Origin of the sequence: Enterobacter cloacae complex sp. P15RS, from assembly GCF_014895905.1 — a bacterium.
GTDB lineage: Bacteria > Pseudomonadota > Gammaproteobacteria > Enterobacterales > Enterobacteriaceae > Enterobacter > Enterobacter quasihormaechei.
Window position 1 is genome coordinate 1 of the sequence record NZ_JADBQL010000043.1, and the last position, 57,671, is coordinate 57,671.

Sequence of the window (57,671 nt, forward strand, 5' to 3'; positions counted from 1 at the left end):
CAGCCCCGCCAACCCTAGCCCCCGCCCACGTCAGCGCTCCAAGCCAGAACGCAGGTAGCACCACAAACATCGTCCCCATCACCACATTGACGATCAAATCATCAGAAGCGTTCTGCAACCCATACAGGTTAAAGTGCGAAGCACCCTCTGCGTTGTAGATAATTTCCATCAGCCAGCTATCCAGCCAACGTGCAAGTTCCCACCAGAAGGTAAGAAAGAACAGGGCGAACTGCACGAAGCTCAGCATAACCACAGTTTTTAATTCCCACGCAGAGAACAGCAGGATCACAGGAATACAAATCACAAGGGCCATTCCAAGTAATGTCTGCACCATCGGCAACGCTTGACGCACGCTGTCGAAAGCAGGGAACAAAGCGAGGCTGGAAACCGACATTCCGGCGACACTCCCCATCCGACTTAACGCTTGCGATGCATTCAAGTTATCCCCCGCACTCCCACCAAACCCGTTGTACACCAGCCCTCCCTGTGACACCTGCATATTGCGCGGGCTCACCAGCGAGCGCAATACCGCTTCTTCGTACTCGTCTTTCGACTGCCCCAGTTTTTGCAGCCGTTGCCAGAGCGTGGTATCGACCTGCTTCAGCAGCCGATTTTTCAGCCCAGTATCGCCATCGGACCACCACTCTTTACACGTTGGATAGCCTCCGCCACCCGTATCGCTCAGACCGTCGTCGCGGCTAGTGTCATAAGGCCAGGCGGCGCGGGGCGAACGGGAATGATCGTGGTCGTAATAGCCCGGCGTGGAGAGGTAAAAAGACGATCCCACCCAGTCCACTTCCCGGCTCTGTTCCTCGCTAATATCGCTGCCCAGCCGTTTGAGCCGTGCGCGCGACGGGCCATAGCAGTCGTTAACGAAATCCTGTAATTCCTGTGCCAGCGCTGGATCGGCGATCCGGGTGTGTTGCACCTCAAAGCGCAACTGGCGCAGGTCCGGCTTGCAGGGCAAGACGGCGACGGCGGCGCTGGTGATGCCTTTGCCAAGCGCATGAGTGAAGTACCACCACACCGGCACCGAGGCGCTCTGTCCGCTAAGTTCGTTGATGAGCGGCGCATAGCCGGAATCTCCGGGTTGCACCACCGACCAGCCGCACTGCTTTGTGCGCTGGCTATCGTAGGTGAGGGTATTGATATCGACATTGAGGAACGGCACGCCCGCGAAGAAGATCACCAGAAGGGCGCTGTAGAGCGAGTGCTCCACCCAGATGACCAGCAGGCGGGCGACGTTGCCTTCGTCCGCCCCCTGACCACGCGCTTTCAGCCACAGGGCAATCAGTTTTGCCTGCAGGGGCAAGGCGAACAGCCCGGTGGCGGTCAGCGTCTGCCAAACGCCGTTGTTTACCAGCCAGCCGAGCAGGGTGAGCACGTACTCGAAATAGCTGTTGGCGGTCATCGCGGACTGTCCGGCTGTGGATTATTGAGATTGTGCAGGCGGCGATCGCTGTCGTCCGGTACCTCCACCGCCTGTCCCTGAAGCTGGTCGCGCTGCTGCTTGCGTTGCAGGATCTGGCTGGCGGTATTGCGCGTCAGCGCCTGGCGGAAATCGAGTTCCAGCTTAAGCTGGCTCAGCTCTTCATCCAGTTGGGCGGTGGTTTTGCCTAAGCTGTCCTGCGCTTCTTTGACGTTGGCGATATTGGGTTCACGCATACCTGCGAGCAGCGTGCGCCGGGCCAGCAGCGCCTGTTCGGTGACGCGGGCCAGCGCCAGTTCTCCCGCCAGCCGTTCGGTGAGGACGGTGGCGTCCGGATCGTCGCGCAGTGCCTCGACCACGCCGCGGGTCAGTTGCATGGATCCGCCGGAGGCTTTCGCCAAATTGTCGAAGCCGGGTTTCTGACTGCCATTAACCAGATCTGTCAGGAGGGGCAGGATCCTCGCCTTTTCTTCGTCGATCAGCGGATGTAGACCGATCCCTGCCTGTGCGCCGGAACGTGCGTCCGGATCGTCGGTGGCCTGCGCCACGCTGATGGTCTGCTCGCCCAGCACGCGGGTCATCCATCCGGCGGCCTCTTCAGGGGATGTCCAGGTGCTACAAAGTTCCCCGTCGCATTCGGAGGGGGTAAGAGACGTGGTGCTGGTGGCGGGCTGCTGGTTGAGAATATTCTAGCCTGCGGCGGTGGCGTCATGGACTACCTTAATCGGCGGCTGGCTTTTACCGCCGCGCTTTTCACCGCCCACCCAGCGTTTACCCTTTTCTGCGGCTTCTTTTGCCGCTTTCTGGTCGGTGCGGATGGCGTCATTATCGCTGGCGGCAAGTGACTGGTAGTTCTCCGCTTTGGCCCCCGAAAACCAGGCGGAATCTGTTGCTAAATCGGTCATCTTCTCCGCCATTTTCTGGCAGTTCAGCAGCGACTTATCAAAATCCAGCCGTCCCTGCAGCACGCCGTTGGTCAGCAGATCATAAAGCTGCGGATTGGCGCGCTGGATAATCATCGCGGGCAGGCTGGCAACCGCGCCGGTGGCACTCTGGATAACGTTACCCATCAGTTGCTGGAAGCCGTCGGTGATGCCGTTTAGCTGGTTGCGCACCGTGGTGTCGATATCGAAATTGCCGCACATCATATCGGCGTTCCAGCCAAGACCTAAGCTAAGCGGCGAGGGGCTACGGCGTACCGGAGGCGGCATGACCGCTTCACCGCCGCCAATCTGGTAGTAAAGCAGGTCATCAACTGCGCCTCGCGTGCGGAAACTGTAGTCGTCTGCCGCCACGCAAACCCCGGCGAAAAACAGTAAGACCAGGCAAAGGACTCTCATCACCGCCTCCGTTAACCCGTACTGCCGAGGAAGGTTTGCCCCCGGCGCGGACAGCATTTATAGGGCCGCCACAGCGTCCAGGCGTAGGCTCCATCCTCTGCCAGCTTGTCGGCGTAGGTGTCGGTGGCGCTGCCATCCGGGAACACCGAACAGGCAGCGGATTTTTTCGGCGTGAGCATCTGCCAGCGATGGTTATCGCTGCCGCCTTCGATAACCGGGGAGGGCGGCCAGTACCCGGCGCGGGATGAGGCGGTCAGCGGAGTGTAGATATGCGGTTGCCCGGTACGCGTCACCAGATCGGCCACGCGCTGGGCGATAACGGCGGCGGCTTTATAGTCGTGGGGCTGGCTGATGGCTCCGGCGCGCGGGTAGATATTGCCCCACATATCGCCGTTCTGACCGACTTCCCGCATGCCCGGCGTCAGCGCCTCCGGCCAGGTCATTTCCGGCACACCGCTGCGCCATGCCAGCGTATCGAGTTGACTCAGAAAGTACGGTTGAAAAGGCTGCGATGAAGGTGAGCAGATATAGCCAAACTGGGTGAAAAATTTTGCCAGTTCATCGCCTGCCGGGAAGCCGATAGCATCGGCATTCTTAAAGCGGATCTTGCTGTGCTGGCTGGCAGAACGAGGATTCGTATCGCCGCCGCCTTCGGCAACACCGGGCAACGGTGGGCTGAGTAACGACATCTCCGTCCACGGACTTTGCCCGGTGTTGCTGTAAGCCGACACCACCAGATCCGGACGGAAATGACTGACCTTCACCGACGTGCGCACCGTACAGCCGAACGGCGTGCAATAGAGCCAGTAGCACAGGCCGACCACCCGGTAGTTCACGCAGTCCGGCGACAGGGCGGAAGCGGCAATTTCCGGCGTGGTAATGGCTCTGAGCGGGAAAGCGGCGCACAGCATCAGGGGCAACAGAAGAGAAGAGCGGTCTGGCATAACGCCTCCGGCAACAGAGTTTTCTTCTGCCGGGTGTAGCGCAATGTTCATACGATCACTGCTGAAAACTAGAACCCGCCCGTGAAAATTGTTGAGTCTGTCATCAAGCTTTGCCGGGCTTTCTGGTGTTATTCTGTGGTTCAGGCCGGGCTACGAAAGTGGTTCCGGCCTGTTTTTTTCTTCATTTTTATTGTGTTTAAGGAGCAAGACTTATGCCAGTAAAACGAAAACATCTGACCCGCTATGAAGTGGGACAGATACTGCTTGCAGCGGACAGAGGGATCCATTTTGAGCGGGATTATTGCCTGATTCAGATGTGTTTTTTACACGGTCTGCGGGTCAGTGAACTGTGTGGGATGCGCCTGTCGGATATCGATTTAGTAGGGCGTTCGGTCTATGTCCGACGGCTTAAAAACAGTCTCTCGACGCAGCATCCGCTGTTCGATGCCGAACTGCCCGCGCTGATGCGCTGGCTAAATGTGCGCCGCCGCTGGCGGGAGGCAGACAGCGACTGGCTTTTTCTGTCGCAGAAAGGAGGCCCGCTGTCGCGTCACCAGGTCAGGTTATTGCTCAGACGTTACGGCGAACTGGGCGGTGTCAGTATTTCCGCATATCCCCATATGCTGAGGCACGGATGCGGCTATGCGCTGGCGGACCTGGGGCGTGATACGCGTCTGATACAGGATTATCTGGGGCACCGGAACATCCGGCATACGGTGATTTATACAGCGACAAATACGCAGAGATTTATGAATGTCTGGGGGAATATGAGAGAAAACCACACAATTAGTGCCAGAATGTAAAGTAGTATCAGAAAAATTTAGCAAAGTGTCAAAATTTTTCTGAGACCCCTTTTGATAATGGATTATCTATTTGTTTTAAAATAACTATTACGAGATCGTAATGCTTCACATGCCTTTGGTACCCTGCTGGCAACGTGCTTAAGCCGCCCACGTTGCCAGTTTCTATCTGCTCACCGCCTTACTGTTTTATGCCATTCTGAAAGCTCTCATCCTCGCCTGCTGGCATTTTTATTTTTCGTTTTCATCTTCCTCCTCATTTTCTCCTGAACTCACCACTCTGGCACTAACGGGAAAGTCTAACGCGGATTTTTTCATCGCCAGAGTGGTACGGGGCTGAGCCCCGAATGATATTTCATCAAGGAGAAACACATGAAAAAAACAATGTTAAGCGCGTGCTTTATGCTGGCGGCGGCTAATGCCATGGCTGCCGACGGCACCATTCATTTCACCGGCAGCATTACCGACCAGACCTGCAAGATCGACACTGGCTCCCAGAATCTACCGGTGAACCTCGGCAATGTTGCCCAGACCGCCCTTAACGGGGCGAAAGGAATGAGAGCGGCGCCAACGCAATTTACCATCAACGTGAGCGAGTGCCCGGAAACGGTCACTGGTGCAAATGTGAAATTTGACGGGACATCCGATAACAACGACCAGAGCCTGCTGGCGCTGGACAGTGGCACGGGCATCGCCACCGGGGTCGGGATCCAGATCGCAGATAAAAACGGCACGGCCATCCCGCTGCACTCCGCTTCATCCGACTACACCCTCGCAGAAGGCGCAAACGCGCTCGACTTTGTCGCCCGCTATGTCTCCACAGGCCCGGCGGTCACTACCGGTACAGCAAACGGTACCTCTGAGTTCACCATCATTTACAAATAACGCTGTGCCGTCGCGGGGCGCATCCTCCTCCTGGGCATGCGCCGCCGCATAACAGGGAGCGTTTCGCAGGGATGCGTATTTTTCGTCCGGAGATAACAAGATGAACAGGTATGCAGACATTTTGCTGGCGCTATTGCTGGCCGTATTTACCGTGCAGGCACAGGCCGGGATTGTCATTGGCGGGACACGGATCATTTATAACGGCGACAAAAAAGAGACCTCCGCTTCTATACGCAACCCCGACAGATCCGGTGTCTGGCTGGTGCAGAGCTGGGTGGACAGTGGCGTGAAAGGCAGCAAAACACCGTTTATCGTCACGCCGCCGTTGTTTCGCATTAATCCAGGCGAAGAGAACATCCTGCGCATTGTGCGCACTGGAGGGAGCCTGCCTGAAGACCGGGAATCGGTGTTCTGGCTGAACGTGAAGTCCATTCCCGCCACCGACGACAGCGTGCCGCATAACAACGTTCTGCAGGTGGTGGTGAAATCCCGCCTGAAACTCTTTTACCGCCCGGCGGGGCTGGAAGGACAGCCGGAGACGGCTTACCACCATCTGTCGGTCTCCCGTAGCGGCAATCGTCTTATGGTCAGCAATCCCACGTCTTACTACGTCACTTTGTTCACCTTAAAGGTGGACGGGCAGGAGATCAAAGAGGCCGATATGGTGCCGCCGAAAGGCAGCGTCAGCTTCACGCTGCCATCGGCCACGGCGTCCATGGTGAGCTGGCAGTCGATCAGTGATTACGGCGGCGTCAGTCAGACCGAAAGCCGTAAGCTCTGAAGGAGGGAATATGAATAACCCGAATTCCCGACTGATGATCTTCCTGCTGGCGCTGTTGCTGATTATGGTGCTGCTATTGGGTTATCTGCGTCATGCGGAAGCCCGCGAGACCTTCAATACCCACGCGCTGGAGCTGGACAGTCCGGGCCAGCCAGTTGTGGACTTATCTGCCTTTGCCGAAGCCGCTGGCGGCACAGGCTGATAAGCTGCATCAGTTGCTGGATCTGAGTATTCTCGTAGTCCGGCGACAACAGCAATTCGAGGGCGGGCATCGGTGTGCTGGTGTCGCCATTCAGGGCTGCCAGTACCTGATAGCAGCGCCGCGCAGCCGGGTGGGGAAAATCGTGGCAAGGCGCGAGGGTGAAACCCGCTAGAGCGCTGTCGTCCGGCTGGATACAGGCGTCCAGCCCCCAGTTGGCGAACAGCGACCGTGCCGTATCTACCAGCGGTGAGGGTTTTGGCTCATCGGGCGCGGCGGGTTCAGTCGGTGGCTCAGGCTCTGGTAGTGGCGCTTTTTCAGCTTCCGGCGGTGGCGGCCAGAGGACCTTTTCGGCTGGAGGCCCCAGCAGCACCTGCCGCTTGCTCTGGCCATCGGTCAGTTCCGCCAGCAACGTATTCCAGCTCATGCCGCTGCGACAGCTCATCTCGCCGAGCAGTTCGTCCTGCACCAGTTGCGGTACCACGGCTTCCGGCTCGCCGTCGAAGGTGGCGAGGGCGGTGCTGAACAGGTCGGCAAATTCCGGCTGGCGTTCCAGCGGCATCAGCTTTGCCCACACCTGTTCCGCTGCGCTACGCAGCGCCAGCAGGCGATCGATAACCTTTCGGGTCAGACCGCCATATAGCGCGTTAGGGATGCAGGGCAGCAGCCAGTCGACGGTCTGCAACATCCGGCTGATTTGCGACTGGCTGACGGGATAGCCGTCGCGGGTCAGTTGCTCCGCCAGCGCCAGCTGCGTCGGGCATTCAATGCCTGCCTCGTGGTAAAGATCGCGCAGATGCAGAATGCCTTCCGCCCGTTCGATAAACATCAATCCGTTATGCAGGTCGCTTTCGGCCAGATGGCCGATCAGGCACTGGACTTCACCTTGCTGCGGTGACAGCGTTTCCGGCCACGGTCTGAACGGCCAGCAGACGCGGTGGTAACGCTCATTCTGCGTCTCCTGCCACAGTTCATTGAGGATGGCGAGGCGCGTATTCCCACCGCTGGCGAGCATATATTTTTCATCGCCGGGGCGACGGGTCAACACCGGCGGGTTATCCAGCCCGCGGGCAAGAATTGACGCCTTCAGCACGTCATAGCCGGGGCTGCGGGTGACGCGGGGATTGAGGGAGAACGGCTGGATTTGCTCCAGACTGACCTGGACCATTTCCTGTTCTCCGGTATTGCTGGCACCGTGAAGCCAGCGGTTGAGCAGATGTGAAGCGCACATAATCTTCCTCCGGCATTCAGACATCGCGGGTAAGCCGGATGCGCTGGTGGATCCAAGCATCCACCTCGCTTTCCAGCCAGGCGACGTGGCGGCTGTTGAGTCGGATGGATGGCGGAAACTGTTGCAGCTGTATTTGCCGGTAAATCCACGATTTACCGAAGCCGATTTTGTCTTCCACCTGGCGTAAGCGTAAAAATCTGTCGCTATTCATAACCATTCCTCCTGTGTCCAGATTCGTTCACATCAGCACGATGGGCGTGGTTATCAAAGCAGCAGCGTCCCTGCCAGGCAGTAAAAATCCTTATCTGGGTTAGTGAGAGTTGTTAGTTGAAAGGGTTAGTTGATCGCGTTACGGCGGTGCGCCGCGCTGGAGTGCGGTTTTCAACGTCTCGGGGCTCAGCGGCAGGTGCATACCTTCCTCACGCGCCCAGCATTCGAAAATGTTCAGCAGTTTGTAGGGATGCTCCAGCATTTCATCGTCCAGCTGTGGGTTGTGCTTGCAGGCCAGCCACAGCAAACGGGAGAGCGCTGAGGTGATCCGCTCCTTTGATTCCGGCTGATGGCGGGTCAGGAAGGCCTCGAGATGAGTGCGGCGGATGACGAACAGTGCGTCAGGGGGCAGCGTGTCCTGCAGGTAGCAGACGGACAAATTGAGCCGGGATTTCAGGTCATTGCGACCATTACCATATAGCTGGCCAATCAGCAGATGTAGCTCTTCCTGGAGGTTGTTTTGCGTGGCGAGCAGTTCCAGCAAAAGCTCCCGCAACGATTTGCGGCAACAGAGTTGGTAGTAGCTGTCGTTTTCATCGCAGACCACGATGCCAATCTGGTTGCAGCAATGGGTATCTTTGGGGCAAGGACGATTCAACGTTTTCGCCAGTTGCTGGTGGAGCAGCAGGCGCTCAAGGCCAATTAACGGCAAATTCCATAGATGGCTGGTGGTCAGTTGCAGAGTCGGGTCGCGTCTGCACGGCGGAGAGTTCGCCATCACTTTGCGGTTGCCGGGTTTGTTACACTGCGAAGGCGGAAAGGGGGGCTTGCTGAATCGGCAGGCAAAGTGGCAAGGAGGATTGAGTGGTCTCAGAAGTACAGGAGAAGGGAAGTAGACCGAGAGTGGCAGATCGCCGTGCAGGGCGTGGCGGATCAGATCGGCGGGCAGCAACGTGATGTTGTGCTGCCGGATGACTTCTGCGGCCTCGTCCAGCGTCAGCCACTCCTGGCGGATTTTGTGTGGGGGCATGGCGTATTCCTTTTTGTGTTGTTGGTTGCGTGTAGTGTTTGTTGATGGTGAAAATCTGTGTGAGTTTTTTTGCTAAAACAACTAACCTGATCAGTTTAGTTAACGATCTTTTCAGACATAATCTGGTGATGAATTACGCTGGAAAAACAGGACGTAACATTGAATAGCACTGAAGACGATTTGCTTGAAGTGGCGTGGTATTTGTCGAAGTACGGTAAATCTCAACCACCTGTGGGACTTGGTGTTCTGAAATGGAAAGAGGCTTATGACTTGTTTTATCCCCGTTTCGGTGCGGGCAAAACCGCCAGTGAGTTTCGCAATAGTCTGAAAAATAGTCGTGACCGTTTTGATTCCTGGCTTAGTGATGTGCGTGTCGGCTGGCTTGACGAGCAGGGCGCTCCTGCTGCGCTTTCTCATTCAGCGCAGCGTGTGCATCAGCGATTGAGTCTGCTTTCAGAGAGTGTTATTGAGCAGCGCGTTCTTTCGTTGATATCTTCTGATGGAGATGAACAGGCGCAACGTGACTGTCTTATTATTCAGCAGGATCAAAGTATTGAAGATACTGTACGCGAGCAGTTGATTGCGGCACGGCTGGGGCAGGGTACCTTTCGGAAAAATTGTCTTATGTTGTATCCGGCATGCCCTGTTACGGGAACGACGTTTGCGCCGTTACTCCGTGCCAGCCATATAAAACCGTGGGCTGCCTGCGAGAATGGGAATGAGCGCCTTGATCCTTTTAATGGAATTATATTAGCTGCGCACATTGATATTCTATTTGATCAGGGATGGATTTCGTTTGAAAACGATGGGCGTTTATTAATTAGCAATGAGCTGGATATGAGTGTTAAAGAGCAGTGTTTGTTACCGGAGAAAATAAAGGCGTTTTCTGTTGAATCGTATTGTTATCTGGAATGGCATCGGGAGGATTTATTGAGGTAAAGATATAATTTCCTCTACAGTAATAACTACTATTTTTTAAATGTTATTTATATGTGAAATAAAAAAATTGCTTGGCACGGTAGGTCTGTAATTATTGATTGTCATTAATGAATTTTTAAGGTTTTAGTGCTTTCGTTGCTTGACTTTTAGCTATTAGGGGGGAGTTCCTTAAAAAGTTGAAGGATAAGGATTCAGCATGTCCCGACTTTACTGGTTATATGATTTAACACTATAATTAGGTCTGAAGTATTTTCAATACATTCTGACGCCAGTAGGCTCGTTTAGAGAGGTGTATATACCCGTGATCATTGAAGATGCTTGATTTTCAGGCAACAGGAGAACATGCTGCTCACTATGAAAATATTTATCACTGACCAACAAAAAGCTGAACTTGAGCGCCTTCATGATTCCAGTCGTGATAAGCGTGTTTGCGATCGTATTAAAGCCATTCTTCTGGCTTCTGAAGGCTGGAATTCGTCCATGATCGCTCAGGCTTTGCGCCTGCATCAGACAACCGTTGACCACCATATCAGCTAGTTCCTTAACAAAGGGAAGCTGAAACGTGAAAATGGCGGATCGGACAGCAAACTTAGTGCTAAACAAACAGCCTTTTTAATCAGCCAGTTATCCAGTAATTTGTTTCACCATGTCCGCGATATTATTGCGTTTGTCGCCCGGACATGGAACGTCGTTTTCAGCGTTCCGGGAATGAACAAATGGCTGCATCGCAACGGCTTCACCTACAAAAAACCGTCAGGCGTCCCGCATAAATTCAGTGAAGAAAAGCAAAGGCAATTCATTGAATATTATGAGGAACTGAAAACAACCGCGGGCGAAGAACCGGTTCTTTTTATTGATGCTGTCCATCCAACGCAGGCCACTAAAATCAGCTATGGCTGGATACGTAAAGGCCAGAAAAAGCAGTCAAAACAACGGGCAGCCGCACACGTCTGAATATCATGGAGGCGCTGAGTCTGAAAGCACCGGCTTCTCCGTTAATCTGCGAATACAAAGCCATTAATGAATACAATGTCTCCCGTTTTTTCAACGAGATACGTAAGGTTTATCCTGATTATAACCAGAAAATCCATGTCATTCTGGATGGAGCAGGTTACCACCGTTCGCAGTTAGTGAAAGACTGGGCGGAAGTGGTAAATATCAGGCTGCATTATCTTCCGCCTTACAGTCCGAACCTGAATCCGATAGAACGAATGTGGAGATTAATGAATGAACATGCGCGAAATAACCGCTATTTCAGTAGTACGCGAGAGTTCAGGGATGCAATATCTGTTTTTTTAGCAAGACACTGCCGGATATAGCAGACTCGGTGACATCCCGAATTAACGATCACTTTCAAGTACTCACACCAGCATCTTGAGGTTTATTGAGTATATACATTACGACCTGTCTTATGAAGAGAATGGTTTCAGTTTCATTTTTGGTGTTTCCAAAGAAAAATACAGCTATCTCCACTTGAAAGACTGTATAAACGAAAATGGTGTAGCTATTCAGAACCTATCTATGACAAAGTAGAGCACGGCTGTAAATTGGCTGGATTGTGGGGGCAGTTTTTGTACAGATAATTCAGTATTAAAGATAATGAAAAGCCAAGCTTTTTTGCGCACAAATTCAGGATTTGTTGTTCTGTAGCTGAGTTTGGAATTCAGTGCCAAGTTTTGCAGGAATTATCAGCGAAAGTGGTAAATGAAATTTATCCTATATTGGGGAGAGCGTATTGGACAATCCAATCGATAGTACCTGCGAAGCACATCAGGACGTTTATATTAAATATCACCAATTACGCAATGATCGTATTTTAGTGTTGGCGCCTAAGCAGATTTTGAATCGGGATCAACCGGGAGTAGTAGGGCTAATGAGAGTTGGCCTTGATGCTTTCGGCTGCTTGAACGAGGCTCTTGAGCTCATCCTCGGTAAAGCAGGCCTCCTTGACATAGCGGAGCAAATTCATGACCTCGGGTTGGTCATGAAGGTAGTCGACAACTTCCGGGTCTGTGGAGGAAGACAAGCGGAACAGCACGTCAGGGTCGGCCGCTAGTATCTTGGCCAGCTCCTTGATTACCTCTGGTCTTGGCGGACGCTCCTTGCCACGCTCAATGCGGCTTAGATAGGCGGGGGAAATGCCTACCTTGATCGCAGTTTCGCGCAACCCAAGGTCTTGGGCGACTCGAAGGTCGCGGATGGTTTCACCAAAGTTTTTCATAGCGTTTAATATACTTCGGTGTTTAGTGTTTTGCAACACGAAACCTATCTGGCAATCTTTGGTATAATTCGGTATATTCTGGTTTATTTTCACTCAGAGGCAGGAAGGTTGCCTCTGTTCTGGTACTGTGCTTTGACGGCCAACAGCCCTTCAGGAGAGGCGGCATGAGCAATGACGAGGTTCTGAAACTAAAGGATGTCGCCACCCTACTTAAGGTCGGTGAGAAGACAGTCTATTCCATGGCCCAGACCGGGGAACTACCTGCTTTTAAGGTCCGAGGCCAGTGGCGATTTTCCCGAAAGGATATCGACGCATGGATAGAACAACAGAAACATACAACAAAAGATTTCGGTGAGGGTAATACAAAATGACCCTGACCTCTGAGCGCGGAGTTTTTAAATGAGCAAAAAGAACAGCACACAAGCCGAAAACACGATACCGGCTGGGTATACGCTCGACTACGTTTCCGGCAAACAGATCAAGGAAACGAAGAAAGAGCTAGTACGGCAGCGGATCGTTCGCGCTCTAATCCACGAATATGGATTCTCGCCGGAAGATATGGAGCTAGATTTTTCCATTGGCGGCCGCAAGAAGGTGGACGTAGCCATCTTCCATCATGGCAAGGAACACATCATCGAGAATCTGGGACGCGCTGTGCTCTGCCGTCAGGAACCGAACGTCGGCAAAAATGCCGTACGCATCCGTGATTTTGAACAGGCCGCTCAAGATCTTGATGAAATTGAAGCTATTATGCGCGAGGTTGAAGCCGTTAAGTATGGTTTGTGGACTAATGGCTTGGAGTTCTTCTTTGTTGAAAAAGAGCAACAGCGATTCGAAACAAAGTGCAACCCAATCGGCGACTGGCCTATGGCGGAAGAGTCTGTTGGCACCAAAGAGATTATCTCTGATGCTCACACGCGCGTCGCTGACAATGAGATGCTTAAAATCACATTCCGTCGTTGCCATAACTTCATCCATGGCAACGAAGGCATGCCAAAGGACGCCGCCTTCTGGCAGTTCCTCTATCTGATTTTTTGCAAAATGCATGACGAAAACCTTCGGGGAATCCAACGTCAGTCATGGAAGCGGCAGTTCTGGGCTGGCCCTAAGGAGCAGTTTGAAGTTGAGGGCCGAAAGGCCATTCGTGCTCGTATTGAGACGCTCTTTACCGAGGTTAAAAAGCAGTATAAGAACATCTTCCGGGGCAATGAGGAAATCACCCTCTCCAACCGGGCGTTAGCCTTTATTGTTTCTGAGTTAGCCAAATACGATTTTACCCGCACGGACGTTGATGCCAAGGGCGTGGCCTACCAAGAGTTAGTGGGCGTCAATCTGCGCGGCGACCGTGGTCAGTATTTCACTCCCCGGGGCGTAGTCAAGCTAGTCGTGGAAATGCTCGATCCTAAGGAAAGTGAGATGGTGCTAGACCCTGCTTGCGGGACTGGCGGCTTCTTGGTCGCCACTTTGGGACATATGCTGAAGAAATTCCGTGAGGAGCAGAACACCCAGAGCGGAAATGAGGACACCAGCGAGTTTCTGAACGTCCACGATCGGCTGAAAGAGTATGCTGCAGCCAATGTGTTCGGAGCCGACTTTGACCCGTTCCTGATTCGCGCTGCTCAGATGAACATGGTGCTGGCGGGTGACGGTCGGGGTCACATTTACAACATCAACTCTCTGGAGTTCCCGCTGGGACATTTGACCGATCTGCCCTCCGCTAAAAGGGAGATTCCATTGGGGTCAGTGGATATCATCGCCACCAATCCTCCATTCGGCTCCGACATCCCGATCACCGACAAGCATATTCTGGAACAATACGAGTTAGCACATAGCTGGGAATCAGATGGCGAAGGTGGTTTCCGCAATACAGGGTCATTGAAAGGCAGTGTGGCCCCGGAGATTCTCTTTATTGAGCGATGCATCAAATGGCTCAAACCAGGCACAGGTCGCATGGGTATCGTGTTGCCCGACGGTGTTCTCGGTAACCCAGCAGCTGAATACATTCGCTGGTGGATCATGCGCGAAACCCAGGTGCTTGCCTCCGTGGATCTGCCTGTGGAAGCTTTCATTGCCGAGGCCAACGTTAACATCCTCACCAGCCTGCTATTCCTGCGTCGCAAGAGCGAAGAAGAAAAGCGAGCTGAAGCCTTGGGCGGTATCGATGAATATCCTGTGTTCATGGCTGTGGCTGACAAGGTTGGCTTCGACCGCCGTGGCAACAAGCTTTACAAGCGTTCCCCGGATGGAGAAGAAATCGTCGAGCCCAAGCAGCATATCGAGCGTATCCGCATCGGCGGGCGTTTCGTGGAACGGACCTTGACCCGCAATGAAAAGATCGAAGACAACGATCTGCCGATCATTGCTGAGAAGTACCGCGAATTTCTCATGGAGCATGACTGATGAACGATCAAGATGACATTATTGAAGCCTCGCAGGATGCTGCCGAAGAGAGTGGCCCGGATAACTTTTTCATCGATATCCTGACCGGCAACAAAGAGAGTGCCACCGCCAAGAAGCTATTGGTACAGAAAGTTTTACGCCAGCTTATTGAAAGCTACGGGTTCGATCGGGATGATCTGGAGGTCAACTATAACCCCCAGATTCCCGGCCAAGGGCGCAAGCGCATCGACATCGCTGTTTTCCACCCCGATGCTGAGCACAACAACGATAATTTGCAACGGATTATCGTCTGCAAAACTCAGAAGAAACGTGACAAGCTCCGTTCCATTACCGAGGCCGACGCCGACCTGCGTGAGCTCAAGGAGCTGCTGGAGCTGAGCCCCTGCGCGACTCTGGGCATGTGGACCAATGGCCAGGAAGAGTTCCTGTTCCAGGTCGAACGCACCCGGTTTGAGGTCCGCGCTAAACCGTTAGGTGTCTGGCCGGTGCCGGGAGAACGTACTGCCGATCTCGACCGCACCGGAGGTGTCATTCAGGTCAGTGCCGAAGCGGAAGACCTAGAAAGTGCTCTGCTGCGTTGCCGCCAGTATCTGAACCGTAACCTAGGGCTCGATCACAAAGATTCCTTTAAACAGTTAGCTGTGCTGATGCTGGCCAAGATCTTTGATGAGACTCTGCCCACCGGTGAGCGCAAATTCTGGGTCAGAGGTGATGAGCCTTTCACGGAGGTGGGTCAACAGGCCATTGCCCTGCGCATCAATGAGTCTGTTGCTGCCGCCAAGGCTTGGCAGCCGAATCTGCTGACCCGTGGCTGGGAGTTGACGCTGGACCCTCACGAAACTGCCCGCGTGGTGATGGAGTTAGCTCGCTATAACTTAAGCGAAACCCAGCCCCGTTACCGCACTGGAGCCTTTCGAGCGGTCGCCCGCAACGTGATGGACGGTCGCGAAGGCCGATATCCCACCCCCCTAAACGTGGCCGAAATGGTGGTGGAGATGCTCGATCCGAAACCTGGCGAAAGAGTCATGGACTGCTCCAGCGGTACCGGCACTTTCCTGGCCATGACCGCGGCGCACATCTTCAAGAAGAAACTGGCTGCCATGAGCACTACGCCTGAAGAGGCCACAAACGAACAGAACCGTCAGGCTCAAAATGAAACCGCCGCTTGGGCGGCCAGCAATGCCCTAGGCTGCGACATCGATCCTTTTCTGGCCGTAGCAAGTCGCATGAATCTGCTGTTCACAACCGGTAATCCTGGCCGTGTGTTCCGCATCGATGCCCGTACGTTCCCGGACGGCGATCTGGATGGTATTGAAACCGCCCGCCCGGCTATGCAGCTAGGCAGCATGGATATGGTTCTGCTCAACCCTTGGTTCTCAACCCAAGACGCGGTGCACGATCCCTCCATATTGGAGCGCTATGACTTGGGCAACAACTGGGAACGAGACGAAGAAGGTGGATTCCGCAATACCGGCAATCTGCGCGCCGGTGGCGTCCCTCCCGAAGTGCTGTTTATCGAACGCGCCCTTCAGTGGGTAAAACCCGGAACTGGCCGTGTGGGCATCCTGTTGCCTGATGGCTTGTTGGGCAATCCTGGCGATGAATATGTGCGCTGGTGGATTCTACACCACTGCGAGGTTTTGGCCTCGGTTGATCTGCCGGTGGAGCCTTTCAAGGTCACGGTGAAGGAGTATGGCCTATCACCTGCACTACCGAGTTTATTAATCCTCCGCCGCCGCTCTCAGGAGGAACTAATCAATACTGAGCATCCCGAGTACAAAGTTTTCATGGCTGTGGTGGATAGAGCCGGAGTTGATGCCCGTGGCAATCTCCTATTCCAGCGTGCCCCCGATGGTGAAGAGCTGGTATTCGATGAAGAAATGATCGAGCGGGTTCGCAAAGGCGATGAAGTGGAAATACGCAAGGTCATGCGTCACAACCGCCGCATTTATGACGAGCTGCCGCTGGTGGCAGAGAAATACAAGGAATTACGCGCAACCGGTGAGGTGACATTATGAGCAGAAAATTCCAGGTAAAAGCTGTTCCAAGTACATGGCTGCAACACAATGGTCGTAGATTAGACTGTGGTCCATATATGTCAGGTGCAATCGAAGCGCGAGAACTCCTGAATAAAATGCATACCGACGAGCTTGAGTCTCTTACTGCTGGGCATAAGGGGGGGATTTACAATGGTTCTCCATTCACTAGGAATTACGTTGGCCATGCTGATCATGGGGTTCGATTTCTAACGACTTCTTCTATGACAGAAGCTGATATAAACATTTTGCCGTTGCTAAGCAAAAAAGATGCTTTTTCAAATAAACTTAGATTCTTGGAAGTACAAGAAGGCATGACCCTAATCACTTGCTCAGGAAGCATCGGTCGAATGGCCTATGCAAGAGCTGATATGGCTGGAACTTGGTCAAATCAAGATATTCTCAAAGTTGTTGCGGACATTGAAAAAGTTTCAGAAGGATATCTTTACGCTTATTTACAAAGTAGATTTGGAGTACCACTTATAACAGCAGGAACGTACGGTGCAATTATCCAACATATTGAACCACATCATATTGCTGATTTACCTGTTCCAAGATTGGGTAAAATTGAAACTGAAACCGACCACTTGATAAAGAGAGCTTCCACTCTTAGAACAGATGCTATACAAGAGTTGAGGGCTGCATCAGAGGGATATTTAGCTGCTGCAGGAATTGAAGATATATCTCCTGAGTATTGGCATGAAAACTCAAGAAGAATTGGTTTTTCTGCACCAGTCGAAAAACTTTCTTTAAGGGCAATCAATTATTTGCCCATCAATAAAGATCTTGAAAACCGGATTAAAACGACTGCTTCACAATGGAAAGAATTAGAAAAAATCGTTGAGTCTGGCACACTTCGAAGTGGACCTAGATTCAAAAGAATTGATTCCGAGTCTGAATTCGGAGTTGAGCTTATTGGCCAACAGGAATGCTTCAATCTGCGTCCATCCGGGCGCTGGATTGCTAAAAAATACCTTCCTAACGATCGGTTGCTTTTCCCGCCTGATGGGACTGTTATGATCGCTGCACAGGGATGTGCTGGCGAACATGATTTATTTGGTCGTGCTCAATTTATTACTGGCAAAAGACTTAACTATGCTTATTCACAGCATTTTTTGAGAGTGATTGCCGATGAGAATGAAATACCCCGAGGAGCACTGTTTGCATATCTTAACTCTCAAATAGCGTATCGCATAAGAAAAGGGTATCAGATCGGAAGCATGCAACAGGACTTCCACCCTGACATGATCAGGCAAATGCCTGTGCCAATTATTGAACGAGCAGAAGCAGAAAAAATTGATGCAGCGGTCCGGTCTGCCTACAAAAAATTTGATGATGCTATAGATGCAGAGGATGAAGCAGTTGCCCTGGTTGAGCGCACAATTGAGGAGGGCGGTCGCTAATGGCGAAGGTCATACCCATCGGGCAACCCGCAAACGAATCTGAACGCCAGGCTATCGGTTTCCTTCGGGATCATCTGCCCGATAGCTGGTTGATCTTCCACAACTTCGAGATGCGTCAAGGGGAGGAGGTGTTCGAAATCGACATTGCCATCCTCGCGCCTCACGCGGTGTATCTGGTGGATGTCAAAGGAACACGTGGCAACATTGATGTGTATGGCTCAAAGTGGTATCCCGAGGGGAGGCAAAAATTTCACTCCCCTCTGGCAAAGCTGCGCAATCACGCTAAGGTGATGAGCTCTTTATTAGCTGATAGTAATAAAGGAATTATCGAGTTACGTAAAGTGCATGTACATGCGGTTGTATTGCTTACAGCTGATGATGCCCAGCTATATGATCCTGCTGGTATTGATAGCCCGGATGTGACTGACTACAAGCGCTGCTTAAAATTCTTTACTGATAAGGGCAAAATCCCAAGCCACCGTCTTTCTGATATTCGTTCTTATCACTCACATATTGATAAAGCCATCCAAGGTAGGGCGAAGCCAAAATCAGCCCCCCCAGTGTTTGGAAGTTGGCTGGTTATAGAAAAACTTGGTGGCACAGACCGTTACACCGAGTTCCGGGCAAAGCACAATTTATTGGGTGCGAAGGCGGGCCAGGTTCGCCTAAGAGTTTATCGCGCAGACCCTTATTTAGACGAAGCCGCTCGCAAAGAAGAACTGAAGAAAATCAGTAATGCTTTTGTGGCTGTTCAGCACATGAGTGCTCATTCGAATGTATTGGCTGTTCGTGACCTGATTCAATCTGACGACGGTAATGAAATTACTTTGGTGGCTGATGATATTTCGGGTCAAGCGCTGCGTCAGCACTTAAAAAAGCCAGCTTTTGCGCTCACAACAGATCAAAAATACCAAGTGATAAAAGGTGTGCTTTCTGCATTGGATCACGCACATCAACATCAGGTCATTCATCGAAACCTCACGCCAGATGCAATTCTCATCACTAAAGGGGGTATAGCTCGTATCACCGATTTCGACTTTGCTCGGGTAGGTAAAAACCGATCGACTTCAGAAACTATTGCTAATCAAATTATCGAAGATCTCGATTCGGCTTATCGCGCTCCTGAATTAGTGATATCCGAGCAAAAGTCTGAGCCGAAAGAGGCCTCCATTGCTTCTGATTTATTCTCTGCAGGCTTAGTATTTTACGAGTTGCTAACTGGTGAGTTGCCCTACGAAAATATTGATCAAATGATCGAAGCCGATGGTAAATTCCCTATCAACCCCTCGGAGCACAAACCTGATTTCCCCAAAGGCATTGACGCGTGGTTGCAAACCTTTTGTGAGTTCGATCCTGAAGATCGTTTTGCCAGTGCTGCTATAGCTAAAAAGCAATTTGAAGATCTGATATTACCCGAAGGCAAAAGTGAAAATAAAACTTCTGCACCAGCTTTTAACATTCCTGATGACCTAACCAACCTGCCTGCCGATTTTGTATTAGCTGAGCGTTTCAGTGTGCAAAAGAAACTCGGCAGCGGTGGCTTTGGGGTGGTCTATAAAGTATTTGATGCTTTAGGCGATGTAGTTCGCGTTATCAAACTTGTGACCAAAGACCGGCGTAGCGTTTATGAGCGCCTGCGCCGCGAATATAAGACACTCACCAGCCTGCCAGATCATCCACATGTCGTTAAGGTTATCTGGGCCGATCGAATGGCTGATGCAAATCAAACTCCTTATATCGTCTTTGAGTATGTGGAAGGTTTGGACGTGTCCGATCTGATCGATACTGAAGCCTTGGCGTTGGATGATGCTGTTCGCATTGTTCGCGAAGCAGCCGAGGGCTTAGCGCATCTCCATAAACATGGTATTTATCATCAGGACGTTAAACCCTCTAATTTGCTATGGACTGATAAAGGTGTTCGTATCATTGATTTTAATGTCGCGGTATCCGAAAGTGACGAGGTTCAGGGAGGTGGTGGCACTCGTCGCTACCTGCCGCCGGATTACGATTACAATTCCGAGCCGGATGCTTCTGATCGGGTAGACCGCGACATCTATGCTTTGGGTATCACCTTCTACGAGTGTCTGACCAGCAAGTATCCGTTCGACGATCCCACGCCGCCGATCAAGACTCAACCTAAGGATCCCAAGCAGTTCAAAGGTTGTGCCGACCTCAGCTCGTCACTGGTCAACATTCTGGTGAAGATGATCGCGCCGGAGCGTAAGGAGCGCTTCACGTCAGTCGATGAGTTCTTGACTGCCATGGCTGAGGTCAAGCGTCTGCGCTCGGTGCTGACCACCGGCGAGATTGGAGCCGGCCCCAAGGTGGTATCCAGGCTGGGCTTCGAGCCGACCAAGCCCAATAGCAACCCCTTTGTCACCCATCTGCTGACCCTCTACAGCCAGAGCCAAGTATCCAACGCGGGAACCCGTGGCCTCGACGAAGTTGGTAAGGCCACCTATGTGCCGACATATCTGGACGAAAAGCTTAAGCCCGCCTTGCTCAAAGGCGAGTTTAAGCTCGTGATCATTAGCGGTAACGCAGGTGATGGCAAGACCGCCTTTATTCAGCAGGTTGAATCCTTTGCCGAGAGCAAGGGCGCGCAGATGCAACGTGGCGCAAATGGAGCAGTGTTCCAGATCAAGGGGCATACCTACCTGAGTAACTATGACGGCAGCCAGGATGAAGGCGATGAGCGAAACGATGCGGTGTTGCGGAAATTCTTTGCTCCTTTCGCGGGTAAGGATGCCTCTAGCTGGCCCGAAAATCAGACTCGCCTAATAGCCATTAACGAGGGACGGCTAGTCGATTTTTTCCTGGAGCATGAAGAGGAGTACCCGCTGCTCGCCAGGCAGATCCAACAGGGTTTGGCCGGGGCCGTTCCGGAAGGCGGTATAGCGATCATCAACCTCAATTTGCGCTCGGTAGTTGCTGACCCCGAAGAAAGTCAGCCTTCGATTTTTGAGAGGCTGATTGCCCGCATGACACAACAGGAATACTGGCAAGCCTGCGAGAAGTGTGACATCAAGGGCAAGTGTTTTGCCTACCATAATGCCCGGACTTTCCAGGATCCGGTTGCCGGTCCCAAGGTGATCGAGCGTCTGAAGATGCTCTACACCATTACCCACCTTCGCGGGAGATTGCATATCACTATGCGCGACCTACGGTCGGCGTTGGCCTTCATGTTAGTGGGCACCCAAGATTGTGACGGTATTCACCAGCTTTATCAGACCGGTGGTGAAGAGGTCCAAAACCGCATCCTGGACGGATTCTATTTCAACTCGTGGCTTGGTGGGGAAAAAGGCTCCAATGACCGACTTATTGCTCTGCTGCGCGAGATCGACATTGCTGAAGTCAGCAACCCTGATCTGGACCGCGAGTTAGGCTTTCTCCATCCCAGGGCTAAGGCTATGAGTCGTTTCTCGTTTGCAGAACGAGCCGGATATGACAATGAATTGGTTGAAGTGCTGTTTGACAGTCTGCCTCGCGATTACTCATCGAAAAATCGTGCCCGATTGATTTCCAGACATCGGAATTACATTTCACATATGCGACGTCGCCATTTCTTCGAACGAAGGGACATGGGGTGGAAGGAGATGCTGCCATATGAAAGCATCGATCCCTTCTTGGTCTCCACGAAGCGGACAGGTACAAAAAGCAACGATGAGGTGACCGCAATTCTCCGCGCCATCAACCGAGGCGAAGGTTTAAGCGACCCTGCGAGGTTAGGTAATCAGTTGGCACTGCGTGTTCGCCAAGTGGATAAAGGAACCATTCGCAGTTACCGGCTTTTCGACGGTGACTATTTTTCGCTTCGTACCGAACAGGAGACCGCGTTTCATCCTTTCCTCGAGTGCCTGTCTCAGGCGCTGGTCCTCCTTTATGACTCCGGCGAAGGGCACAAGGCCAGCCTACGAATCAATCTCGATATATATGAAATGTTGATGCGTCTCAACGACGGCTACCGACCAAGCGTAGAAGAGCAAGAAGGCTTTTTGTTGAGCTTGTCCGTCTTTAAAAACTTGTTAGCCTCTGTACCTTACAACGAAGTATTGTTAACCAAGGCTGGCCACAAATTTTACGAGATTCGTCGAGAACCAGATGGACGACTAGTAATGGAAGCATCTGAAAAGGGGGCCGAATACAATGTCAATTAAAGGTCGTGACAAAGAGTTTCGTATCCCGAAAGTTTCTTATCTCGATTTTAAACATATTGAGATGGATCGCGTACTCACCATGTTGTTTCCACGATTGAAATACGATGGTTACGGCAGTCGCAGACCTCCTCGCGGTGGCGATCTTTCAGTTGAGGAGTTTCTCGAAGATTTCCTTGAACATCCCGAGTGGTTTTCTGGTTTCGATCAAAATCCTGAAATTGTTCGAGCTTGGATTGAAACAGATCTTATGGATCTAGTGAATAGAGGTAAAAGCAACCAAGCTCTAGCTGCACCACGTCCTTTGCATGGCAATACCTATAAGTTTCGTAACGCGAAGCATACCCGAGATTACGGCGCTGCAGAGCAAATCTACTGGATGCTTTTCTATGCCCGCAAAGGTAAGGGCCAAGCGGCGCGAGATGCTTTGAAGCGTTTCTTCTTCCCGGGGATCGACTTGGTGACGGACCGTTACGATCCTAACGCTTCCGTGGATGTGGAAACGCAGGCCATCTTGCGATTAGACCAACAGGTTACGCAGGATATGAAGGATTCCAAGGAGCCCGCACGTTTCCAACCTCTGTGTATAGGGCAGGCCGATATTTTGGCAGACGATATTCTGCGTTTACTCGCCTATGAGCCTTATATCCCGCGCTCGGTGTTGGTTGACTATCTCAAAACTCTGATGGCTTTCCATCTGGCACTTTATCACCTCAAACTACTGCAAATGCTGCCCAAGCTGGTGAAACAGCGCTTTGGTAACGATCTCTGCACCGCCAGGGAATGTCCGATCAACCCGGGTCTCGACAATGCTCTGGAAGGTTGCCCTTACCGCTTGGCGTTGATAGTAGATATGGGGGACGTCAACAATCCGCACATGGTTGAGTTAGCTCGAAAATCCACTGACCGGCTCTATCGTCAGATACCTGCTTTTGTGCAGGCCAATTTTGTCGTCAAGAAACTCGATGAAATGGCGGAATACTTGAGCAAAAAAACTGGTAAATTGGCTCCTCCAGGAGGCGGTGTGTTCACTGTTAGTGATCTAATATCCCTGCTGAAGCCCGAACACGACACCGAGCGTCAAGCCTACTTCAAATTCCGCTTGGCGAGCCTAATTGAAGAATCGGCCTCCAGGAATGAGGATTTAGACCCAGAGATCCGGGACGTCACCGCCATGGGCTTGGGTGAATTCGATTCCTTCATTGAAATACTGATGGCCTATCGAGGTAAATATCACCGCCAATACATCACTGAGTGCTTGGATTCTCTTCTGCTGAAGAATAAAGAAAGTGGGCTTTTGGCTCAGGCCCGGACTAAGGGAAGCCCACGTAGATTTGTGTTAGGAAGCAAGCTGCTCGAAGTGCTCCTCCAGGTAGCTGTACTCACCCAAGACGGCGGGCGTTTTGTGACCCACGAGGTTCGCATCGAAGAATTGTTAGCCTTTTTAAGGAACCGCTACGGTCTTTACATCGACCAGTTACCAGAAGGAACCATAGCTAACAGCAGCATACTAGACAAACGTGCCCTGCGTCTTAATCTCGAAGCCTTCAAGCGCCGCCTTCGTGAAATTGGGTTCTACCAGGATTTGTCGGATGCTTATGTAACCCAAAAAGTATCGCCCCGATATGCAATTGAAAGATTTGATAGAACTGATAAGAATGGGAGACACACATGAGTAGCGCGTTCATAAAGCTTCCACAGGATAAATTGAATGCGGCGTTGGCTGGAGTGCTGTGTCCTCGTATCGAAGCGATCCTGAGTGATCGTGGCCCAGGCCACTGTGTGCGAGTCACTGACCTTGATGACGAAGTTATGGAGTCAGTATGCTGGGAACTTAGGCGAATCTGGCCTGACGGGAACATATTTATACTCGGCAGTCATGACCAAGAAGGCATGCCTTTCCGAGTAACTTCCACCAAGTTGGTGGAACTGCGTAATCCTGACGCGAACGGCGAGCTGCGCCAGCCTTTGCTAGTGTTCATACCGACCTCGCTCCGTACTAGTGCCGAGGATTCTTTTGGCGTGGCGACCTTCGAGGAACTTACCTTCACCGATATCTACGAGGATCTGATCGAATCGCTGTTTGACCGGCTCCCGGCAACGCTGGCTAGCTATGTTCGCGATCTTTTGGGTATTCTCACCGAGGAGGAATGGCTATTTGCCGACGATGTTTCTCGCGTGCGGTATCTACTTACCGCGCTCGAAAACGGGATTGATGGCGAAACGCTTGGGGCCAGTCTGTATGAATTGGCGTTGATTCCGGACTTCAAGCTCTTTGCTGATCCGGGCATAGTCATTGGAAAAATTCGCCGTAATCTTGTCAGCGTCCGCAGTTTGATAACCTCGCACAAGTCGGTTCGTGGTCGTATTGCTGATCTTGGGCTCAGTGATAAGGCATTGGAGTCGCGTCTATTCACCTATTTTGAAAAACACGATATCCATGAGTCAGAATTCTGGACGCCACCCATTGCGACAGACAAGAGTTGGTGGAGCATTTCTTTCGATAAATGGACGTTCAAAGAAGAGCTATCACTGGACAAGGTTCTTCTGACTGTGTTGGAAACCGACTTGCCGGTCGTTGCGGACGATGAAACCGACGAGCAACTCACTGGCCTCATCGGGCAACAGGTTCTGGTACCGAACGATCGTCGTAAAATGAACGTGGTGTTTGAGGTTAATCCTCACCCCGGCAAGGTCAGTGGGCTTGACCATTTTATGGTGCAAATCATTTCGCAGAATGACGGCCCGGTAGGGAAATCTAAAAAGGTAAAGGCCTGGACCCCGAACCGCCTGCAATGTACTACAAGCCTTGCTAAACTCAATAAAATCGAATTCGATGAAGGATGGCATTTCATCCGTGTAATGCCCTGGACTGCCGATGGCGACCCGATTCCGCTGGAAGCGGATTCCACCTCCGAGGGCGCTAAGCGCTCTTACGAGAGCGAGCCTTTCTACGTCCTGCCCGGTGGCAACATTGAAGAAGAGCCCCCTCAACGTGCCGTTCCTATTGAGCAGAGCCTGGAGCATGCACGTTTCCGACTGCAATTGACAGCCTTGGGTGATGAACGTGATCCCGATGATATCGCCATCAGTGGTGTCGCCTGGTCCGAGGGCGGTCGTACCAAAAAGACCTCCCGCCTTGAAACCTTGCACGCAAAATTCGGTCGTGAGGGGGCTGTTCAGATTCCGCTATCACGTACGCTCAAAATTATCGAGCAACGCATCTTAGCAAAGCCTAAACACCCGTCAGGCTGGCGAATGCAGATCAACCTGGATACCGCTGAGCCGCCCTCCGAGGTCGGGCTCATGCTGCCCTCTTCTGCTGCGATGGCATCTTTCCTGGCTGCCCGTGAAGAGTTTTTTGCAGCGGTGCGCAAAGACACTGCCGAACTGATCATGCAGGGGCTGTTGTTCCAGGACTCTGAAAAGGAATGCCTCGCGTATGCTGAAAGCTATCTTGACTTGGTCAGGAATCTCATCCGCCAGGCCGAGATGACTTCTGGTGTCGAGCGCCAACAACACCTGCAATCGCTAAGAAACATACTGGCCGTTGATTCAATCCATGTCATCCTGACCGACTTCCGTGGAAGGCATCGCGAGGCTGTTTTGGTCTCCCCAACCCATCCGCTCCGAGCCTTGTGGCTGAACAGTTGGGTTACTCTGGGCAAGGATTGGATCGGGAAGATCAAGTCAGGTGGGAAAGAATACATTCCTCACGTCCGTTCCGCCCTATTGGATAGCCTTGTACCCTCAGCCTATCCTGTTGGCATTCCCGTAGAGGATGGTCGTATCTTCACGCCGGTGGACAATCTAAATACGTTTTGGGCTCTATACGCTCCAACAACCGAGGATAATTCTCGTGGTCTGATGGCGGAGATCTGTTCGGCACTTGGCTTGGCCGAGCCCTCTGCGGCGGGAACTGATATTTCCGGAAAGGTCATTGCGGATAAGATTGAGCGCTATCTCTCCCAGCATCCTTATGTGAGAGAGCTATCGCTGAATATCTTTAACCCCGGAGCTGGTTCGTTAATAGCAGAGGCTCTGATAGCGCTTCAGCAGAAAGGTGAGTATGCCAATTTACGCTATGATATACGGCTCTTTACCTCCGAGCCTGACTCGCCAGTTTTGGGTGAGGCGCTTGAATCCATAGTTCGTCCCGGAGCGACGGTGAATGAGGCTGCAGACGCGTTTGCTGCATCAACTGGCAGTCATCTGTTTTCCAAGCTGAACTTGGCTAAGCACGCGTTGAATGAATTCCATGCAAATCCCAAGGATTTTCCAGCGCACATCAGCGTTCTTTTAGATGTGTTCCCCGCCGAGGAGCTTTCCATTTCCGAGAGGCCGATGGGGGTGACTCCGTTGTATGGGTTGATACAGGGTTTTGACACCGAATTCGTTGACGACGATTCGGGTACCTTCTGGAATAAGCAGCCTATTATTGGGCGCTCCTTCGGTGCGAATAACCACGCTGCGTGTTTCGATTTGCTGTCGTCGCTGAGCCGTCACCTCTGTTTTGCAACCTCAGCGGTTGCTGCTTCTGGTGCTAGTTTCAAGGCCGTACCCGTTGTAACCCTTGGCCTCGATGTGGCCCAACGAGAACTGATTTACGAGGTTCACCAGATCAGCGATTGGGTGTTCACTATCGACCGAAATATGGGGATTGAGTTTTTCGACCATGGCGGTCGGAAGAACAGACCGGATTATCTGATTGACTATGTGCCAGGAGCCAGCTCCCAGGCGACACATAATCTGATAATCTCCTCGCGCTCGAACGATGAATTGGAGGCTATGCTGAAGCCGGTGCTGCTTGAGCACGGTTTGTCCGCCGACGGCGAGCAGTCGGTTCAGATACTTGCGAACCTACGCTCGCTTTCTGGTCAGCTTGCCCTGAAACTGATTTCCGCACGTACGCAACAGGCGGAGGCTCTTGGCCTGGCTCTGGCGAGGCTCTATCTCGAATATCAAGGCGCGTTAAGCAATCAGATCATTGTGCCATTAGACGCACACACGGACCTCTACCGCTCAAGCGGTGAGTCAGACGATGTTAACGATGCTATCAGCCTACAACGTACCGACTTGGGTTTGTTTGATTTAGATTTAAACACCAGGACGATCACCTGTAATCTGGTTGAGGTGAAGTGTTATTCGCAGGTTGGTGCCTTTGCGGCTTTCAACCAACTGAAGGAACGGATCTCCGCCCAGATAAATCAGAGTGAGCGCATCCTCCAGCGTCACTTTGACCCGGCCCTGAAAAAACCGGATCGGCCGGATAGGTTGCTCAAGAGCCGGGAGTTGGCTCAGATTCTTAGGTTCTATCTGGAACGCTCACTGCGTTATGGGATCTTTGAAGAGACTGCCGCGCACGAAGCGAGAGGACTACTTGAATCCATTGAGCAGGGCTACTCGCTTCAATTCAGGCGGTGCGCTTTGATTTTCGACTTTGACAAGTCTGGAACAGAATCTCCTGACAACGAGGTTGGCATCGAATTTCATCGTATCGGCAAGGATCTCATTCATGCCTTGCTGGAGAACTGCCGCAAGCCTGTGTCTGTCGAGAGTGAGGAAGTACCGACAGCTCCTACTCTGAGCGAACAGTTCATTTCGAACGTACCGAAGCTCGAGACTGCCGCTTTCATCGCCCCTAATAGGGCCCGCTCGACATCCTGGACGGTGGACGAGCTCTGGGACGATGAGCTGGAGACACCAGTCACACTGCCAACACCTTCTGTCTCAGAGGAAACCATCGCACCTGTTCAAAAGGAAGCACAGGCGAAACCCGTCGAGCAAGCATCTGAACCTACCACCATTGTGCCCAAACAAGAAAAAGATGACGAACAACCCGCCACCGTTGATGTGGAACCGGAAGAAGCTGTTCAACCCGAGATTGAAGTGCAGGAGCATCTGACATCCGAGCCTCAAGCAGAAGTCAGCTACGACATCATGCTGGGCGTTAATGGTTGTTCACCGCAGTACGGATTGCTCGGAGAGGTTTCCGGACGGAAAATCGCGCTGGACCTCAATCATACCCACACGATCAGTCTCTTCGGGGTTCAAGGCGGTGGAAAGAGCTACACCCTTGGAACAGCAATTGAGATGGCCTCAATGCCGATTCAACACATTAATGTGCTGCCAAGCCCGCTCGCCACAGTCATTTTTCATTATAGCCCGACGCAGGATTATGCGCCGGAGTTTACCTCGATGATTAATGCCAACTCGGTAGAGGATGAGATCTGTATCCTTCGTGAGCGTTACAAGGCCAACCCGGAAGCATTGAAGGATGTCTTGATTCTTACCCCTGCCAACAAGGTAGATGATCGCAGGGCCGAGTACCCGGATATTGAGGTTAAGTCGATTGCTTTTTCTGCCGCTGAACTCAAGGCAGCACACTGGAAATTCCTAATGGGGGCGATTGGTAGCCAGAGCATGTATATGCGCCAAATCAATCTCATCATGAGGGGACTGCGGGATAACCTGACCTTGGATTCTCTGCGGGCAGGCATCGATAACTCTGGTTTGTCCGATCATCTAAAGGAGCTGGCCCAGACGCGCTTACTGTTTGCAAGCGAATATATCGATGATAACCAGCGTCTCCAGGATCTGATTCGCCCCGGCCGGTTGATTATCGTGGATCTGCGAGATGAATACATCGAGAAGGACGAAGCTCTCGGTTTGTTCGTGGTGATGCTACAGGTTTTCTCAGAAGCAACCTACCAAGGAAGCGCCTTCAATAAGCTGGTGGTTTTCGATGAAGCTCACAAATATATCGAAAACGATGACTTGGTTTCTGGCCTTGTCGAGGTTGTCCGTGAGATGCGGCACAAGGGAACAAGTATTATGGTAGCCTCTCAGGACCCTCCATCAGTCCCGATCTCTCTGATCGAGTTGTCTTCACAGATCATCATGCATAAATTCAACTCACCTGCATGGTTGAAACACATCCAGAAGGCGAATGCCGCTCTTGGTGAGCTGACCTCCGACAAGATGAGCCATCTTGGTACCGGCGAAGCCTATGTATGGTCGAGCAAGGCCTCGGACGACTCATTCACCCGGGGCGCTGTGAAGATCAAGTGCCGTCCTCGCATTACCCAGCATGGTGGCAGTACCAAAACGGCCGTGGGTCGGTAGGAGATCTTTAAAGGGGCTACTTGGAAAACGGAGAATATCCTACACTAAGCATGTTTTTTAAGCAGATATGATAGGCAGCTTTGAGCGAAGCGGACATTACAGCCAAGCTGAACTAAGCATGGAAAACTAAACATACTGCACAAAAAAAGGATCAGTGGCTTTTTTTAATTATCAGTCTCACCTCCGGTGGAGGTGACGATTGTTCATGTGGGTTTTTCCTATAGAATGCCCATGCTAAATACTGCCTCGGTTTGTTACTAGCAAATTAGGGAGTAAATAGCATGGGCAGATATAAATCCGCTTCCCACTTATTCTATCGCTGTCAGTATTTTGTATGGACGACGGTCTGGAAAGACAATAAAAGCGAAGGGCAATCTTTCTATTTTCTTGACCCGGATGGCCACAAGCTGGAGCTACATGTGGGAGATTTATCATCTCGATGGCGCAATGCCGTGAGAAGCCTTATTCTGGAATGCGTTTCGGATCGGAAAAATAATCACACAACTTTGTGATCTTCCACGCAGTATTCAATTTTATGTCCCATTATGGGGGCAAACCCCCAAAGCAAAATCTAACAACTCATTAATTTTCAATAAACTAAACGAAAAGGCGAGTCCGGCCTTCGCACTCATTCTCTAAAAACCTCCCTCCGATGCCACTCCATAAACCCCTCCCTTGGATAATGCCCTTTCCCCATCGGCAACGCGATCTGCTTCCCAGCAAAATCCCAGAACAGCCGCCCAACTATCCCGCCTCCATTCACCGCCTCAGACACCAGCACCCGCATACTCTTATCCAGTCCAATCGATCCCTTATCAAACGCCTTATGATGAATCGCACACAGCGCCAGTCCGTTCGGGATCTCACACGGTCCGCCAAACTGTTTCCATTTAATATGCGCGGCTTCAAGTCCTACAGAGGCGTTATCATGTCGCATGTTAAACCCGCAGATTGCACACTCATAGTTATAAGCTCGCAGCACCTGCTGGCGAAACAGCGGATCGCGAACCTTACGGATCTGCTGGATATCAAAACCCATCTCATCCGCGATCTCTTCCTGGATGTTTTCAGGAAAATGCGCTTCAAGGATCTGCTGCGCCAGCGAGCCGATCAGGTTTTTGTTCTTACTCAGGAGCGCAAAGTGTTCTTTATCAAACCCGCCTGTGACGTTATGTTCCACAAGTTCTTTAACGGGCGGTTGTTTACTGCCAGTAGTTGAACAGAACTCAGTATTCTGAAGATCCCAAAACCCATCCCTCTTAAGCCGCCAGAAGGGCATATTCGGGTAATGTGCCTTTCGCTGCGGGCCAAAACGCTCTAACAGGCTAAGCAGCTGCTCGTGGACCTCAGTTCCGTAATCAAACAATCGCGCATGCCCCTGCTGATAGTTCGCCAGCACGTACAGAAGCAATAAGGGCTTATGCGGCGCACGCTGTTCGCCTTTGCGCCATATAGTGATATCGGCAATTGCCTGTTCGAGAGTTTTGCTGGAAGCCATCGCGTTACGGAAGAAGGTAAATAATTGCGATGATGCTCGCAAAACCCAGACCAATCAACCCGCAATCAACAAAAACATGACCTTACCGCACAGAACTCTATTTCCTGAATCCCCTCGCAAATTCCAAATTTCCCCCACCTAAAACCGCTGTATTTATATTCAGTTCTGTATAATGAGCACCAGAAATTACGCCGAACGGCAAAGGAAGTATCAAAGAGAATTTAACCGAGAATTCGCGATATGAAGGTGCTGCAACACCCTCATACCGCTAACCACAAACAACTAATCAGGAGTTGAAAATGGCTGCGACGAATTTTAAGCCAGAGTTTACCGTTTGCAAAACAGAATCAGACGCTTCCACCGGCATGATTGAAAACCGCGAGCTGGTACGCAAAAACAGCGCCCGCCGTCTTCACGGCAACCCGCCTAACGCGGCCCCCGTCCATCCCCGCGCGGAAACGCCGCAGGACAGTGCCGCCTGCTGCGAACTGTATGCGCGCATAGACATGAAATATCTTCTCCTGGGCGGCGACTGGTTAAAACGCGCGGGTTTCATCAACGGCATGCCCGTAAAAATCCGCGCCATGAAAGACTGCATTGTGATTACGCCACAGCATACAAGAGAATGCCTGGAAGGGATGAGCGTGGTGAATATAAATAAGCAGAAAGTCGCGCAGTGGTTGAAGACGTTTCCGGGCGCGTTGAATGATACGGGCGATATACCGGTGATTAAGCGCAACGCCTGATAAATATCCCGGCCCTGAGCCGGGATTCTTTTTTATGCCGCCTTCAAAACACCGGCACCCCCAGCCCAACCTTCACCTCCCTCAACGTCTCCTGCGTCACCCCCTGCGCCCGTTCCGTCCCGCGCTTCAGCATCGCCATCAGCTCGCTTTTATCCTGCATATACATCGCCCTCCGCTCCCGCATCGGCGCAATCAACTCCTGCAAACATCCCTCCAGCTCGTTCTTACACACCCGGTCGCCCAGCCCGCCTGCCTGATAGTGCGCCTTCATCGCCGCCACTTTGGCCTTGTCCGGATGAAACGCGTCGAGATACGTAAACACCACGTTCCCCTCTATCTGCCCCGGGTCGCTTACCTTCAGGTGGTTCGGGTCGGTGTACATGGCGCTCACCGCACGGTGAATGGTCTCTTCACTGGCCGAAAGGTGCAGCGTGTTGCCCAGCGATTTCGACATCTTGGCGCTGCCGTCGATGCCGGGCAGGCGGCTGGTATCGCTCAGCATCGCCTTACAGTGGCGCAGTACCGGGGCGGGCAGCAGGCTGTTCATCTTGTGCACAATCTCGTTGGTTTGCTCAATCATCGGCAGCTGATCGTCGCCGACGGGCACGCACTCGGCCTTGAACGCGGTGATGTCCGCCGCCTGGCTGATGGGGTAGGCCATAAACCCGACCGGCAGCGAGCGGGCAAAGCCTTTCTGCGCAATCTCGTTTTTCACCGTCGGATTACGCTCCACGCGGGCGACGGTGACGATGTTCATATACAGCATCGTCAGCTCGGCGAGGGCGGGCAGGGCGGATTGCAGGCAGATCGTGGTCAGGTTCGGGTCGATACCGGCGGCGAGGTAGTCGGCCAGCACTTCGGGGATGTTGTCGCGAATTTTTTGCAGGTTGCTGCCGTTATCAGTCAGCCCCTGAAGGTCGGCAATCAGCACAAACTGGTTGTGCGTGTGCTGGAGCGCCACGCGCTGGCGCAGCGATCCGACGAAATGGCCAAGGTGCAGCGGGCCGGTTGGGCGGTCGCCGGTGAGGATGGTGGGTGCGTTCATAAAGACTCCTTAACGTTGTAATGCCGAAAGGGGTCTTCTGTGTGCGATAGCCGCCTTTCGGCGGCTATCTGAAAATGGGAAAACAACTCCGTGCCGCCTTTAAGAAGGCAGCCACCAGCGGTTTACGGTGAGGACGGCGTGGTTTATGTTCATCTCTTTACCGTATCACGTCCGGCGCGAAAAACAAAAGGGCACGTCATGCTGCAATCTCTCAACCACCTGACCCTCGCGGTCAGCGACCTGCAAAAAAGCGTCACCTTCTGGCACGGGCTGCTGGGCCTGACGCTGCACGCCCGCTGGAATACCGGGGCCTATCTCACCTGCGGCGAACTGTGGGTCTGCCTGTCGTACGACGAGGCGCGCCGGTACGTGCCGCCGCAGGAGAGCGACTACACGCATTACGCATTTACCGTGGCGGAAGAGGATTTTGAACCGTTCTCGCAAAGGCTTGAGCAGGCGGGCGTCACCGTCTGGAAGCAGAACAAAAGCGAGGGGGCGTCGTTCTATTTTCTCGACCCGGACGGGCACAAGCTGGAGCTGCACGTGGGCAGCCTCGCCGCGCGGCTGGCGGCGTGTCGCGAGAAGCCCTACGCGGGCATGGTGTTTACCGCATCATCTCAACGTTAATGAAACACCGGCACAAAAATACCTGTTCCCGGTATTCACGTTACCGGGTTTCTTTATTTTTAACGTAAGTAGGAAATAATTTTTACATTGCTGAAAATTATTATTGTAAAAATCTACATTAGCCGTTTTTCTATATATTTAGTTCGTCAATAATTTAATTTGATTTATTGCAACGTGAGCGCGATTTAGCCAAAATACCCGCCCTTTTTTCGGTTAAAAAGTACCCGCTATGATAAAGTTCATGAATGTTTTAGGCATACTTATCGCGTCATTAATGGCAACCAGCGCGTTTGCCGTTAACTGCCAGCGTGCGGCGACCCCTCTTGAGAACACGATTTGTAGCAGTGAAAATCTCAGCTGGCTTAATAACATTATGACAACTTACTATCGCGATATGCTGGTGCGCCGCGACGGACACGTTGTTCATCAGGAATATCTGGCATGGCAGACGTCACTCAAAAAGTGCACGTCAGAAAGCTGTATAGAGCACGCCTACTTCGCGGGAATCGGCAAGCTGGCCGAAGCCCCTCCGCACTTTCTCTGGCAGGGGCGCTGGTGGAATACCCAGGCGGCAAATATGAACGGCGGGGTGATTGAATTCAGTCACAACGCCGACTGGACGGTCAATGTTGATATTCGCATCTGGTCTGGGTTGAATAAAGAGACCTATACCGCCGAAGCGCGCAAGGTCGACGGCATGCTGCTCATCGACAATATGGCGGAAAGTAAACGCTGCAAAGTGCTGCTGATCCCCGAAAGCAGCGGTGCGCTTCAGGCTTTTAGCAGCGGCAAAAGAGGATGCAGTCTCTCCGTGCCCAACGGGGCCTTTATTGACGGTATTTACGCCCGGTCAGAAAAGGACCCGCGCCCAAAAGCAACGCTGCTCTCGCTGCAAATCCTGCCCGATGCGAAAACGGAAGAACGATTTCGTGCGCTGGTGGGGGATGATTATCAGAAATTTATTCAGACGGCTAATGCGTATATATACCGCAAAGATATCGACAATATTGGCGCCACGGTCATTTCGTCCTGGCTGCGCGGGGCGGCCAATACCCGCACCGCACTTATTATGTATAACGCCAGCCATATTTGGGCTGCCCGCATTGCTCCTGATGAAAAAGGCAAACTGACCTTCTATTACTACAGCACGCAGCATAATGACCTCAGCAAAATGCCGCGCACCATAGCGGAATGGCGCATGCGCTACATGGAACATTAAGCGTCACGTCCTGTTTCCAGGACGCGTGTTGAGCCTTACGCCAGCGTGCCAACGACGTTTAAATCCGCATCGTCAGGCACTTCATTGTAGGAAAGTACGTGTAGCCCTTTAGCGAACAGGCGGGCATAACGCGAGATCAGCGGCCGCAGCTGCGGGGTGACCAGCAGCAGCGGAGGCATATTTTTCGCTTTCATCTGCTCGTAGATCATTGGCATCGTATTTTGCAGCTGCGTCAGGATGTTGGGATCGACCGGGAAGTTATCCAGAGCAACTTTACCCGCCTGCTGGGCCTGGTTCAGTGCGCTGAGCAGCAGGTTTTCCAGCTGATTATCGATCGTATAAGCAGCCAGCTGAGGGCGATCGCCGTTGATGTTATGCACCAGCGCGCGGCGAAGCGCGTAGCGCACGTCGGCGGTAAGCAGCAGCGGATCTTTCGTGATGGCCGAGCTTTCCAGCAGCGTTGAGGCGATGGTCACAATGTCCTTCAGCGAAACCTGCTCAAGCAGAAGCTGGCGATAAACGCGCAGCAGCTGGCTATAGTTGAGCGCGGCGTTTAAGTCCTCGGCAAGCTTGGGAGCCTGCTGGGCCAGGCGCGCGTGCAGATGCGTGATGTCGTCATAGTTAAACAGCTCCGGTAAATATTCACGCGCGACCTTGTTGACGTGGGTGGCGACCACGCTTGAGCAATCCACGACCTGATACCCCAGATTGAGCGCCTTCGCCTTCTGGTCGGGATCGATCCAGACGATCGCCATACCGTAGGCCGGATCGGTGTCCAGCACGCCATCAATCTCACCGTACAGCTCGGTTCCGGGGATCGCCATCAGCTTTTCGGCCTGAACTTCAGCCACTGCCGTGCGTATACCGTTGACGTGAATCGCATACTGCGAAGGTTTCAACCGGAAGTTTTCGCGTATGCGGATCTCCGGCAGCAGCACCCCACACAGTTCGGAAATGACCTGCCTTACCCCCCTGACGCGCAACGAAAGCGGGCTACCTCTGGACTCGTCAACCAGGGTGACAAGTTTGTAGCCGAGGCTCAGACCGATCGGCTCAACCAGCGGGATATTGTCCCACGTGATGGCCGTGGAGGTGTCGGGGGCCAGCGCCTCGTTGATCGCCTCCATGTCCATTTCCGGTGCGGCGGGCTGAACCACCTTGCTCTGACGCCAGGCGGCAAACAGCAGCAGCGCGGTAAAGCTCAGGAAGGCAACGTGCGGCATGCCGGGCACAATCGCCAGAATAAACATCACAAACGCGGCGGTGTAGAGCACTTTCGGTTTCGAAAGAAGCTGCGTCTTGATCTCATCGCTGATGTCATTGCCTTCGCTGACGCGCGTCACGATGATGGCGGCGGAGGTGGCGAGCAGCAGGGACGGAATTTGGGCGACCAGACCGTCACCAATGGTGAGCAGGACGTACTGACGGAAAGCGACGCTGGCCTCTAAATCGTATTTGAAGATACCGATGCAGATCCCGCCAATCACGTTAATGATCAGAACCATGATCCCGGCAATGGCATCGCCGCGGACGAATTTAGATGCCCCGTCCATCGCGCCGTAGAAGTCCGCCTCTTTGGCGACCTCCTGACGGCGGCTGCGGGCCTGCTGCTGGTTGATCAACCCGGCATTCAGGTCGGCATCAATCGCCATCTGTTTACCGGGAAGGGCGTCCAGCGTAAAGCGAGCCGAGACTTCCGAGATACGCTCTGCACCCTTGGTCACGACGACGAAGTTGATGATCATCAGGATGATAAACACCACAAAACCCACGACGAAGTCGCCGCCGATGACCACCTGTCCGAAGGCTTCGATGACTTTACCCGCCGCGCCTTCCCCTTCATGCCCCTTAAGGAGAACCACGCGCGTGGAGGCCACGTTCAGCGTCAGGCGCATCAGGGTCGTGATCAGCAGCAGCGTTGGGAAGATGGCAAAATCCAGCGGGCGCTGCATATTGACCGAGGCCAGCAGCACGATGACCGCCAACACGATGTTAAACGTAAACAGAATATCCAGCATCAGCGGCGACAGCGGCAGGATCACCATCGCCAGAACGCAGAGAAGCAGGATAGGCACAGCAATCTGCCCCTTCCGGAGCATGCCGAACACGTTGGATAACTTACCGTTCGCCATGGTGTTTAAATACCTCTTGAGGAATGTCTATTTGCCTGTTCAGGCGGGGTTTTTGCTCAATGTGGCCTTCACGCCAGGACTTCAGCTGCATCACATAGGTCAGCACGTGCGCAATGGCGCGAAAGAGTTGAGCCGGTATCTGCTGGTTAACGCGGGTGGTGTAGTAAACCGCTCTCGCCAGCGGTGGAAACTCCACGACCTCAATGCGGTGGCTGGCACCGACTTCTCGTATCCACAGCGCGACATCGTCAATCCCTTTTGCGACGATGTAGGGAGCTTCCGCCTGCTGCGGATCGTATTTCAGCGCTACCGCATAATGGGTCGGGTTGGTGATGATCACATCGGCGGTCGGTACGGTGCGGGTAATCTGCCCCATCGCCATCTGTCGCTGTAGCTGACGGATTCGGCCCTTGATCTGCGGGTTACCGTCGTTGTTTTTATGCTCTTCCTTCACTTCCTGCTTGGTCATGCGCATTTTTTTGGTATACATAAATTTGCTGATCGGCACATCGAGCAGGGAAAAAAAGACGATAACAGCGATGAAATAGCTGACAACGTGATGGAAAATCGCAAATCCCCGGAGAATGGCCTCGTTCAGGTACAGGCGTTGCAAATTCAGCAGTGCCGCCATGTTATCGCCCACCATCATGTACAGCACCGCCAGTATCGCCGAACACTTCAGCAGCATTTTGCCCACTTCCGTATAGTGGCTGGCGGAAAACAGTCGCTTTGTACCGGCTATCGGGCTGATTTTTTTAAAATCGGGCTTTAATTTGGCTGGCGTAAACAGCCATCCCCCGGGGATCAGGCTGGCGATGATGCAGGCTACCGGGATAGGAACAAGCGTTGCGATAAAGCGCAGCATTACGCTCAGGTTAAGCATAAGAAACTGACTCAGTACGCCAGGGTTATCGATATCCCTCGCCATGTGTGCGGCGGCGGTAAACGACTCCCCGATAAGCTGGCGATAGTAAGGCAGGAATGTCGCCAAAATTATAAAGGAAGCGACAAGCCCCACCGCCATGGTGAGATCTTTTGAACGGGGAATATCCCCTTTCTCCCGCGCCTTTCGCAGTTTCCCGGGGGTGGGTTTTTCACTTTTATCGCCGCTGGTGGACACTATTGCACCCTTATGGCGTCAAGCTTCGCCAGTATGTCGTTAGTCATGTTGAGATAGTGGTCAGGAATGTTCGTGACCAGCATCGAGATGCACAGAAGCCCAAAAAGCATGCTGATTGGGAAACCGAGCGAGAACAGGTTTAACGTCGGTGAAATGCGGTTCAGCAGGCCAAACCCTCCCTGAACGATCAGCATGACAAAGGTTGTCGGGAGCGCAATCAGCACGGCGGCAGCGATAATCCATCCCAGGCCCTGGGCAACCAGCATCAGCGTCGGCTGGTTAATCGCCTGCCCGATGGGCCAGTAGGTGAACCCTTTGTACAGGATGGTGACCAGCAGAAGATGGCCGTCGGTGATGAAAAACAGCAGGGCGCAAAAGACGTAGATAATCTGTGAAATCACCGTTGTCGAGCTGCCGTTAACCGGATCGTTCATCATGGCCATCGCCAGCCCCATGTTCATGGAAAGCATATGCCCGGCCGTCTGTAGCGCGACGAAGACCAGATGCAGGATCGTCGCGAAGAGCATGCCCCACAGCAGCTGTTCGCCAATCAGTAACACCGAGCGCAGCGAGAGCAGTTCCGTGAGCACGACCCGCTCCGGCAGCATGGGGGCAATCACAATAGCCAGCGCCAACGCGGTACCGATTTTTACGCGGCGCGAGAAGACGCGGTTGTCGAGAACCGGCGCGAACTGGATAAAGGCGAGGATACGGAAAAAAGGGAGCACCAGTGCCATTAGCGGCGCGATCAGCGCGTGAATATCAATAGCCATCGTGTTTTAACCAACCAGCGCGGCCGCTTGGGTGAAGAGCTGGACGGTAAAATCCACCAGCTGCGTCAATATCCATTTTCCGGCGAATACAAGCACGCCCAGCGTCACCACCAGTCGTGGCAAAAAGCTGAGCGTCTGCTCGTTGATCTGGGTCGTGGCCTGGAAAATGCTGACGCACAGGCCGATGAGCAGGCTGGGAACAATCGCAACGGCAGAGATCATCAGCACGAGGTGAAGGCCCGTCGCCATGATGTCGCCGGCGGTGTCCATATTCATCATGGCTATAATCCCCGCACGCTGGCGGTGAGCGTGCCGACGATCAGCGTCCAGCCGTCGCAAAGCACGAAGAGCATCAGCTTAAAGGGGAGTGAAACGATGAGAGGCGACAACATCATCATCCCCATTGCCATCAGAATACTGGCGACAATAAGATCGATCACCAGGAAAGGAATGTAGATCATGAAGCCAATCTGGAAGGCGGTTTTCAGCTCGCTCAGCAGATAAGCGGGCGTCACGATCGTCAAATCCTGTTCGCGAGCATCCCCCTCCACGCCCGCAATCGTCATGATCTGGGCCATGGCCTTTTCATTGGTTTGGGCAAGCATATACCGCTTCAGCGGTGCTTCAGCATTGACCAGCGCCTGCTTCAGGGTAATGCGATCGCTCTGAAAGGGTTCAACCGCATCGGTGTAAATAGTGGTCCACACCGGTCTCATCACCAGCAACGTTAAGGCCAGGGCGATACCGGTCAGGATTTTATTCGGCGGGCTGGATTGCAGGCCCAGCGCCTGGCGCAGAATGGCCAGCACGATAATAAAGCGCGTAAAGCAGGTCATCATCAGGACCATAATCGGCAGCAGGCCGAGTAAGGTCATGAGGATCAGGATCTCAATCTTTACGTTGTAGTCCTGGCCATCGCCGTTGGCTGCGGTGCTGAGCAGCGTAATGTCGCCGTTCGCCGCCATCGCCTGCTGATTAAACAGCACGCCGAAAAGCAGCAGCGTCATGCCCCACAGAATAAGCTCGCGGTTCATCGGGTCAGCTCGCCCAGCTCTTTGGTGTTGAAATCGATGATCCGCAGGCCATATTTATCATTCAGTACGACCACTTCCGCCTTCCCAAACGGGATGCCGTTGACCTTGATGTCTAACGGCTCGCCGGCCATTTTGTCCAGCTCGATCACCGAGTCGCTGCTGATATTCATCAGCTCCGACAACGGAATATCCACGGAGGAGACCTCCAGCGTCAGGGTGACCGGGATACGGCTAAACAACGCCATACGGCGCATATCGGTCATCGACGCGTGTGAAGGCTCAGGCTGTAAATCGTTGCGGATAGTGCCTTCCGCCGGCGCGTCCTGCGGCATATCACTGAGGTTGAGATCGTCCAAATCCAGAGACTGGCTCAGCTCATGTTGCAAATCACTCATATTGTTTCTCGGGCGTCTTTTCATGGATGTCGCAGAAGAAAAGCTTGCCGTAATCTTCGGCTATTGTGGCTTCGAAAATCTGCTCTTTACCGATAAAAACGGGCATCGGTTCGTTGATGGTGATGGGGATAATATCCCCGGGTTTAATGTCGGCAATTTGCGCCACGGTGAGGTTCAGGCTGGCTAACCGACCGTTCAGCTTGATGGGTAAACTATCAAACAGGCGCTCCAGCTGAGCGGGACTCAACGAGTCCGTTTTTCGCTGCCGGTGTTCTTTTGTTACGGGTGAGCGCAAATTTGCCAGCATCTGGTCAATGTGGTGGCTATCCAGCAATATGCTGAAACTACCGTGCTTATACCCTTCCAGATTAAACGTAATACACCACGGCCACTGATTAATGACGGTGGAATAATCCACTTTAATCTCGAGATCTTCACCCAGCGTCTCTTTACAGATGATCAGAGACGTGAGCTCCTGACCCAGCTTGCTTTGTAAACGCTCTTCCGTTTTCGTTACCGGCATCGATTCATCTGGCTCAATATGCACGCTGTCTTTATTAAGACCGTAGTAGTCGTGCAGGATATTTAGCAGCAGCAGGCGATCGATAACGAACCCGAGATTTCCATAGGGAGTGGAAAAAATCTGTGCATTTTTAAAATGACGGTCGACAGTAAATGTCATTGATTCCAGCGTGGCGTTTACCCGAAGTTTTTTCAGGAAGTAAATGCCAAGGCGTGCATCAAGGATGTCAAAGCTGTCGTTCATGGACTTAGGAAGTTTATGCCATGGACGACCAAGTTTGCTGATATCAAGTATTTCCAGCTCAGGAAGACTATCCTGCTGATGGATTCTGATGCGCTGGGTAGCAGGGTACATAATCATTCCGCTTTAATAACAATGCATGATGAAACCGTGGTGCGTTTTTACGACGCGCTGATGGGCTCTTCGACCATACGTAAAAGTTTTTCTGAAAAAAAACGATTTCAGGTGGTTTTGTGTCGCTTTAGATAAATAGAGGCTCACACACCGCAAGACACATTCACACGCTTTTTTTCAGAGTGAGAATTAGACATCTGTAGTCATTTTATTTCAAGACTATTCCTGTTATTAATCCATAATTAATTAGGATTAATTCAGTTTAATAACCTCTATAAGTTATTGTTTTGCATTGATTAATCCTTTAATACGCATTAAAAATAAGACAATTCTCAACGGAAACGTATACTAGGCAACACATTTTCAGGGAAGGTTTGCTTCCTGTGAAGAGTACGCAGATATTTGTTTTCTTTCATTGTTAATAGCTTATTAGTTTCTCCTTGTGGCGCAAGTGTGGAAAATAAGTTTGTTATCATTTTTTTAATAAATTTCTAACGTGCTGTTGGTTACATTGTTTTATTACTTGGGCTCAAAATATGAACATTATCATTGGGCGTGAAAACCGTAATGTAGATGGCGTTGTCGCTGTTTCACCTGCCAGCGTTGGCGTAATTTCATTGGCGCGGCGCGTTGCAAAATATAATGTTTCGGTATTGATTACCGGCGAAACAGGAACTGGAAAAGAGTGCATCGCCAAATATATCCATAAGCACGCTTGCGGTGACGATGCCCCCTACGTAGGTGTTAACTGCGCGGCAATTCCGGAAAGCATGCTGGAAGCCATTTTATTTGGCTATGAAAAGGGCGCTTTTACCGGGGCTGTCGCCAGCGTGGCGGGTAAATTCGAGCAGGCTAATGGCGGTACGTTGCTGCTGGATGAAATTGGCGATATGCCGCTCTCCTTGCAGGCGAAATTATTGCGCGTTTTGCAGGAGCAGGAGGTTGAGCGTCTGGGAAGCCATAAGCGTATCCCTCTGGATATTCGCCTGATTGCGTCCACTAATAAGGATTTGCAGCAGGAAATCGCCGAAGGTCGTTTCCGCCAGGATTTATTCTACCGTATTTCTGTTGTGCCTATTCATATTCAACCGCTGCGCGAGCGCAAGCAGGATATTTTGCCGCTGGTGCAGCGTTTTATTGATAAATATCGCGCTTTCCACAAGGGCAATATCCGCCTGAGCGAAGAGGCCCGTAAAGCACTCCTGGGCTATGACTGGCCGGGTAACGTCCGCGAACTGGAGAATGTGATTCAGCGGGGCATGATCCTGAGTAATGGGGAAGAGATAACCGCAGAAGATTTTGGTCTTGAACCCCGCGTCCCGCTTCCTGAAACGCCAGCGGTCGATCTTATGCCTGCCTATCGCGAGCAGGAGAGCGGCAGCTCCGCCATTAAGGACGTTAAGCTTCACGGTCGTCTGGCGGAGTATCAATACATCATCGACCTGCTTAAACGCCATAAAGGCAACAAATCGAAAACGGCTGAGTTTTTAGGGATTACGCCGAGAGCGCTGCGCTACCGCCTTGCCTCGATGCGCGATGAAGGCATTGATATTGAATGCTATTCCTGAAGTTTGTAAGGAAAAATGATGGACAAGATAGGCGCTGTAGGTATGCAAACCACGCAGCAGATGTTGCTGAACCAGATGCGGCAAACGGCCAGACTGGCCTCTGCCGGTCAGGTCAGCACGTTTCCAACCATTGCGCCGGCTCATAACGCCTCTGCCGGTACGCATAGTGTCTCGTTTTCTCGCGTGCTGGATAACGCCATCAATCAGGTGGATGCATTACAGCACAGCGCGGGCGCAAAGCAGACCGCCATTGATATGGGTCAGAGCGACGACCTGGCTGGCGCGATGATTGAGAGCCAAAAAGCCAGCGTGGCCTTTTCGGCGATGATGCAGGTGCGCAACAAGCTTAACAGCGCGCTCGACGAAGTGATGAATACTCCGCTGTAAGGTTTGTACCGTGTTAAACAAAATCAAAGATCGTCTTTCCGCGCTCTCCCTGCCTGCCGGCCTGATGAGTACCCGACTGTGGGTGATTGCCGGGGGGGCGGCGTTAGCGATCGCTATTGTTGCCTCCCTGTGGAACCGCAACCAGGGCTATGTTGCGCTGTATGGCGCGCAGGAAAACATTCCTGTCTCACAGGTGGTTGAGGTGCTGGGGGGGGAAAATATTCCCTACCGTATCGACCCCAACAGCGGGCAGGTGCTGATCGCAGAGAGCAAACTTCCTCAGGCGCGTATGGCGCTGGCCGCTAAGGGTATCAGTGCGATCATGCCGGACGGCTATGAGCTCATGGACAAAGAGGAGATGCTGGGTAGCAGCCAGTTTGTCCAGAACGTGCGCTACAAGCGCAGCCTGGAAGGTGAGCTTGCAAAGAGCATTATGGCGCTCCAGCCGGTCGAGCATGCGCGCGTCCATCTTGGCCTAAGCGAATCCAGCTCGTTTGTCCTGACGAACAAACCCAACAGCAGCGCGTCGGTCATGGTTCAGCTGCGCTATGGCAAAACGCTTGATGAGCAGCAGGTTGCGTCGATCGTCCAGCTGGTATCTGGCTCGGTGCCCGGTATGGCACCGGGCAGCGTGCGCGTGGTCGATCAGGCGGGCAACCTGCTGTCGAGCGGCATTGAGGGCCAGGATGGCACCCTCGGCGAAAAGCGTCTTGCTAACGATGTGACGCAGCGTATTCGCGAAGATACCAGCAAAAATGTCTCCAGCCTGCTGACGTCGCTGGTGGGCAGCGACAATTTCCGCATTAGCGTTGCACCCACCGTCGATTTAAGCCGCGTAGAGGAGACGCAGGAGCGTCTGGGCAAAGAACCGAAGGTGAGCGACGAGCAACTGAGCCAGGAGAACATCACCAATGAGATGGCGTTTGGTATCCCGGGGTCGCTGAGCAACCGTCCGGTTAACCAGAATCCTCAGGCTGCTGCGGCACAAGCCGCGGGCGGCGAGGCGACCGCTGGTAATACCGCGACCGCCAATCCGTCCTCCGATCCGCGCAAGCTTTCCGCGCGCAGTCAGGAACAGCGTAAATACGTATTCGATCGCGATATTCGCCATATCCGCCATCCCGGTTACAAGCTGCAAAAGCTGAGCGTGGCCGTTGCGCTGAATAAATCAGCCCCGGCGCTGGCCGCCGCGACCCCGGAACAGCTGGCTTCGATCACCCGTCTGGTGGAGAGCGCGGCGGGCATCGACAAAACGCGTGGCGATGTGCTGACGCTGGATGTGCTGGCCTTCAACGTACAGAAACCGGTTGAAACCGAGGTGCTGGCGTGGTGGCAGGATCCTGATATGCAGTTCTGGGGACAAAACCTGGGGATTGGCCTGCTGGCATTGTTGACGCTGCTGTTCGGCGTGCGCCCACTCGTTAAGCGCCTGGGACGACGCGAACGCATTGAACACGAGGCCGATGTGCAGGAACTGCCTGTCATAACAACGGAAACACCGCCGCAGGAAGATGAACTTTCTGTGCTGCCGAAAGCGGCATTCAATATCAATGACGACAAACTGCCGCCGCAGAGCTCCGGTCTGGAAACCAAAGTCGAGTATCTACAGGTTCTCGCCCAGAACGAAACGGAGCGTGTAGCGGAGGTTCTGAAACAATGGATTAACAGCAATGACCGAAGCAACGCGAAATCAAATGAATAGTTCTGCTGGCCGTAGCCCCCTTGAACAGGCCGCTATCCTGCTGATGAGCGTGGGCGAAGAGGCCGCAGCGCAGGTAATGCAGAAGTTTAACCGGGAAGAGGTGATGCTCCTGAGCGACACCATGGCGCGGCTCCACGATGTCAAAATGAGCCAGGTGCGGCAGGCCATGAATAATTTCTTCTCTGATTACAGTGAGCAGAGCGGGATTAACGGCGCCTCGCGTTCCTATCTGCGCAGCATTCTGGAGAAGGCGCTGGGCAGCGAGATCTCCCGCAGCGTGATCAACGGCATCTATGGCGAAGAGATCCGCTACCGCATGGCTCGCCTACAGTGGGTTGATACCCCACAGCTGGCGGCGCTGATCGAGCATGAGCATTTGCAGATGCAGGCGGTGTTTCTTGCCTTCCTGCCGCCGGATATCGCCGCGGGCGTGCTCGGCGTGCTGCCGCGCGAGCGACAGGATGAAATTATCTACCGTATTGCCCGGCTGGACGACATCAACCGCGACGTGATTGATGAACTCGATCGGCTGATCGATCGCGGTATTGCCGTTCTCTCTGAACATGGTTCGAAGCTGAGAGGGATCAAGCACGCAGCGGATATCGTCAACCGCATTCCTGAGAATCAGCAGGAGCTGTTGGACCAGCTGCGTGAACGCGATGAGAGCGTCGTTGAAGAGCTTCAGGACGAAATGTACGAATTCTTTATCCTCAGCCGTCAGTCTCCGGTCACGCTACAGCGTCTGATAGACGAAGTGCCTATCGAAGACTGGGCCGTGGCGCTCAAGGGAACCGAGCAGGTCCTGCGCGAAGCGATCTTCAACGTTATGCCGAAGCGTCAGGTAACGCTGCTGCAAAGCACCGTTACGCGCCTTGGTCCGGTGCCGATCAGCCGCATTGAGCAGGTGCGTAAAGAGATCATGCAAACGCTGCGTCAGCTGGTGGATGAGGGTGAAATCCAGGTACAGCTCTTCGCAGAGCAAACGGTGGAATAAGCCATGTTTACAAAACGGCGTATTTCGCCGCAGCCCGTGTTTACCGCCCGGCCAACCGACGTAAAGCCGCGGCCTTATAAGTTCCCTCCGTTAAGAAAGGGAGTGAACGTGCCCGACGTGCCGGGAGCCGGCAACGAGCCGGTCTCTCTGAACCCCGCTGAATATCAGCAGCTGCTTGAGGAGGGATTTCGGGAGGGAATGAACCAGGGCTTTACGCAGGGCGTGGAAGAGGGTAAGCAGGCGGGATACCAGGAAGGCATGCGGCTTGGCTTTGAAGAGGGCATGACGAAAGGGCAGGCTGAAGGGGCGCTTCAGGCCCGCCAGTTGTTTCTTGAGGCGGCAACGCCCTTCGAGCAGATGACCGCCAACGTTCAGCGCTTTCTGGACAATTACGAGCAGCGCCGTCGCGAAGAGCTGCTACAGCTGGTCGAAAAGGTCACCCGGCAGGTTATTCGCTGCGAGCTGTCGCTCCATCCAACCCAGCTTTTAGCGCTGGTTGAGGAGGCGTTGACCAGCCTGCCGCAGCCGCCCGAACAGATTCGCGTCCTGCTTAACGCTGAAGAGTTCCGCCGCATTAGCGAAGCGGAGCCCGAAAAAGCCCGTGAGTGGGGCCTGGCTGCGGACCCGGGGCTGGCGCTCGGGGAGTGCCGCGTAGTGACCGAGTCTACCGAGATGGACATTGGTTGCCAGCACCGTCTCGACCAGTGTGTTTCCGTATTAAAAGAAAAACTACTGCCAGAAGAGAGCCATGAGCAATCTTGATTTTGAACACGCGCTGCGCTCTATCGAACAGATTGATCTGGCACGCGTTGCGGGTCGTCTGGTACGGGTTAACGGTATCCTCCTCGAATGCGTGGGCTGCCGGCTGGCGATAGGCCAGCTCTGCCACGTGGAGAGCGTTGAGCTCGACATGATTGACGCTCAGGTTGTCGGTTTCGATCGGGACGTCACCTTCCTGATGCCCTTTAAGCAGCCGTCCGGGCTGATTGCTGGCGCGCGCGTTTTTCCTGCCGGAAAGAGCGAAGGCATCATGATTGGCGACGCGTGGTTGGGCAGGGTGGTGAACGGCCTCGGCGAACCGCTGGATGAAAAAGGCAGGCTCGGCGGGGATACATTACTGTCTTCCCAGCTTCCCCAGGTACATCCCCTTAAGCGCCAGCCGGTGGAGTCGCCGCTGGACGTGGGCGTGCGGGCCATCAACGGACTGCTGACCATCGGTAAAGGCCAGCGCGTCGGACTCATGGCGGGTAGCGGGGTGGGAAAAAGCGTTCTGCTGGGGATGATCACCCGCTATACGCAGGCCGAGGTGGTCGTGGTGGGCCTGATTGGCGAGCGTGGCCGCGAGGTGAAGGAGTTTATTGAAAATTCCCTCCAGGCCGAAGGACTGGCGAAATCGGTGATTGTTGCCGCGCCGGCGGATGAATCGCCGCTGATGCGCATTAAGGCGACCGAACTGTGCCACACCATTGCCAGTTACTACCGCGACAAAGGGAAAGACGTTCTGCTGCTGGTGGATTCCTTAACCCGCTACGCGATGGCGCAGCGCGAGATTGCGCTTTCGCTGGGTGAGCCCCCCGCAACCAAGGGCTACCCACCCTCGGCGTTCAGCATGATCCCCCGGCTGGTGGAGAGCGCGGGTAACAGCGAGAGCACAGGATCGATGACGGCGATCTATACCGTGCTGGCGGAAGGGGACGATCAGCAGGATCCGATCGTCGACTGTGCCCGAGCGGTACTCGATGGTCACATCGTGTTATCACGCCAACTGGCGGAGGCGGGGCATTACCCGGCCATCGACATAGGCCAGTCAATCAGCCGCTGCATGAGCCAGGTGACGGCGCGCGAGCACCAGCTGGCCGCCCGCACCGTTAAGCAGCTTTACGCGGAATATCAAAATATCAAACCGCTGATCCCGCTGGGCGGCTATGTTGCTGGCGCCGATGCGCTGGCGGACAAAGCCGTTCGACTCTCTCCGGCCATCGTCGGATTCCTACAGCAGGAGGTTCAGGATGCGGCATTGCTGGCGCCCACTATCAGCGATCTCTGTGCGCTGGCAAACGCAGGATAAGGAATGATGAGCAAACTTATTTCAACGCTAGAACAGCTGCATCTTATGCGCTCCCGCGCCGTCGATGATTTAAGCCTCAAGCTGGCTACGCAAAAACAGCTTTGCCAGCGGTTCGAGAAAAATATCGACTCGCTCTCTTCCCTCGCGTCCGGCATGGCGAATTCGAACCTCAACAGCCCGGTGATGATGAGTAACCAGTCGACGTATAAGCACGTTATCCAGCGGGTTATCGACTGGCAGAAGCAAGAGCATGCGTTGGCAAATCTGGAAGCGCAAAAGATGCAGGGGACGCTTGTGGCCGAAGCCAGGCGCGAGAAGAGCCTTGAGCTCGTGCTGGAGGCGAAACGCCGCGATCGCCAGCAGGAGCACAATCGCCGCGAACAAAAAATGACCGACTCTATTTCTGCCCAATGCTGGCTGCGCCAGCAGCAGATCACCACACGTCAACGATAAGTGTTATGAAGACTGTAAAACAGCCCGCCCACTCCTCTTTGATTAACGCGCTTATGGCGCGCAATAAGCGCACTCAGCCGTTGCCGACGCCGTTTGTGAGCGTTATTTGCCCAACCTATAACCGCCGCGAGTTTCTGCCCTACCTGCTCTATATCTGGCAGTATCAGGACTACCCTGCCGAAAAGCGCGAGCTGATCATTCTTGACGACTCGCCCGTCAGCAATGCCGATCTCGTGGAGATGATGGTCGATCCGGCTCAGGCTAACGTGCGCTATATTCACAGCCCCGAGCGGTTGGTGCTGGGTAACAAGCGTAACCGCCTCAACGACCTGGCGAAAGGGGAATACATCATCTGCTTTGATGATGATGACTATTATCCGCCAAATAAAATTTCCCATCAGGTTGCGGAGATGCAGGTAAATAAGGCCCTGTTCTCCGGCAGCGATCGGATCTACATCTGGTACAGCCATCTCGACAAAATCTATATGACCCACGGGTTTGGCCCGCGTCATGCGCTCAACGGTACCTTTGGCTACCACCGTAACTTCCTGAAAAAGCATCGCTACCTTGACGATGCCTCGTTGGCGGAAGAGGTGGGATTCCTGAAGGACTTTACCGCGCCGGTTCTTCAGATTGACCCAAAACAGGCGATCCTGTGCATCTCACATAGCAGTAATACGTACGATAAAGACTTTGTGCTCAGCTCCTCCACGCCGGTGGACCTGACGCTGGAGGACTTCGTCAGCGATCCCAACCTTCTGGCCCACTATCGTCGCCTGAGCACCGCGCCGCTCAACACCCAGGTGAACTGGAGCGCGTTTGAGAAAATTGCCGTGCTTTACGATCCCCTCGAGGAAGCCGAGCTGCCAGCCTGCTGCGAAAACCTGAAATCCCTGGGGATTAAAGAAGAACAGCTCTGGACCGTTGCCAACGCGCAGGGAAGCTCGCCTGAGGATAGCGAGCTGCAAACGCATTATCAGGTGATTGCAAAGGCGCAGCAGCAGGGCTGGAAAAATGTGCTGCTGCTTGATGCAAAGCTGCGCTTTGTCAGAAAAGAAAACGTGGTTACCAACATCAATAAGCTGCTCAACGGTTTGGATCAGATCAACTGGCAGATGCTGTTGCTGGGAGGGCGCTATGACAACTTCACTCCGACCCAGTCGCTGCAAGGGGTGGCCCGTATTTACAGTGCCGGCTGCGCCTGCGCTTACGCGGTAAATGCGAACTATTACACCGCACTGCTGGATGCCTATGAACAGACCATAGCGCTGAAGGCGAGCCTGGACCGCTGCTGGAAGGTGCTGATGCGTTATGACGCAATATGGCTCGGCTTTAGCCCGAGCTTCGCCTTCCTACAGCACTGGACCGATCCACAAAACGGAAAGGTGATCGACTGCACCCACTGGTTTTTCCGTAAACAATCTTAAGACGCTATCGCTGGAAGAGAACAGACATGGAACTGATTGAACAATACCAACCCGAATTCGTATTGCGCTTTGACGCGCGTGAGACCCGCTGCGACTGTCCAACCTGTAAGGATGCCGATGACGCGTGGCCGCACAGCAGCGTGAAGTTTAAAAATCAGCAGCGCGATAGCCTGGATATTCGCTGCGAGACGGCGGCGCATGAAATGCTGCTGAGTCCTGACGCGTTTGTTCTGCACGAGGCAAAGATTGCCGCGAGCGCAGAAGAAACCTTGTCAGCCTGGAGCGAAACGTTAAATCAGCAGTGCATTAATCTGGCCATTCATCCGGCGCTGTCGCTCGAAGTAAGCCTGTATGGGATAGGCGTGCTCCTCAGCAAAGCGCAACATTATCGCGATAACGGCGAGCTTTCTCCGGCGCTGCTTGAAGAGATGGGCGCGCAGTTGAGCCTGTTAGCAGAGCAGGGTGTTCTGACCCAGCAGTTCACGATGCTGCCGCCGATTAATGAGCATCGCATTGCCACGTTAAAAGAGATGGGCACGATGCGCCTGGATCTGAATTTACCCATGGTGGATAAAATAGGCGTAGCGCTGAAGCTGAGCGAGCTGTCAGTAATGCAGCCAACCCGCTTGACCGACCGATTGCATGAGCTGGAAGCGGCCTGGGGGGAAGCGACGATCCTCCACGATAACCCATACATCATGCGCAATTTAATTATCTATTCACTCTATCATGACGTGTTTCCCGGCGTTGACTGCGCCAGTTACGGTCAGGCCTTTTTAGATCTGGCACGTCAGGTATTCCAATTCAAGATGCTGTGTGCCTTCCGCGCAGAGCAGAAGGCCCTGGCGCAGGAGGATATCGCGCCGCTTGTTAGCGCCCTGCGCGACTGGCACCTGAAGAATGCGGCAGGGGAAACACAAAATACCCCCGACTACAGCCTGTTGTATGGATTATCGCTTCTTTAGTGGCGCCTGCGCTGCCGTTTACGCGTAATACACCCGAACGGCACGAAACAAATAACAACATTAAAGGATACTCGTGAATGGGTAATATTGTACGTTTTCCGGTAAATACGTTGGTCTCTGATTATGGCGTCACCCATTTTATTGAGACGGGGTATGGTAAAGGGGTCTCGTGTCGAGCCGCTATCGCCTATGGCTTTTCTAAAGCGCTATCGTGTGAAATCTATCCCGATCTGCACAGCCAGGCGATACAGAATGAGAAGATTTCCGTCGCGCTCTCCGACAGTACGGATTTTATCCAGTCCGACATCGTTAACCAGACGCTGGAACAGAACCGCTGTTTAATTTTCCTTGATGCCCATTACCCCGGCGCGGATTTTGGTTATGAGGACTATAAAACTGACAAATGGGACAAGGAGACGAAACTCCCCTTGCTCAATGAATTGCTCGCGCTACAGGGTAAGTGCAACAACAGCGTAGTTATTATTGACGATTATCGTATATATCTTAAGGAACGAGAGGTCTATCAGGGGCCGATTGGCGACATCGCGGAGAATGATTTTGAGAGCCGCGAGCTTTTCATCAAGCTCTTAAACGGTTTCAGCGCTACGCACGAAATACACTTATTGCCGCATGACACGGGATACGTCATTTTGTGGCCGAAAGCCTGGGGTGAAAATGTGCTGGTGCCTTATATTTTTCCGGGCGATCCGACCGCGACGTTCAGCGTAACGCCAGGCGTGCCGGGCACCACGTCGATGTCGATTAACCGCCGACTGCACGATTCACGCTTTTCGACTCGCTGGCTGGTTGGCTATGGGCTGGATATTGGCGGAGGCAACGACAGTATCGGTATTTATCAATCGCTTTTCCCGTTAATTAAAGCGGTTACGCTTTATGATATGCCACAGGGTGATGCGCAGTTCCTGTATAATGTGCCGGATAATGCTTTTGATTTCGTCTATTCTGCACACTGTCTGGAGCATATGGTTGATCCAACCATCGCGATAAATAACTGGTTCCGCGTTTTAAAGCCAAACGGCCATATGATCCTCACCATTCCTGACGAAGATATGTATGAGCAAGGCGTTTGGCCTTCAACCTATAACTTCGATCACAAACATACGTTTACGTTAGCGAAAAAGAAGAGCTGGTCACCCGTGTCGATTAATGTTCTGGACCTGCTCAACACGTTAAATGGAACGTATGAAATTCAAAAGATTGAGCTGTTGAATCAGAGCTATTTAACAAATGTTCCGCGCATAGATCAGACCAGAACGCCGTTTGCGGAGAGTGGTATCGAAATTGTCATTAAAAAAATTGGCGACTAACACGTCGCGATAATTGTTTTATAAACGCCATGTGAAATGGCGTTTATCACCCTGCGCGCACGCTTTGGTATTGAATGGAGTCGAATTTCTTGGTGAAGTTGAATATATATATTCAGGATGAAGATGCCTGGCATCTTTTCCCGATTATAGATTATGCAAAAAACGTCAGTCAGAATGATTATTACCTTTTCTTTTTGAAAAAAAAGTATCCTGGGTTACATAATGACAAAAATGTCATGGTATATGATTTCCCGGCCGCCGTTACGGATGAGTGGTGTAATACTCTTTCTCAATTTGCCTGCAAAATCAATGCAGACGCCGTCACGATCCATGCGCCTGTCCACTGTGGTAAGTCGATCAACTTTCCGTTGCTTCAGGCTTTCAGGCAGAAGGCGCGCACGTTCCGGCTCGCCTTCTGCCTCTATGAAACGCGCATCGTTGACGCCGTTTTTCGACAAGAGCTTAATAAACTCCTCTATGAAGGGCTGGACGTGCGCGGCTTTTCGCAGCAGTTAAAGCGCAATGGTACGCATCATAGCGCAGAGTGGAGCCCAGTCTATAATTATCTGTTTAATGCTCTGGTAAACACAACCTATTACCTGTCTGATTTCCACCGGAATACGTATAAAAAGTTTTTTGCAGCGCCGCAGTTTCGTTACTGGAGTCAGCTGCTTAACAGCATTAACGCTGATGCAGCCGCAGGCGCACTCAGGTTGCTGGGCGTGGATAATGTTATTCTGGATTCATTGCGTGAAATGAACGAAAAGAAAAAAACATTATTTTTCGTTGATGATGGTGAAACGCATCTCCTGGGGCAGGAAGGAAAGGGCGCCTGTTTACAACAGGAAATTGATGCCGATAGCGTTGATTATATCGTTATCCTGAATAGTAAAGGACCGATTCCGCTAAACGTAAGTGGCGCGAATGTCATTGCGCTGCCTGATAATATCACTTTTGCATCTTTATTGTTGGCAGGCGTTGCGCCCCGCAACGTTTACGGATTCCCTGTCTTTGAGCTTTTTCTCGCGCCGGCAAAAAGCATCCAAAAAATATTTTTCCATGAGCACGAGAATTTTTCAGAAAATGCAACGCTGGGCCGCTATCTTGTCCTAAATGGTTTCGCTAAAAAAACCTTCCGTTATGTTAATGAAACGCAGAGAAAAATAGCTGGTAACTATTCTACAAAGCATATCTTTCTTTTGGCTGAGTCCATGGGGGATGTCCTGTTTGCTGCTGGAGCGCTCAACGCGCTTCGCGACAGGCTGGAAGGCCCATTTATCTGTATCGTGCCCAAAATTTATCACGATCTATTATCGCTCTGCCCCTGGGTGGATGAGCTCTGGGAACCTCAGTACTTTACTCAACAGCAGGCGGCAGACATTTATATTGCGCAGCAGCTGGGGCAATACCACTTACCAAGCCACGTAAAACATATTCTCGACAAAAAGCATCAGATTGATTCTTTTGTGGACGCCTTTGGGGGCGAGCCGGTCGACGATAGCAGGAAATCGATTGTCCTGTTGCTTGACGCGCTTGATAAGCGGCATGTCGACGCGTTTATGAACGACCACGGCTTAACGGGGGTGGATAAAATCGTTTTGGTTCACCCTAACGTAGGCGTGCCAAACCGAACCTGGCCACAGCAATACTGGGAAGCGCTTATCGCGCGTTTCGTCGACGACGGATGGTCCGTGGTGCTGATCGGCAGTAATACCAACTTTTACTCCCATAAAAAAGCGCTGGAGATTGAAAACGCTGCCGTGGTGAATGCCATCGATCGGTTTACGATACTGGAAACGGCCTATTTAATGACCCAGGCTACACTGCTTGTCGCCTGTGATTCCGGACCCGTGGCGTTAGCGGGGGCAACCGATATTGCTATTTGCGCCCTCTATTCGGTTGTGCCCGGAGAGTATCGTTTGCCCTGGCGTCACGGTGAGCAGGGCTGGAATTCACTGGCGGTGAATATCCCCTGTAGCTATTACCATTGCGCCAGCTCCTATCGTCTGGGCTCGAATGAGAAGTTTGATGAATGGTGCCCCAATAACAGGTCCTATGCCTGCATGAGTGGCTTCATGCCCGATGATTTTTATTCGCGTATCCAGCGTTTTATCGCGTCAGAGAGGTTCTTCGATCGGCGTGTCCAGAAGAAGAGGAGCCCGGCGGAATAACGGGCGAATCTGTTCAGGCGTGCGGCCCGATGCTTGTCGGGCCGTCTTGCCTGTGATTGATGCTTACGCAGACTCGGGAACGTCTATCTCGAAGAGCGTTTCATTCAGGCCATTGGTCGTGCCCCACAGCTGATGTGCAAAGGCGCGCCCCGGTCCGAGATAGCGCTGTCCGGTAAAATGTTGGGGTAAAAAGTAGTGGCTTGGCCAGTAGGTAATATTCGCGTATCCCAGTTCCCGGACGGTATCCGTCAGGAATTTCGGCCCCGTTACAATCCACGGCAAATCGTAAATGACGCTTTTTTTCTGCTCAAGCCGCATGATTAATTCAGCCATCAGTGCCGACCGTGGCTCTGATGCCACAAAGCAGTTCGCGATAAGGCCAGGACGGACGATCTCATTTTCCATGCTGGCGCAGACCTGGCTGTCAAAAAGCCAGTCCTCAAGGGGACGCAGGCATATCGAATCTGCATCTACCGCAAATCCGCCGTGATTAAAAAGAATTTCGTAACGCATAATATCTGCCGCCCCGCACATCCTGCCTGATTTAATCATCGCGTCGATATGCTTTTTATTAATCCATTTAGTCTGGCGTAGCGCGGCATTATTCCAGACTTTTACCGTCCATGAGGGATTGTTTTTTTTCCAGGTATCAATCATCTTTCGCGGCGTTTTGGTTTCGTCGCCGATCCAAACAACATGAATGATCTTAGGTATTCTCATAATGCTATTACCGAAAGCTCTTTGTAATAATGTTCAGTATGGTCAACGACACACCCCTCCGTGTCGGACATTCCCGGCGCGGGATGCCCTGCGACAGGGTACATACCGATCCATCGGTGCTGCTGCATTAACGGCAGCCATGTATTTTCAAGCGCATATTCATGGGGGCTGCCTCCCTTGAGCAAATATCCCGTCGCCGTGGCAAAGCAGGCACGCATGGTGTCACGATAATCGCGGTGAACGGCATAGGCACAGGCGGAGCCCGCGTCGACAGGCTTCACTATCCGGTCCGTGCTTTTAAGTGTGATGACCTTTCTGTAACGGGTGCTTAAAAGGGCGCAGTGCCAGTCAATCTTCTTCAGCGTTTGCAGGAACGCGTTGAGGCGCTCTTTTGCCTCAGCGGTGGTGTTGAAGATCATATTGTCTTCGAGAATAAGAACATTTCCCCACCCTTCTGAGATTGCCGTTTCAACCGCCGCCAGATGGGAGCGGGCGCGTCCAATTTGCCCGACAAGATGGCGGGTTGCCTCAACGCGGTGAATCAGATGGGGCGGAATACCGAGCGACCGAAGCTCTTTTTTGATCGTGTTTTTGCGATCGTGACGCTCTTTTAAGTTGATATAAATGACTTTGTCAAAAACTGACCAGTCGATATCCATGTGCAACGTTTCCTTAGAATCTAAACCAGTAAGAAAATGACAGCGTTTTTATACCTGCTGCCTTGTACTGAGCGATGAACATTCATCAGACGTTCTTGCGTAGCGGTTATCAGAACTATATTTGCTGATACAGCCAGTTTTCCGGTTCGCTGCTGTTCAGCAAATTTTGCAGAATATCGTGCTGCATGTTCATCAGGGTGCCGTTGTATTCATTGCGATGCTGGCAGTCTTCAACCTGTTTTTGAAGCGTCTGCCACAGGGCCGCGACGGGGGCCTGATGAGAGGAGGGCAGGCGGGCAATGAGGGTTTTCATGCCTACGCCACTGGCAGTGATGCCGAGCTGTTCAAGAAGGCGTCGACGTTGCTGGCTATTGTGTGAAATTTGCTGGTATAGCGCCATAATTTGCGCGTTGACGCTATCCAGCGATGCAGCATTGCGGGCGATGATATGATGACGCTGCTCCATGAGCATTTCGCCTAGCGTCTGGTAGTGTTTTCTGTCTTCGGTCATACCCTGAATCAGGGCTTTAACGCGCTGTGCGGCGTTAGTCATAGTTACCTCTGGTAATACTTCTGCATAGCCGTCGCCAGCGAATCAACGTCGATGCTGATTTTGCCGCTGCTGATGGCATCTTTCATTTCGGCGACGCGTGCCATGTCAACTTCCGGCAGTGCGCTAAGCTGGGTCTGCGCTTCGCCAAGGACCGGGTCGATAGCGGCGCTGCGAACCACAGCTGAACCTTCCTGTGCCACGGTAGGCGTTTGTTCTGCGCTGCTGGCCTTATTAATCGCGGTGGCCAGGTTGAATTGTGTTGTTGAAATTTTCATCGCTTTGCCCTCATTTTCTTCTTTCGTTGTGGTTGCGCATGAATCTTGCTCTGCGGAAGCCTGATTTCCTCTGCCATTGCAGGAAATAAGCGGCCTGCGAAAGCGAAAACTTAAACGCGGCGGAAAGATTTTTATAGGGTGGAATCGTTAACCGTTTGCACAACGCCTCTCTCCGTCACAACGGCGGTCACGACCTTTCCGCTGCTCTGGTTTTTGACCTTAATGGTCTCGCCTTTACGTCCTTTCTTCATGGCCTCGCCAACCGTGCGCGCTTCCACGCCATTTTGTACCGCCACCATCATCACGCGCTGGCCGCGCTCGACGAGCAACGGCATGTCTAACTGATGTTTTGTGATGGGCTGGCGATCGCGGATGCGGCGTTTCACCGTCATGCCGACAACATCATCTACCTGCGTCAGATACTCCCCGCGGGTGCTGTTGATGTTGATTTTTTTTGTCGTGACGTCTTCCTCGCTGAGCACCTGCTCTCGCTCAAGGGCGGTTTTAGCAATGATTACCGGCAGGTAGATATCCGGCTTCACCGTCACGGCGGTCTCCCACCCCTGACGATCGTTGCAGCTCACGTTGAGACGCAGGCGGTAGAAGTCAGGGTTTTCACCGCCGTAATGGGATACCGCGAGTTTCTGACTGCATGAGCGATATTGCGATGCTTCGGCGGGAATAAAGATGTTCATCTTTGCCTGATAGTCGGGCCAGCGTTTCCGCCGGGCCTCCTGACGAATCAGCGATGCCGTATGGCTCTGAGCGGCTGCATAGATTTGCTTACGGGCGCTGAGGGGCGCCGTATCGTTAGCCGAGGCAGTTGAAAGGTCAGTGATAAGCAGCGGCAGTGCAGCGAATAAGCGGAAATGCCGCTTCATACTTTGGGTGAGAAATTCTTTAAATCTTTTATAAATCATGGAATTGAAACCTTGGCACGATTATTGCTTTCATTGTTGTGCATCGTGCAGGTTTAGCATCAGAGGGAGTGAATTGTGAGTATAACTTTTGACAAAGCCCTGGGCGTTCATCCACAGGCTGTAGCGCTTCGACTTTCCCGAGCAGAGTTGCTATCAGCCAATCTGGCAAACGTCGATACCCCCAACTTCCAGGCTAAAGATATTGACTTTGCCGCAGAGATGCAACGGTCGCGGTCAAGTTTTTCCCTGCCGTCTTCGCCGCAGGAGATGTATCGCGTGCCGTATCAGCCCTCGTCAGACGGAAACACCGTGTCACTGAATGTCGAGCAGGCTGAATTTGCCAAAAACACGCAGGACTATCAGATGAGCCTGGCTTTTTTAAACATGAAATTCACGGGCCTGAAAAAGGCCATTGAAGGCAAGTAATCCAGAACAGGTAACGACGAAATATGTCTTTTTCGGATATCTATCGCGTTTCGGGGTCGGCGATGACGGCGCAAACGGTGCGTCTTAACACTATTGCCAGCAACCTCGCGAATGCGGAAACCGCCTCGGCTACGGAAGCCGACACCTATAAGGCAAGGCGCCCGGTCTTCGCAGCGGTTTATCAGAACGATGAATTAATGCGTAACAAGGCGCTAAGCGGAGCCCGCGTTCAGGTCATGGATGTCGTTGAAACCGGCAATGCGGTCCAGCGCTACGAGCCCAATAATCCCATGGCAAACACCGAAGGTTACGTCTACTACCCGGATGTCAACGTCGTGGAAGAGATGGCGGACATGATGTCTGCTTCGCGCGGATTCGAAACCAACGTTGAAGTTTTAAACAGCATCAAAAGTATGCAGCAAAGCCTGCTGCGGCTTGGAGAAGCGTAATCATGAATGTTGA

Annotated in this window: 49 protein-coding genes and 3 pseudogenes (1 of these 52 running past the window's edge); 31 read left to right on the top strand and 21 right to left on the bottom strand. The window is 52.6% G+C overall.

Features of this window, described 5'->3' with window-relative positions; translation table 11 throughout:
• From IM267_RS20340 to IM267_RS20350, 3 genes and pseudogenes are all read right to left on the bottom strand, one after another.
• Window positions 1-1,411: conjugal transfer protein TraG N-terminal domain-containing protein (locus tag IM267_RS20340; RefSeq protein ID WP_193034169.1), on the bottom strand; the 1,411-nt coding region annotated here is incomplete at its 3' end.
• A pseudogene (locus tag IM267_RS20345) lies at window positions 1,408-2,769 on the bottom strand (integrating conjugative element protein). The gene IM267_RS20340 and the pseudogene IM267_RS20345, both read right to left, overlap by 4 nt.
• Window positions 2,770-2,780: 11 nt before the next feature.
• The gene (locus IM267_RS20350; protein WP_226848240.1) at window positions 2,781-3,713 is read right to left on the bottom strand and encodes a TIGR03756 family integrating conjugative element protein; all 933 of its coding nucleotides are present in this window, start codon (window positions 3,711-3,713) and stop codon (window positions 2,781-2,783) included.
• Window positions 3,714-3,925: 212 nt separating this feature from the next.
• Here IM267_RS20350 and IM267_RS20355 point away from each other — a divergent pair, with 212 nt between their 5' ends.
• The 4 genes from IM267_RS20355 (at window position 3,926) to IM267_RS20370 (ending at window position 6,381) form a co-directional block, all read left to right on the top strand.
• Window positions 3,926-4,516, top strand: a complete 591-nt coding sequence (locus tag IM267_RS20355; protein WP_193034170.1) for a tyrosine-type DNA invertase — start codon at window positions 3,926-3,928, stop codon at window positions 4,514-4,516.
• A 369-nt stretch (window positions 4,517-4,885) separates the two neighbouring features.
• On the top strand, window positions 4,886-5,398 hold the full coding sequence (locus tag IM267_RS20360; RefSeq protein WP_009654430.1) for a fimbrial protein: 513 nt from the start codon (window positions 4,886-4,888) through the stop codon (window positions 5,396-5,398).
• 100 nt (window positions 5,399-5,498) lie between these two features.
• Complete coding sequence (locus tag IM267_RS20365) at window positions 5,499-6,179, top strand: molecular chaperone (RefSeq protein WP_193034171.1); 681 nt, start codon at window positions 5,499-5,501, stop codon at window positions 6,177-6,179.
• A 10-nt stretch (window positions 6,180-6,189) separates the two neighbouring features.
• Window positions 6,190-6,381: a hypothetical protein gene (locus IM267_RS20370; protein WP_193034199.1), complete on the top strand. Its 192-nt coding sequence runs from the start codon at window positions 6,190-6,192 to the stop codon at window positions 6,379-6,381.
• Here the strand turns inward: IM267_RS20370 and IM267_RS20375 are convergent.
• The 3 genes from IM267_RS20375 to IM267_RS20385 form a co-directional block, all read right to left on the bottom strand.
• A complete protein-coding gene (locus IM267_RS20375) occupies window positions 6,293-7,609 on the bottom strand; it encodes a ParB family protein (RefSeq protein ID WP_193034172.1) in 1,317 nt (438 codons plus the stop codon). The genes IM267_RS20370 and IM267_RS20375 overlap by 89 nt on opposite strands.
• A gap of 16 nt (window positions 7,610-7,625) precedes the next feature.
• A complete protein-coding gene (locus tag IM267_RS20380) occupies window positions 7,626-7,820 on the bottom strand; it encodes an AlpA family transcriptional regulator (RefSeq protein ID WP_001561320.1) in 195 nt (64 codons plus the stop codon).
• A gap of 138 nt (window positions 7,821-7,958) precedes the next feature.
• Window positions 7,959-8,849 (bottom strand): hypothetical protein, encoded by an 891-nt coding sequence (locus IM267_RS20385; protein WP_049069561.1) that lies wholly within the window; start codon window positions 8,847-8,849, stop codon window positions 7,959-7,961.
• Window positions 8,850-9,008: 159 nt separating this feature from the next.
• Here IM267_RS20385 and IM267_RS20390 point away from each other — a divergent pair, with 159 nt between their 5' ends.
• Together IM267_RS20390 and IM267_RS20395 are read left to right on the top strand one after the other, a co-directional pair.
• On the top strand, window positions 9,009-9,788 hold the full coding sequence (locus tag IM267_RS20390) for an HNH endonuclease (RefSeq protein ID WP_193034173.1): 780 nt from the start codon (window positions 9,009-9,011) through the stop codon (window positions 9,786-9,788).
• Between the two features lie 342 nt (window positions 9,789-10,130).
• A pseudogene (locus IM267_RS20395) lies at window positions 10,131-11,166 on the top strand (IS630 family transposase).
• Window positions 11,167-11,658: 492 nt separating this feature from the next.
• Here IM267_RS20395 and IM267_RS20400 read toward each other — a convergent pair.
• Entirely contained in the window at window positions 11,659-12,009 is a 351-nt protein-coding gene (locus IM267_RS20400; protein WP_000787636.1) for a helix-turn-helix domain-containing protein, read from the bottom strand.
• Between the two features lie 164 nt (window positions 12,010-12,173).
• Between IM267_RS20400 and IM267_RS20405 the strand changes: the two genes are divergently transcribed.
• From IM267_RS20405 to IM267_RS20440, 8 genes and pseudogenes are all read left to right on the top strand, one after another.
• Window positions 12,174-12,380 carry a helix-turn-helix domain-containing protein gene (locus IM267_RS20405; protein ID WP_142464495.1) on the top strand — a complete coding sequence of 69 codons (207 nt, stop codon included), beginning with the start codon at window positions 12,174-12,176 and terminating at the stop codon, window positions 12,378-12,380.
• A gap of 28 nt (window positions 12,381-12,408) precedes the next feature.
• Window positions 12,409-14,409 (top strand): N-6 DNA methylase, encoded by a 2,001-nt coding sequence (locus tag IM267_RS20410; protein ID WP_193034174.1) that lies wholly within the window; start codon window positions 12,409-12,411, stop codon window positions 14,407-14,409.
• A complete protein-coding gene (locus IM267_RS20415; protein WP_193034175.1) occupies window positions 14,409-16,427 on the top strand; it encodes an N-6 DNA methylase in 2,019 nt (672 codons plus the stop codon). Before IM267_RS20410 ends, IM267_RS20415 begins: the two co-directional genes overlap by 1 nt.
• Window positions 16,424-17,848, top strand: coding sequence for a restriction endonuclease subunit S (locus IM267_RS20420; RefSeq protein ID WP_193034176.1), 1,425 nt, complete (start codon window positions 16,424-16,426; stop codon window positions 17,846-17,848). The genes IM267_RS20415 and IM267_RS20420 overlap by 4 nt, the downstream gene beginning before the upstream one ends.
• Entirely contained in the window at window positions 17,848-22,005 is a 4,158-nt protein-coding gene (locus IM267_RS20425; RefSeq protein WP_193034177.1) for a protein kinase, read from the top strand. Before IM267_RS20420 ends, IM267_RS20425 begins: the two co-directional genes overlap by 1 nt.
• Window positions 21,995-23,677 carry a hypothetical protein gene (locus IM267_RS20430; RefSeq protein ID WP_193034178.1) on the top strand — a complete coding sequence of 561 codons (1,683 nt, stop codon included), beginning with the start codon at window positions 21,995-21,997 and terminating at the stop codon, window positions 23,675-23,677. Before IM267_RS20425 ends, IM267_RS20430 begins: the two co-directional genes overlap by 11 nt.
• A complete protein-coding gene (locus IM267_RS20435; RefSeq protein WP_193034179.1) occupies window positions 23,674-29,127 on the top strand; it encodes an ATP-binding protein in 5,454 nt (1,817 codons plus the stop codon). The genes IM267_RS20430 and IM267_RS20435 overlap by 4 nt, the downstream gene beginning before the upstream one ends.
• A gap of 344 nt (window positions 29,128-29,471) precedes the next feature.
• Window positions 29,472-29,623 (top strand): annotated as a pseudogene (locus IM267_RS20440) (FosA family fosfomycin resistance glutathione transferase); the annotation flags it as partial.
• A 132-nt stretch (window positions 29,624-29,755) separates the two neighbouring features.
• Here the strand turns inward: IM267_RS20440 and IM267_RS20445 are convergent.
• Entirely contained in the window at window positions 29,756-30,625 is an 870-nt protein-coding gene (locus IM267_RS20445) for a phosphorothioated DNA-binding restriction endonuclease (RefSeq protein WP_193034180.1), read from the bottom strand.
• 299 nt (window positions 30,626-30,924) lie between these two features.
• On the opposite strand from IM267_RS20445, the gene IM267_RS20450 reads away from it, so the two are divergent.
• Window positions 30,925-31,371 (top strand): SymE family type I addiction module toxin, encoded by a 447-nt coding sequence (locus IM267_RS20450; protein WP_193034181.1) that lies wholly within the window; start codon window positions 30,925-30,927, stop codon window positions 31,369-31,371.
• Between the two features lie 43 nt (window positions 31,372-31,414).
• On the opposite strand, the gene trpS is transcribed toward IM267_RS20450, so the two are convergent.
• On the bottom strand, window positions 31,415-32,416 hold the full coding sequence (gene trpS / locus IM267_RS20455) for a tryptophan--tRNA ligase (RefSeq protein ID WP_193034182.1): 1,002 nt from the start codon (window positions 32,414-32,416) through the stop codon (window positions 31,415-31,417).
• Between the two features lie 198 nt (window positions 32,417-32,614).
• On the opposite strand from trpS, the gene fosA reads away from it, so the two are divergent.
• Window positions 32,615-33,043 (top strand): FosA/FosA2 family fosfomycin resistance glutathione transferase, encoded by a 429-nt coding sequence (gene fosA / locus IM267_RS20460; RefSeq protein WP_193034183.1) that lies wholly within the window; start codon window positions 32,615-32,617, stop codon window positions 33,041-33,043.
• A gap of 274 nt (window positions 33,044-33,317) precedes the next feature.
• Window positions 33,318-34,262 carry a hypothetical protein gene (locus IM267_RS20465; protein ID WP_226848236.1) on the top strand — a complete coding sequence of 315 codons (945 nt, stop codon included), beginning with the start codon at window positions 33,318-33,320 and terminating at the stop codon, window positions 34,260-34,262.
• Window positions 34,263-34,297: 35 nt separating this feature from the next.
• On the opposite strand, the gene IM267_RS20470 is transcribed toward IM267_RS20465, so the two are convergent.
• The 7 genes from IM267_RS20470 to IM267_RS20500 are packed head-to-tail and all read right to left on the bottom strand — an operon-like array spanning window position 34,298 to window position 40,593.
• On the bottom strand, window positions 34,298-36,394 hold the full coding sequence (locus IM267_RS20470; protein WP_107534579.1) for a flagellar biosynthesis protein FlhA: 2,097 nt from the start codon (window positions 36,392-36,394) through the stop codon (window positions 34,298-34,300).
• A complete protein-coding gene (flhB, locus tag IM267_RS20475; RefSeq protein WP_193034197.1) occupies window positions 36,381-37,517 on the bottom strand; it encodes a flagellar biosynthesis protein FlhB in 1,137 nt (378 codons plus the stop codon). Before flhB ends, IM267_RS20470 begins: the two co-directional genes overlap by 14 nt.
• Window positions 37,514-38,287: a flagellar biosynthetic protein FliR gene (fliR, locus tag IM267_RS20480; protein WP_063450836.1), complete on the bottom strand. Its 774-nt coding sequence runs from the start codon at window positions 38,285-38,287 to the stop codon at window positions 37,514-37,516. Before fliR ends, flhB begins: the two co-directional genes overlap by 4 nt.
• Window positions 38,288-38,293: 6 nt before the next feature.
• Window positions 38,294-38,566: a flagellar biosynthesis protein FliQ gene (gene fliQ, locus IM267_RS20485; RefSeq protein WP_063450835.1), complete on the bottom strand. Its 273-nt coding sequence runs from the start codon at window positions 38,564-38,566 to the stop codon at window positions 38,294-38,296.
• 2 nt (window positions 38,567-38,568) lie between these two features.
• On the bottom strand, window positions 38,569-39,294 hold the full coding sequence (gene fliP, locus IM267_RS20490) for a flagellar type III secretion system pore protein FliP (RefSeq protein WP_226848244.1): 726 nt from the start codon (window positions 39,292-39,294) through the stop codon (window positions 38,569-38,571).
• A gap of 23 nt (window positions 39,295-39,317) precedes the next feature.
• Entirely contained in the window at window positions 39,318-39,716 is a 399-nt protein-coding gene (gene fliN, locus IM267_RS20495; RefSeq protein ID WP_063450833.1) for a flagellar motor switch protein FliN, read from the bottom strand.
• Complete coding sequence (locus tag IM267_RS20500) at window positions 39,709-40,593, bottom strand: FliM/FliN family flagellar motor switch protein (protein WP_193034184.1); 885 nt, start codon at window positions 40,591-40,593, stop codon at window positions 39,709-39,711. The genes fliN and IM267_RS20500 overlap by 8 nt, the downstream gene beginning before the upstream one ends.
• Window positions 40,594-41,129: 536 nt before the next feature.
• On the opposite strand from IM267_RS20500, the gene IM267_RS20505 reads away from it, so the two are divergent.
• The 11 genes from IM267_RS20505 to IM267_RS20555 all read left to right on the top strand — a co-directional run bounded on the left by IM267_RS20505 (window position 41,130) and on the right by IM267_RS20555 (window position 53,656).
• On the top strand, window positions 41,130-42,161 hold the full coding sequence (locus IM267_RS20505; RefSeq protein ID WP_107534582.1) for a sigma-54-dependent Fis family transcriptional regulator: 1,032 nt from the start codon (window positions 41,130-41,132) through the stop codon (window positions 42,159-42,161).
• An 18-nt stretch (window positions 42,162-42,179) separates the two neighbouring features.
• Complete coding sequence (gene fliE / locus IM267_RS20510) at window positions 42,180-42,548, top strand: flagellar hook-basal body complex protein FliE (RefSeq protein ID WP_193034198.1); 369 nt, start codon at window positions 42,180-42,182, stop codon at window positions 42,546-42,548.
• Window positions 42,549-42,558: 10 nt separating this feature from the next.
• A complete protein-coding gene (gene fliF / locus IM267_RS20515) occupies window positions 42,559-44,250 on the top strand; it encodes a flagellar basal-body MS-ring/collar protein FliF (RefSeq protein ID WP_193034185.1) in 1,692 nt (563 codons plus the stop codon).
• Window positions 44,219-45,244, top strand: a complete 1,026-nt coding sequence (locus IM267_RS20520) for a flagellar motor switch protein FliG (RefSeq protein WP_107534585.1) — start codon at window positions 44,219-44,221, stop codon at window positions 45,242-45,244. The genes fliF and IM267_RS20520 overlap by 32 nt, the downstream gene beginning before the upstream one ends.
• A gap of 3 nt (window positions 45,245-45,247) precedes the next feature.
• A complete protein-coding gene (gene fliH, locus IM267_RS20525; RefSeq protein WP_193034186.1) occupies window positions 45,248-46,006 on the top strand; it encodes a flagellar assembly protein FliH in 759 nt (252 codons plus the stop codon).
• Complete coding sequence (fliI, locus tag IM267_RS20530) at window positions 45,993-47,312, top strand: flagellar protein export ATPase FliI (protein WP_193034187.1); 1,320 nt, start codon at window positions 45,993-45,995, stop codon at window positions 47,310-47,312. The genes fliH and fliI overlap by 14 nt, the downstream gene beginning before the upstream one ends.
• Window positions 47,313-47,315: 3 nt before the next feature.
• Window positions 47,316-47,765, top strand: coding sequence for a flagellar export protein FliJ (gene fliJ / locus IM267_RS20535; RefSeq protein WP_226848238.1), 450 nt, complete (start codon window positions 47,316-47,318; stop codon window positions 47,763-47,765).
• Between the two features lie 5 nt (window positions 47,766-47,770).
• A complete protein-coding gene (locus IM267_RS20540) occupies window positions 47,771-49,192 on the top strand; it encodes a glycosyltransferase family 2 protein (RefSeq protein WP_193034188.1) in 1,422 nt (473 codons plus the stop codon).
• A 26-nt stretch (window positions 49,193-49,218) separates the two neighbouring features.
• Window positions 49,219-50,157, top strand: a complete 939-nt coding sequence (locus IM267_RS20545) for a hypothetical protein (RefSeq protein WP_193034189.1) — start codon at window positions 49,219-49,221, stop codon at window positions 50,155-50,157.
• Between the two features lie 77 nt (window positions 50,158-50,234).
• Window positions 50,235-51,485 (top strand): class I SAM-dependent methyltransferase, encoded by a 1,251-nt coding sequence (locus IM267_RS20550; RefSeq protein WP_193034190.1) that lies wholly within the window; start codon window positions 50,235-50,237, stop codon window positions 51,483-51,485.
• Between the two features lie 92 nt (window positions 51,486-51,577).
• On the top strand, window positions 51,578-53,656 hold the full coding sequence (locus tag IM267_RS20555; RefSeq protein ID WP_370551765.1) for a glycosyltransferase family 9 protein: 2,079 nt from the start codon (window positions 51,578-51,580) through the stop codon (window positions 53,654-53,656).
• Between the two features lie 63 nt (window positions 53,657-53,719).
• Here IM267_RS20555 and IM267_RS20560 read toward each other — a convergent pair whose 3' ends face one another.
• From IM267_RS20560 to flgA, 5 genes are all read right to left on the bottom strand, one after another.
• The gene (locus IM267_RS20560; RefSeq protein WP_197711249.1) at window positions 53,720-54,376 is read right to left on the bottom strand and encodes a glycosyltransferase family 32 protein; all 657 of its coding nucleotides are present in this window, start codon (window positions 54,374-54,376) and stop codon (window positions 53,720-53,722) included.
• Entirely contained in the window at window positions 54,373-55,035 is a 663-nt protein-coding gene (locus IM267_RS20565) for a glycosyl hydrolase family 25 (RefSeq protein WP_112793196.1), read from the bottom strand. The genes IM267_RS20560 and IM267_RS20565 overlap by 4 nt, the downstream gene beginning before the upstream one ends.
• A gap of 115 nt (window positions 55,036-55,150) precedes the next feature.
• Window positions 55,151-55,588 (bottom strand): flagellar protein FlgN, encoded by a 438-nt coding sequence (locus IM267_RS20570; RefSeq protein WP_193034192.1) that lies wholly within the window; start codon window positions 55,586-55,588, stop codon window positions 55,151-55,153.
• Between the two features lie 2 nt (window positions 55,589-55,590).
• Complete coding sequence (gene flgM / locus IM267_RS20575; RefSeq protein WP_107534593.1) at window positions 55,591-55,863, bottom strand: flagellar biosynthesis anti-sigma factor FlgM; 273 nt, start codon at window positions 55,861-55,863, stop codon at window positions 55,591-55,593.
• 131 nt (window positions 55,864-55,994) lie between these two features.
• A complete protein-coding gene (gene flgA / locus IM267_RS20580; RefSeq protein ID WP_193034193.1) occupies window positions 55,995-56,783 on the bottom strand; it encodes a flagellar basal body P-ring formation chaperone FlgA in 789 nt (262 codons plus the stop codon).
• 75 nt (window positions 56,784-56,858) lie between these two features.
• Here flgA and flgB point away from each other — a divergent pair, with 75 nt between their 5' ends.
• The 3 genes in view from flgB to flgD are tightly spaced (at most 23 nt apart) and all read left to right on the top strand, a layout consistent with a single transcriptional unit that may run on beyond the window.
• Window positions 56,859-57,209: a flagellar basal body rod protein FlgB gene (gene flgB, locus IM267_RS20585; RefSeq protein WP_063450817.1), complete on the top strand. Its 351-nt coding sequence runs from the start codon at window positions 56,859-56,861 to the stop codon at window positions 57,207-57,209.
• Between the two features lie 23 nt (window positions 57,210-57,232).
• On the top strand, window positions 57,233-57,658 hold the full coding sequence (gene flgC / locus IM267_RS20590; protein WP_193034194.1) for a flagellar basal body rod protein FlgC: 426 nt from the start codon (window positions 57,233-57,235) through the stop codon (window positions 57,656-57,658).
• A gap of 2 nt (window positions 57,659-57,660) precedes the next feature.
• Window positions 57,661-57,671: the start of a flagellar hook assembly protein FlgD gene (gene flgD, locus IM267_RS20595; RefSeq protein ID WP_107534595.1), read on the top strand. It continues 679 nt past the right edge of the window; only the first 11 of its 690 coding nucleotides appear in the window; its start codon is at window positions 57,661-57,663; its stop codon lies beyond the right edge, outside the window.

Excerpts from the sequence above, each read along its gene's own strand:
- IM267_RS20350 (WP_226848240.1), bottom strand. The coding sequence starts at position 3,713 with ATGCCAGACCGCTCTTCTCTTCTGTTGCCCCTGATGCTGTGCGCCGCT.
- IM267_RS20355 (WP_193034170.1), top strand. The coding sequence starts at position 3,926 with ATGCCAGTAAAACGAAAACATCTGACCCGCTATGAAGTGGGACAGATA.
- IM267_RS20360 (WP_009654430.1), top strand. The coding sequence starts at position 4,886 with ATGAAAAAAACAATGTTAAGCGCGTGCTTTATGCTGGCGGCGGCTAAT.
- IM267_RS20365 (WP_193034171.1), top strand. The coding sequence starts at position 5,499 with ATGAACAGGTATGCAGACATTTTGCTGGCGCTATTGCTGGCCGTATTT.
- IM267_RS20370 (WP_193034199.1), top strand. The coding sequence starts at position 6,190 with ATGAATAACCCGAATTCCCGACTGATGATCTTCCTGCTGGCGCTGTTG.
- IM267_RS20375 (WP_193034172.1), bottom strand. The coding sequence starts at position 7,609 with ATGTGCGCTTCACATCTGCTCAACCGCTGGCTTCACGGTGCCAGCAAT.
- IM267_RS20380 (WP_001561320.1), bottom strand. The coding sequence starts at position 7,820 with ATGAATAGCGACAGATTTTTACGCTTACGCCAGGTGGAAGACAAAATC.
- IM267_RS20385 (WP_049069561.1), bottom strand. The coding sequence starts at position 8,849 with ATGCCCCCACACAAAATCCGCCAGGAGTGGCTGACGCTGGACGAGGCC.
- IM267_RS20400 (WP_000787636.1), bottom strand. The coding sequence starts at position 12,009 with ATGAAAAACTTTGGTGAAACCATCCGCGACCTTCGAGTCGCCCAAGAC.
- IM267_RS20405 (WP_142464495.1), top strand. The coding sequence starts at position 12,174 with ATGAGCAATGACGAGGTTCTGAAACTAAAGGATGTCGCCACCCTACTT.
- IM267_RS20410 (WP_193034174.1), top strand. The coding sequence starts at position 12,409 with ATGAGCAAAAAGAACAGCACACAAGCCGAAAACACGATACCGGCTGGG.
- IM267_RS20415 (WP_193034175.1), top strand. The coding sequence starts at position 14,409 with ATGAACGATCAAGATGACATTATTGAAGCCTCGCAGGATGCTGCCGAA.
- IM267_RS20420 (WP_193034176.1), top strand. The coding sequence starts at position 16,424 with ATGAGCAGAAAATTCCAGGTAAAAGCTGTTCCAAGTACATGGCTGCAA.
- IM267_RS20425 (WP_193034177.1), top strand. The coding sequence starts at position 17,848 with ATGGCGAAGGTCATACCCATCGGGCAACCCGCAAACGAATCTGAACGC.
- IM267_RS20430 (WP_193034178.1), top strand. The coding sequence starts at position 21,995 with ATGTCAATTAAAGGTCGTGACAAAGAGTTTCGTATCCCGAAAGTTTCT.
- IM267_RS20435 (WP_193034179.1), top strand. The coding sequence starts at position 23,674 with ATGAGTAGCGCGTTCATAAAGCTTCCACAGGATAAATTGAATGCGGCG.
- IM267_RS20445 (WP_193034180.1), bottom strand. The coding sequence starts at position 30,625 with ATGGCTTCCAGCAAAACTCTCGAACAGGCAATTGCCGATATCACTATA.
- IM267_RS20450 (WP_193034181.1), top strand. The coding sequence starts at position 30,925 with ATGGCTGCGACGAATTTTAAGCCAGAGTTTACCGTTTGCAAAACAGAA.
- trpS (WP_193034182.1), bottom strand. The coding sequence starts at position 32,416 with ATGAACGCACCCACCATCCTCACCGGCGACCGCCCAACCGGCCCGCTG.
- fosA (WP_193034183.1), top strand. The coding sequence starts at position 32,615 with ATGCTGCAATCTCTCAACCACCTGACCCTCGCGGTCAGCGACCTGCAA.
- IM267_RS20465 (WP_226848236.1), top strand. The coding sequence starts at position 33,318 with ATGGCAACCAGCGCGTTTGCCGTTAACTGCCAGCGTGCGGCGACCCCT.
- IM267_RS20470 (WP_107534579.1), bottom strand. The coding sequence starts at position 36,394 with ATGGCGAACGGTAAGTTATCCAACGTGTTCGGCATGCTCCGGAAGGGG.
- fliR (WP_063450836.1), bottom strand. The coding sequence starts at position 38,287 with ATGGCTATTGATATTCACGCGCTGATCGCGCCGCTAATGGCACTGGTG.
- fliQ (WP_063450835.1), bottom strand. The coding sequence starts at position 38,566 with ATGATGAATATGGACACCGCCGGCGACATCATGGCGACGGGCCTTCAC.
- fliP (WP_226848244.1), bottom strand. The coding sequence starts at position 39,294 with ATGACGCTGCTGCTTTTCGGCGTGCTGTTTAATCAGCAGGCGATGGCG.
- fliN (WP_063450833.1), bottom strand. The coding sequence starts at position 39,716 with ATGAGTGATTTGCAACATGAGCTGAGCCAGTCTCTGGATTTGGACGAT.
- IM267_RS20500 (WP_193034184.1), bottom strand. The coding sequence starts at position 40,593 with ATGTACCCTGCTACCCAGCGCATCAGAATCCATCAGCAGGATAGTCTT.
- IM267_RS20505 (WP_107534582.1), top strand. The coding sequence starts at position 41,130 with ATGAACATTATCATTGGGCGTGAAAACCGTAATGTAGATGGCGTTGTC.
- fliE (WP_193034198.1), top strand. The coding sequence starts at position 42,180 with ATGGACAAGATAGGCGCTGTAGGTATGCAAACCACGCAGCAGATGTTG.
- IM267_RS20520 (WP_107534585.1), top strand. The coding sequence starts at position 44,219 with ATGACCGAAGCAACGCGAAATCAAATGAATAGTTCTGCTGGCCGTAGC.
- fliH (WP_193034186.1), top strand. The coding sequence starts at position 45,248 with ATGTTTACAAAACGGCGTATTTCGCCGCAGCCCGTGTTTACCGCCCGG.
- fliI (WP_193034187.1), top strand. The coding sequence starts at position 45,993 with ATGAGCAATCTTGATTTTGAACACGCGCTGCGCTCTATCGAACAGATT.
- fliJ (WP_226848238.1), top strand. The coding sequence starts at position 47,316 with ATGATGAGCAAACTTATTTCAACGCTAGAACAGCTGCATCTTATGCGC.
- IM267_RS20540 (WP_193034188.1), top strand. The coding sequence starts at position 47,771 with ATGAAGACTGTAAAACAGCCCGCCCACTCCTCTTTGATTAACGCGCTT.
- IM267_RS20545 (WP_193034189.1), top strand. The coding sequence starts at position 49,219 with ATGGAACTGATTGAACAATACCAACCCGAATTCGTATTGCGCTTTGAC.
- IM267_RS20550 (WP_193034190.1), top strand. The coding sequence starts at position 50,235 with ATGGGTAATATTGTACGTTTTCCGGTAAATACGTTGGTCTCTGATTAT.
- IM267_RS20560 (WP_197711249.1), bottom strand. The coding sequence starts at position 54,376 with ATGAGAATACCTAAGATCATTCATGTTGTTTGGATCGGCGACGAAACC.
- IM267_RS20565 (WP_112793196.1), bottom strand. The coding sequence starts at position 55,035 with ATGGATATCGACTGGTCAGTTTTTGACAAAGTCATTTATATCAACTTA.
- IM267_RS20570 (WP_193034192.1), bottom strand. The coding sequence starts at position 55,588 with ATGACTAACGCCGCACAGCGCGTTAAAGCCCTGATTCAGGGTATGACC.
- flgM (WP_107534593.1), bottom strand. The coding sequence starts at position 55,863 with ATGAAAATTTCAACAACACAATTCAACCTGGCCACCGCGATTAATAAG.
- flgA (WP_193034193.1), bottom strand. The coding sequence starts at position 56,783 with ATGATTTATAAAAGATTTAAAGAATTTCTCACCCAAAGTATGAAGCGG.
- flgC (WP_193034194.1), top strand. The coding sequence starts at position 57,233 with ATGTCTTTTTCGGATATCTATCGCGTTTCGGGGTCGGCGATGACGGCG.